General features: G+C 66.1%; 48 protein-coding genes, 1 tRNA gene, 1 other RNA gene, 1 pseudogene and 1 riboswitch (1 of these 52 cut by a window edge). Of the genes and pseudogenes, 22 read left to right on the forward strand and 29 right to left on the reverse strand.

Annotated features, from left to right (window positions below; genetic code table 11):
* Positions 1-1,376 (reverse strand): DNA polymerase III subunit gamma/tau (gene dnaX / locus HAV22_RS29570; RefSeq protein ID WP_166865042.1); only part of this gene is annotated, 1,376 nt, incomplete at its 3' end.
* Positions 1,377-1,471: 95 nt separating this feature from the next.
* Here dnaX and HAV22_RS29575 point away from each other — a divergent pair.
* Positions 1,472-2,143: a hypothetical protein gene (locus HAV22_RS29575; RefSeq protein ID WP_166865045.1), complete on the forward strand. Its 672-nt coding sequence runs from the start codon at positions 1,472-1,474 to the stop codon at positions 2,141-2,143.
* Between the two features lie 54 nt (positions 2,144-2,197).
* On the opposite strand, the gene ffs is transcribed toward HAV22_RS29575, so the two are convergent.
* Together ffs and ubiD are read right to left on the reverse strand one after the other, a co-directional pair.
* Positions 2,198-2,296: signal recognition particle sRNA small type (gene ffs / locus HAV22_RS29580), an RNA gene on the reverse strand.
* Between the two features lie 109 nt (positions 2,297-2,405).
* Entirely contained in the window at positions 2,406-3,905 is a 1,500-nt protein-coding gene (ubiD, locus tag HAV22_RS29585) for a 4-hydroxy-3-polyprenylbenzoate decarboxylase (RefSeq protein WP_166865047.1), read from the reverse strand.
* 619 nt (positions 3,906-4,524) lie between these two features.
* Between ubiD and HAV22_RS29590 the strand changes: the two genes are divergently transcribed.
* Positions 4,525-5,295: a transglycosylase SLT domain-containing protein gene (locus HAV22_RS29590; RefSeq protein WP_229421503.1), complete on the forward strand. Its 771-nt coding sequence runs from the start codon at positions 4,525-4,527 to the stop codon at positions 5,293-5,295.
* 130 nt (positions 5,296-5,425) lie between these two features.
* Here the strand turns inward: HAV22_RS29590 and HAV22_RS31930 are convergent, their stop codons facing one another.
* The 4 genes and pseudogenes from HAV22_RS31930 to HAV22_RS29605 all read right to left on the reverse strand — a co-directional run bounded on the left by HAV22_RS31930 (position 5,426) and on the right by HAV22_RS29605 (position 7,732).
* Entirely contained in the window at positions 5,426-5,659 is a 234-nt protein-coding gene (locus HAV22_RS31930; RefSeq protein ID WP_443098495.1) for a DUF7660 family protein, read from the reverse strand.
* A gap of 103 nt (positions 5,660-5,762) precedes the next feature.
* Positions 5,763-6,476: pseudogene (locus HAV22_RS29595) on the reverse strand (integrase core domain-containing protein); the annotation flags it as partial.
* A 144-nt stretch (positions 6,477-6,620) separates the two neighbouring features.
* Positions 6,621-7,109, reverse strand: a complete 489-nt coding sequence (locus tag HAV22_RS29600) for a bacteriocin immunity protein (RefSeq protein WP_166865052.1) — start codon at positions 7,107-7,109, stop codon at positions 6,621-6,623.
* Positions 7,110-7,237: 128 nt separating this feature from the next.
* The gene (locus tag HAV22_RS29605) at positions 7,238-7,732 is read right to left on the reverse strand and encodes a hypothetical protein (protein WP_166865055.1); all 495 of its coding nucleotides are present in this window, start codon (positions 7,730-7,732) and stop codon (positions 7,238-7,240) included.
* Positions 7,733-8,067: 335 nt separating this feature from the next.
* Here HAV22_RS29605 and HAV22_RS29610 point away from each other — a divergent pair, with 335 nt between their 5' ends.
* Together HAV22_RS29610 and HAV22_RS29615 are read left to right on the forward strand one after the other, a co-directional pair.
* On the forward strand, positions 8,068-8,730 hold the full coding sequence (locus HAV22_RS29610) for a glycine zipper 2TM domain-containing protein (protein WP_166865057.1): 663 nt from the start codon (positions 8,068-8,070) through the stop codon (positions 8,728-8,730).
* 208 nt (positions 8,731-8,938) lie between these two features.
* Positions 8,939-9,370, forward strand: coding sequence for a hypothetical protein (locus HAV22_RS29615; protein WP_166865059.1), 432 nt, complete (start codon positions 8,939-8,941; stop codon positions 9,368-9,370).
* A gap of 765 nt (positions 9,371-10,135) precedes the next feature.
* On the opposite strand, the gene HAV22_RS29620 is transcribed toward HAV22_RS29615, so the two are convergent.
* From HAV22_RS29620 to ribBA, 4 genes are all read right to left on the reverse strand, one after another.
* Positions 10,136-12,295, reverse strand: coding sequence for a glycoside hydrolase family 5 protein (locus HAV22_RS29620; protein ID WP_166865061.1), 2,160 nt, complete (start codon positions 12,293-12,295; stop codon positions 10,136-10,138).
* Between the two features lie 181 nt (positions 12,296-12,476).
* Positions 12,477-12,947: a transcription antitermination factor NusB gene (gene nusB, locus HAV22_RS29625; RefSeq protein WP_166865063.1), complete on the reverse strand. Its 471-nt coding sequence runs from the start codon at positions 12,945-12,947 to the stop codon at positions 12,477-12,479.
* 18 nt (positions 12,948-12,965) lie between these two features.
* A complete protein-coding gene (ribH, locus tag HAV22_RS29630) occupies positions 12,966-13,445 on the reverse strand; it encodes a 6,7-dimethyl-8-ribityllumazine synthase (RefSeq protein WP_166865066.1) in 480 nt (159 codons plus the stop codon).
* A 72-nt stretch (positions 13,446-13,517) separates the two neighbouring features.
* Entirely contained in the window at positions 13,518-14,633 is a 1,116-nt protein-coding gene (ribBA, locus tag HAV22_RS29635; RefSeq protein WP_166865069.1) for a bifunctional 3,4-dihydroxy-2-butanone-4-phosphate synthase/GTP cyclohydrolase II, read from the reverse strand.
* A gap of 220 nt (positions 14,634-14,853) precedes the next feature.
* On the opposite strand from ribBA, the gene HAV22_RS29640 reads away from it, so the two are divergent.
* Positions 14,854-17,730, forward strand: a complete 2,877-nt coding sequence (locus HAV22_RS29640; protein WP_166865072.1) for a M16 family metallopeptidase — start codon at positions 14,854-14,856, stop codon at positions 17,728-17,730.
* 111 nt (positions 17,731-17,841) lie between these two features.
* Here the strand turns inward: HAV22_RS29640 and HAV22_RS29645 are convergent, their stop codons facing one another.
* The 10 genes from HAV22_RS29645 to glyA form a co-directional block, all read right to left on the reverse strand.
* Positions 17,842-19,812, reverse strand: a complete 1,971-nt coding sequence (locus HAV22_RS29645) for a S9 family peptidase (RefSeq protein ID WP_166865075.1) — start codon at positions 19,810-19,812, stop codon at positions 17,842-17,844.
* Positions 19,813-19,966: 154 nt separating this feature from the next.
* The gene (locus HAV22_RS29650; protein WP_166865078.1) at positions 19,967-20,596 is read right to left on the reverse strand and encodes a riboflavin synthase; all 630 of its coding nucleotides are present in this window, start codon (positions 20,594-20,596) and stop codon (positions 19,967-19,969) included.
* A gap of 52 nt (positions 20,597-20,648) precedes the next feature.
* The gene (gene ribD / locus HAV22_RS29655) at positions 20,649-21,800 is read right to left on the reverse strand and encodes a bifunctional diaminohydroxyphosphoribosylaminopyrimidine deaminase/5-amino-6-(5-phosphoribosylamino)uracil reductase RibD (RefSeq protein ID WP_166865080.1); all 1,152 of its coding nucleotides are present in this window, start codon (positions 21,798-21,800) and stop codon (positions 20,649-20,651) included.
* Positions 21,801-21,846: 46 nt separating this feature from the next.
* Positions 21,847-22,449 (reverse strand): GspH/FimT family pseudopilin, encoded by a 603-nt coding sequence (locus HAV22_RS29660; RefSeq protein ID WP_166865083.1) that lies wholly within the window; start codon positions 22,447-22,449, stop codon positions 21,847-21,849.
* On the reverse strand, positions 22,449-22,946 hold the full coding sequence (locus HAV22_RS29665; protein WP_166865086.1) for a type IV pilin protein: 498 nt from the start codon (positions 22,944-22,946) through the stop codon (positions 22,449-22,451). Before HAV22_RS29665 ends, HAV22_RS29660 begins: the two co-directional genes overlap by 1 nt.
* Complete coding sequence (locus HAV22_RS29670; protein ID WP_166865089.1) at positions 22,927-23,958, reverse strand: pilus assembly PilX family protein; 1,032 nt, start codon at positions 23,956-23,958, stop codon at positions 22,927-22,929. Before HAV22_RS29670 ends, HAV22_RS29665 begins: the two co-directional genes overlap by 20 nt.
* Positions 23,955-24,947, reverse strand: a complete 993-nt coding sequence (locus tag HAV22_RS29675) for a PilW family protein (protein ID WP_166865093.1) — start codon at positions 24,945-24,947, stop codon at positions 23,955-23,957. Before HAV22_RS29675 ends, HAV22_RS29670 begins: the two co-directional genes overlap by 4 nt.
* Positions 24,944-25,498 carry a type IV pilus modification protein PilV gene (gene pilV, locus HAV22_RS29680; RefSeq protein ID WP_166865096.1) on the reverse strand — a complete coding sequence of 185 codons (555 nt, stop codon included), beginning with the start codon at positions 25,496-25,498 and terminating at the stop codon, positions 24,944-24,946. The genes HAV22_RS29675 and pilV overlap by 4 nt, the downstream gene beginning before the upstream one ends.
* Before the next feature lie 116 nt (positions 25,499-25,614).
* Positions 25,615-26,073 (reverse strand): transcriptional regulator NrdR, encoded by a 459-nt coding sequence (gene nrdR / locus HAV22_RS29685; RefSeq protein ID WP_166865099.1) that lies wholly within the window; start codon positions 26,071-26,073, stop codon positions 25,615-25,617.
* 40 nt (positions 26,074-26,113) lie between these two features.
* Positions 26,114-27,361 carry a serine hydroxymethyltransferase gene (gene glyA, locus HAV22_RS29690; RefSeq protein ID WP_166865102.1) on the reverse strand — a complete coding sequence of 416 codons (1,248 nt, stop codon included), beginning with the start codon at positions 27,359-27,361 and terminating at the stop codon, positions 26,114-26,116.
* Positions 27,362-27,461: 100 nt separating this feature from the next.
* A riboswitch (ZMP/ZTP riboswitch) is annotated at positions 27,462-27,595 on the reverse strand.
* A gap of 144 nt (positions 27,596-27,739) precedes the next feature.
* On the opposite strand from glyA, the gene HAV22_RS29695 reads away from it, so the two are divergent.
* The 9 genes from HAV22_RS29695 (at position 27,740) to HAV22_RS29735 (ending at position 34,149) form a co-directional block, all read left to right on the forward strand.
* Positions 27,740-28,489 carry an SDR family oxidoreductase gene (locus tag HAV22_RS29695; RefSeq protein WP_166865105.1) on the forward strand — a complete coding sequence of 250 codons (750 nt, stop codon included), beginning with the start codon at positions 27,740-27,742 and terminating at the stop codon, positions 28,487-28,489.
* Between the two features lie 228 nt (positions 28,490-28,717).
* Complete coding sequence (gene ybgC, locus HAV22_RS29700) at positions 28,718-29,122, forward strand: tol-pal system-associated acyl-CoA thioesterase (protein WP_166865108.1); 405 nt, start codon at positions 28,718-28,720, stop codon at positions 29,120-29,122.
* Between the two features lie 28 nt (positions 29,123-29,150).
* Positions 29,151-29,834, forward strand: a complete 684-nt coding sequence (tolQ, locus tag HAV22_RS29705) for a protein TolQ (protein WP_075795407.1) — start codon at positions 29,151-29,153, stop codon at positions 29,832-29,834.
* A gap of 20 nt (positions 29,835-29,854) precedes the next feature.
* Positions 29,855-30,283 (forward strand): biopolymer transporter ExbD, encoded by a 429-nt coding sequence (locus tag HAV22_RS29710; protein WP_166865111.1) that lies wholly within the window; start codon positions 29,855-29,857, stop codon positions 30,281-30,283.
* A 10-nt stretch (positions 30,284-30,293) separates the two neighbouring features.
* Positions 30,294-31,265 (forward strand): cell envelope integrity protein TolA, encoded by a 972-nt coding sequence (gene tolA / locus HAV22_RS29715; RefSeq protein WP_166865115.1) that lies wholly within the window; start codon positions 30,294-30,296, stop codon positions 31,263-31,265.
* Between the two features lie 34 nt (positions 31,266-31,299).
* Entirely contained in the window at positions 31,300-32,565 is a 1,266-nt protein-coding gene (tolB, locus tag HAV22_RS29720) for a Tol-Pal system beta propeller repeat protein TolB (protein WP_166865118.1), read from the forward strand.
* Positions 32,566-32,589: 24 nt separating this feature from the next.
* Complete coding sequence (gene pal / locus HAV22_RS29725) at positions 32,590-33,117, forward strand: peptidoglycan-associated lipoprotein Pal (protein ID WP_166865121.1); 528 nt, start codon at positions 32,590-32,592, stop codon at positions 33,115-33,117.
* A gap of 119 nt (positions 33,118-33,236) precedes the next feature.
* The gene (gene ybgF, locus HAV22_RS29730; RefSeq protein ID WP_166865124.1) at positions 33,237-34,001 is read left to right on the forward strand and encodes a tol-pal system protein YbgF; all 765 of its coding nucleotides are present in this window, start codon (positions 33,237-33,239) and stop codon (positions 33,999-34,001) included.
* Positions 34,002-34,073: 72 nt separating this feature from the next.
* Positions 34,074-34,149: transfer RNA gene (locus HAV22_RS29735), tRNA-Lys, on the forward strand.
* 66 nt (positions 34,150-34,215) lie between these two features.
* Here the strand turns inward: HAV22_RS29735 and HAV22_RS29740 are convergent.
* Entirely contained in the window at positions 34,216-34,734 is a 519-nt protein-coding gene (locus tag HAV22_RS29740; RefSeq protein WP_166865126.1) for a lysozyme family protein, read from the reverse strand.
* Between the two features lie 171 nt (positions 34,735-34,905).
* Here HAV22_RS29740 and HAV22_RS29745 point away from each other — a divergent pair, with 171 nt between their 5' ends.
* On the forward strand, positions 34,906-35,916 hold the full coding sequence (locus HAV22_RS29745) for a 5'-nucleotidase (protein ID WP_166865129.1): 1,011 nt from the start codon (positions 34,906-34,908) through the stop codon (positions 35,914-35,916).
* Here HAV22_RS29745 and pbpC read toward each other — a convergent pair.
* The gene (pbpC, locus tag HAV22_RS29750; protein WP_208296435.1) at positions 35,826-38,033 is read right to left on the reverse strand and encodes a penicillin-binding protein 1C; all 2,208 of its coding nucleotides are present in this window, start codon (positions 38,031-38,033) and stop codon (positions 35,826-35,828) included. The genes HAV22_RS29745 and pbpC overlap by 91 nt on opposite strands.
* A gap of 7 nt (positions 38,034-38,040) precedes the next feature.
* Complete coding sequence (locus HAV22_RS29755; RefSeq protein ID WP_166865136.1) at positions 38,041-43,812, reverse strand: alpha-2-macroglobulin family protein; 5,772 nt, start codon at positions 43,810-43,812, stop codon at positions 38,041-38,043.
* Between the two features lie 193 nt (positions 43,813-44,005).
* Here HAV22_RS29755 and HAV22_RS29760 point away from each other — a divergent pair, with 193 nt between their 5' ends.
* The 4 genes from HAV22_RS29760 to HAV22_RS29775 all read left to right on the forward strand — a co-directional run bounded on the left by HAV22_RS29760 (position 44,006) and on the right by HAV22_RS29775 (position 47,913).
* The gene (locus tag HAV22_RS29760) at positions 44,006-45,406 is read left to right on the forward strand and encodes an L-cystine transporter (protein WP_166865139.1); all 1,401 of its coding nucleotides are present in this window, start codon (positions 44,006-44,008) and stop codon (positions 45,404-45,406) included.
* A gap of 153 nt (positions 45,407-45,559) precedes the next feature.
* Positions 45,560-46,324 carry a histidine phosphatase family protein gene (locus HAV22_RS29765; protein ID WP_166865173.1) on the forward strand — a complete coding sequence of 255 codons (765 nt, stop codon included), beginning with the start codon at positions 45,560-45,562 and terminating at the stop codon, positions 46,322-46,324.
* 8 nt (positions 46,325-46,332) lie between these two features.
* A complete protein-coding gene (locus HAV22_RS29770; protein ID WP_166865142.1) occupies positions 46,333-47,310 on the forward strand; it encodes an NAD(P)H-hydrate dehydratase in 978 nt (325 codons plus the stop codon).
* 231 nt (positions 47,311-47,541) lie between these two features.
* A complete protein-coding gene (locus HAV22_RS29775) occupies positions 47,542-47,913 on the forward strand; it encodes a hypothetical protein (protein WP_166865145.1) in 372 nt (123 codons plus the stop codon).
* 231 nt (positions 47,914-48,144) lie between these two features.
* Here the strand turns inward: HAV22_RS29775 and HAV22_RS29780 are convergent, their stop codons facing one another.
* From HAV22_RS29780 to HAV22_RS29800, 5 genes are all read right to left on the reverse strand, one after another.
* Positions 48,145-48,663 (reverse strand): GNAT family N-acetyltransferase, encoded by a 519-nt coding sequence (locus HAV22_RS29780; RefSeq protein ID WP_166865148.1) that lies wholly within the window; start codon positions 48,661-48,663, stop codon positions 48,145-48,147.
* A gap of 40 nt (positions 48,664-48,703) precedes the next feature.
* The gene (locus HAV22_RS29785; protein ID WP_166865152.1) at positions 48,704-49,492 is read right to left on the reverse strand and encodes a glutamate racemase; all 789 of its coding nucleotides are present in this window, start codon (positions 49,490-49,492) and stop codon (positions 48,704-48,706) included.
* A gap of 159 nt (positions 49,493-49,651) precedes the next feature.
* Positions 49,652-52,852, reverse strand: a complete 3,201-nt coding sequence (locus HAV22_RS29790; RefSeq protein WP_166865155.1) for an efflux RND transporter permease subunit — start codon at positions 52,850-52,852, stop codon at positions 49,652-49,654.
* A gap of 15 nt (positions 52,853-52,867) precedes the next feature.
* Positions 52,868-54,034, reverse strand: a complete 1,167-nt coding sequence (locus tag HAV22_RS29795) for an efflux RND transporter periplasmic adaptor subunit (protein ID WP_166865158.1) — start codon at positions 54,032-54,034, stop codon at positions 52,868-52,870.
* A gap of 240 nt (positions 54,035-54,274) precedes the next feature.
* Positions 54,275-54,694 carry a divergent PAP2 family protein gene (locus HAV22_RS29800; protein WP_166865160.1) on the reverse strand — a complete coding sequence of 140 codons (420 nt, stop codon included), beginning with the start codon at positions 54,692-54,694 and terminating at the stop codon, positions 54,275-54,277.
* Positions 54,695-54,886: 192 nt separating this feature from the next.
* Here HAV22_RS29800 and HAV22_RS29805 point away from each other — a divergent pair, with 192 nt between their 5' ends.
* The 3 genes from HAV22_RS29805 to HAV22_RS29815 form a co-directional block, all read left to right on the forward strand.
* Positions 54,887-55,927 carry a DUF475 domain-containing protein gene (locus tag HAV22_RS29805; RefSeq protein ID WP_166865162.1) on the forward strand — a complete coding sequence of 347 codons (1,041 nt, stop codon included), beginning with the start codon at positions 54,887-54,889 and terminating at the stop codon, positions 55,925-55,927.
* A gap of 37 nt (positions 55,928-55,964) precedes the next feature.
* A complete protein-coding gene (locus tag HAV22_RS29810; RefSeq protein WP_166865164.1) occupies positions 55,965-56,540 on the forward strand; it encodes a TerD family protein in 576 nt (191 codons plus the stop codon).
* Between the two features lie 84 nt (positions 56,541-56,624).
* Positions 56,625-56,959, forward strand: the 5' portion of a protein-coding gene (locus tag HAV22_RS29815; RefSeq protein WP_166865167.1) for a DUF8785 domain-containing protein. The gene runs 70 nt beyond the window's last position; the window shows 335 of its 405 coding nt (coding positions 1-335); the start codon lies at positions 56,625-56,627; the stop codon falls past the right edge of the window.

Genomic DNA, 56,959 nt, shown 5'->3' on the forward strand with positions numbered 1-56,959 from the left:
GCCGCTTCCAGCGCGGCGTCGAGGGCCGCGCGGGCCGACGTCATCGCACGGCCGGCGCCGCCCTGTGCTGGCGGCGGCGCGGACGGTGCAGGCGCAGGTGCAGGCGCGGACGCATGCGCGCTCGCGGACGCCGCGGCCGCAGCGCCCGGTGCCGCGGGACGCGCGGCCTGCGCAGCCGGCGCAGCCGCCGCTGCGGCCGGACGCGCCGGTGCCGCCTGCGGCATCGCGCGCGCCAGCGCGGCCGGTGCCGGCGCGGCAGCCTGGTCGGCGCCACCCTGCCCCGGACGGAACGCCAGCATGCGCAGCAACGTCATCGTGAAGCCCGCGTACTCGTCGGGCGCGAGGCCAATCTCGTTCCGGCCGTGCACGGCGATCTGGTAGAACAGCTGCACTTCCTGCGGATCGAATTGCGTGGCCAGGCGCTGGATGTCGGCCAGTTCCGGCAAGTCGTCCGGCAGCGCGGCGGGCACCGTCTGCGCGAGCGCGATCCGGTGCAGCAAGGTGCCGAGGTCCTGCAGCGCGCCGTTGTACGACAGGCTGCGGCTGGCCATCTCGTCCGCGACGGCCATCAGGTCGGCGCCGTCCTCGTTCGCGAGCGCGTCGAGCAGGCGCACGAGGTACGACTGGTCGAGCGCGCCGAGCATGCCCTGCACGGCGTCGAGCGTGACGGCGCCGGCCGCGTAGGCGATGGCCTGGTCGGTCAGCGACAGCGCGTCGCGCATCGAGCCGTGCGCACCCTGCGCGAGCAGGCGCAGCGCGCCCTGCTCGAACGTCACGCCTTCCTGGCCGAGGATGTTTTCCAGGTGGCCCACGATGTGCCCGGGCGGCATCTGCTTCAGGTTGAACTGCAGGCAGCGCGACAGCACGGTCACGGGAATCTTTTGAGGGTCCGTCGTCGCGAGGATGAATTTCACGTGCTCGGGCGGCTCTTCCAGCGTCTTCAGCATGGCGTTGAACGCGTGGTTCGTCAGCATGTGCACCTCGTCGATCATATAGACCTTGAAGCGCGCATTCGACGGCGCGTAGACCGCCTGTTCCAGCAACTGGGCCATCTCGTCGACGCCGCGGTTCGACGCCGCGTCCATCTCGACGTAATCGACGAAGCGGCCAGCATCGATGGCGCGGCACGGCTCGCACTGGCCGCACGGCTCCGCCGTGATCGAGCCGTTGCCGTCCGGCCCGACGCAGTTGAGCGACTTGGCCAGGATGCGCGACAGCGTGGTCTTGCCCACCCCGCGCGTGCCGGTGAACAAATAGGCGTGGTGCAGCCGCCCGGTGCGCAACGCATGCGTCAGGGCACGGACCACGTGCTCCTGGCCGACCAGCGTTTCGAAGTTCCGGGGACGGTATTTGCGGGCGAGGACTTGATAGGACATACCGGGATTTTACCGTAGACCGGGATGGAAGCGGCAACATTAGACGCTCATCGGGAATTCACCTACACTGATGCTTTTCTTTCAATTCGGAAAAAATGAAAACATCCCTGCGCCTCCCGCTGGCCTGCCTGTCCCTGCTGCTCGCGCTGCCCCTGCACGCGGCCGAACGCGAATGGCTGCCGTACCGCAAACTGGTCGACATCATCAAGCTGGACAAGTTCGACGCCCTGCCCCCGGCCGAGCGCGACAAGGTGATCCTGTATGCGAAGCTCGTGCCCGTGAACAAGGCGATCTCGCCGCTGGATGCCGGTCTCGTCGTCGTGGACGGCACCAGCCGCACCCCGCTGCCGCTCGATGCGAACGGACGCGCGCGCATGACGCTCAATTCGCAATGGATGGCGCACGATGCGCAGATCTGGACGAGCCTGCCGAAGGGCGAAAAGATGCGCATGGGCTTCGACCTCGGCGCCGCGCTCCCCGAGACGCCGCAGTGGCGCTACGCCACCGTGATGGGCGCCATCCCGCAGACGAATGCCGCGATCGGCAAGGTCGCGGGCGCGCTGAGCATGTTCGTGCCGAAGATGAAGTCCGTGATCTTCAAGTTCGACAAGCCGGCCCAGCTGACCATCAAGGCAGCCAGTGGCGAGAAGCGCTACGCGAGCGATGCGAAGAACCACGTCAAGCTGAACGTCGACGACGACCTGCTCAAGGAGAATCCGCTGGTGGAATGGTCGGCGCGCCCGCTGGAGGCCGAGATCGACGACTGACGATAAGGTCGCCGCAAACGAAAACAGCTGCCGCGGCAGCTGTTGAAATCGTTAGTAGGCGAGCCTGATCTGCGGCACTTGCGGTGAACGGCTTTGGCTGCTTCGTTCCCGACCTGACCAGGTAAACCATGCCACAATGCGCAGGGGCCCGCCAGCTCGCATTATAACCGGTTACGGGCATGGCGGCAAACCGCGCTGCCCGGCGGCAGGCAGCGCAGCCGATGCCCCGCGCATATCTATATAGAGTACGTGCTGACGCAGGTCACAATCCGAGCTGCTGCCAGATGTCGTCCACGCGCGCCTTCACGTCCGGCGCCATCACGATGGGGGTGCCCCACTCGCGGCTCGTCTCGCCCGGCCATTTGTTCGTGGCATCGATACCCATCTTGCTGCCCAGGCCGCTGATCGGCGACGCGAAGTCGAGGTAGTCGATCGGCGTGTTGTCGACGAGGACCGTATCGCGCGTGGGGTCCACCCGCGTCGTGATGGCCCAGATCACTTCCTTCCAGTCGCGCACGTCGACGTCCTCGTCGACGACGACGATGAACTTGGTGTACATGAACTGGCGCAGGAAGCTCCACACGCCGAACATCACGCGCTTCGCGTGGCCGGCGTACTGCTTCTTCATCTGCACGACGGCCATGCGGTAGCTGCAGCCTTCCGGCGGCAGATAGAAATCCGTGATCTCGGTGAACTGCTTCTGCAGCAACGGAACGAACACTTCGTTCAGCGCGACGCCCAGCACGGCCGGTTCGTCGGGCGGCTTGCCCGTGTAGGTCGAGTGGTAGATCGGGTCGCGCCGCATCGTGATGCGGTCGATCGTGAAGACAGGGAACCAGTCCTGCTCATTGTAATAGCCCGTGTGGTCGCCGTATGGGCCTTCCAGCGCATGCTCGAAGCCGGACGGGTGGCTCTCGTCGGGATAGATATGCCCCTCCAGCACGATCTCGGCGGACGCGGGTACGCGCAGTTCGCTGCCGATGGCCTTCGTCAGCACCGTGCGCTGGCCCCGCAGCAGGCCCGCGAACTGGTATTCGGACAGCGTGTCCGGCACGGGCGTGACGGCGCCGAGGATCGTGGCCGGATCGGCGCCGAGCGCCACCGCGACCGGGTACGGCTTGCCGGGATTCGCGATGCAGTGCTCGCGGAAGTCGAGCGCGCCGCCGCGGTGCGCGAGCCAGCGCATGATGACCTTGTTCGGCCCCAGCACCTGCTGGCGGTAGATGCCGAGGTTCTGGCGCTTCTTGTTCGGTCCCTTCGTGATGACGAGGCCCCAGGTGATGAGAGGCGCAATGTCGCCCGGCCAGCAGTGCTGGATGGGCAGGCGGGCGAGGTCGACGTCCTGGCCTTCCCACACGATCTCCTGGCACGGGGCACCCTTCACTTCCTTCGGAGCCATGTCCCAGACGGCTTTTACCAGCGAGCCGAGATCCATGATGTCGCGGAATCCCTTCGGCGGCTCCGGCTCCTTCAGGCGCGCCAGCACGTGGCCGATCTTGCGCAATTCGCTGACGTCGTCCGCGCCCATGCCCAGCGCGACGCGGCGCGGCGTGCCGAACAGGTTGGCCAGCACGGGGATCGGATACGCCTTGCCGCCAGGGCCGACGGGGTTCTCGAACAGCAGCGCGGGGCCGCCGGCGCGCAGCACGCGGTCGCACACCTCCGTCATCTCGAGATTCGGTGAAATAGGCGCCGATACGCGCTTGAAGTCATCGATTTCTTGCAACTTCGCAATAAAATCCCGTAAATCAGAGTAGTTCATTGATTTTTTAATTCTTTTTTACATCTTTTGAGGAATGCTAACAATCGCCGGCAAGTGGTTGATTTGCCAAAGAATTGATGAGCGCGAGGGCAGATATTAGATCAAAAAGTAATAACGCACGATAGTGCTAGTATTGACTTGATATAAACCAGCTTCTACAATCCGCCTACAAATTGAGACGGGCCCGTCCAGCACGTGATTTTAGCCGGTCTCATTCTTTCACGGGGTCGGGGCCCCAGCGACATTTTAGGAGTGTTTTCACTGGGCGTCTGCCCAACCAACCCCGAGACAGTTGTTTAGCCACTGGGCGCCTCCATCGCAGCGCGGCCCAGCTGTAGCAAGCAATGACGGCGTTCCTCGACCGCAGGCAGCGGCGACGAACGGTTTTCTGATGCACGGCATGAGTACGCTCAAACGCTGCGCTTACGCGCTGCGCAGGGATGACTTTTTCCGCGACAAAGGAGAGACGATGATCCATCGATTCATCGGTACGAGCGCAAGGCTCGTCCAACAGATGGCCAGCCAGCCAGTCACGTGGTCTTCCGTGATCAAAGCGGCACGCGGCGTTCTGACCACCGCACAACATACCTTGACCGTTTTCGGTCTATCCGCAGTAGCAATGATTGCCCTGCTGTACAGCCGCCCCGAGTTCGCGAAACGGGTGTCGGATTTCCTGAGCCCGCACCAGAGCGCGCCGGCGCCGGTCGTCGCCAATGCTTCGGTCCAACTCGTTGCCGCGCATGCCGCGGACGCCGTCGAGACCGCCAACGCGGACAACAAGGCGTCCGAGCGCCCGTCGCGCCAGCAGAAGTACGTGACGGACTGGCTGTCGCGCCGCTACCGCGTGGCCGGCGACGCCGCCAACATGCTCGTCTCGACGGCTTACAGCACGGCGCACGAGATCAAGCTCGACCCGCTGCTGATCCTGGCCGTGATGGCCATCGAATCGGGCCTGAATCCGTTCGCGGAAAGCCCGGTGGGCGCGCAGGGCCTGATGCAGGTGATGTCGAAGGTCCACAGCGACAAGTTCCAGGAAGTCGGCGGCTCGCAAGCCGCACTGAACCCTGTGGCGAACATCCGTGTGGGCGCACTGATCCTGAAGGACTACGTGAACCGCACCGGATCCGTCGAAGGCGCACTGAAGAGCTACGTGGGCGCCGGCGCGGCCGAGGACGACTCCGGCTACGGCTCGAAGGTCCTGACCGAGTACAAGCGACTGAAACAGGTCGCCAGCGGCAAGAACGTCCCGATTTATTTCCCGCCGGCCCAGCCTGCGGTCCCGAGCACGACGCTGAAAACTGCCAGCGCGCAGCCGAAGACGGACACGACGTCCGTCGACACGGCGCAAGGCAGCAGCGCTCAGAGCGGCGAAACGGTCGCCGGCCTCTGACGTACCCTTCCTGGTCGAAAGCCACCGTTGGCGCAAGCTGCGGTGGCTTTCATTTTTTGCAGGTCCGCCGGTTGCCTGATTGTGGACGAACCATAGGCTCTGCCGCGAGCCAGCCTATGAAATGGGTCGGCTATTCGTAGAGTTTTCCCATGTAAAGGATCTGTGCAGCCCTTTTCCACGGATTAGTTGGCTTTTCATAGACCGCGAGCCCGTTGATCGACGCCTCACCCCAACTTGATGCCGCATCCAGATAGGCACCGATCGTACCGTTCTCCCATCCGTTGACGCCTGGGCCGTACGGGGAGCTAGGTTTCGCCCGCTCGCTTTCCTGTTCGTCTTCCCAGTCTTCCGCGAGAGCTCGCATAAACTGCAGGAACGACTACTCGTCAGCGACCGATTCAAGGATTGTTTCGAGATTCACAGTCATTGATGTGCAATTTGTCTCGGACCTGTATGGTCATCTGTTGTTATCCGTCCAGTCCCGTTCGATCATAAACGCGTTTGACGAATAATTCTGGGCGCTTCTTCTGCCATTCCTTGAGGGCCAGGATGGGCGTTTTTGCGTCGAGCGCACGCTGCGGAATGTGGTGGTTGTACAGCTTCAAATAGTTCATCAAGGTCGCTTCCAGGTCGGCACGGCTGTCGAAGCGGGCTTGCTGCAGCAAGTCGTTGATACGGCCGTTGAAGCGCTCGCCCATGCCATTCGTTTACGGATGGCGCGGCGGTGCCAGACGATGCTCGGCAGGCAGATCTGCGCAAGCGATGTCGAAGGCGTGCTTGCCACTGGGCTTCTTGTCCTTGGTGCTGAAACGGTCGGTGAATTGCGAGCCGTTGTCGGTCAGGATCTTGCTGATCTTGATGGGTGAAGCCAGTTTCAGACGACGCAGGAAATCGACGCTGCTTTTCTCCGTCATGTCGGCATAAATGTGCATGAAGACCCAGCGCGTGGCGCGGTCGATGGCGACGAACAGGTAGCGGCGCGAGGTTTCGTCCGGCATCTGCGGCAGGTACTTGATGTCGATGTGGATGAAGCCGGGCTCGTAGTCCTTGAATGTCTTTTTCGGCGTGATGGTCTCGCCTTCGGCCTTCGGGATCACGTCCGCCAGGCGCGACATGCCTTCGCGCTTGAGCAGGCGCGCGATGCCTGAGCGGGACACCTCGGGATTGATGTATTGCCGCGTGGAAAAGTCCTGATCGCGCGTTTTTACACAGGCTTGGCCGGTCTCGGCCGTTTAGCTCAGCATAGCAGGTTGCCGCCGAGGAAGAGTCACGGAATGCCACGACCATCAGGAGCCGCCCCGTCGAGGACGTTCATCTTGAACAATTCACCGATGAAGAGCGGTCGTATCGAATGCCCAATCGACTATTTGCTCAGGGCTCGGATCGTAGTCGCTCATCGGTTTGCCGCCACCCCAGGTGCCGCTACTGTGGTCGTAGTCGGCTGGCCAGAAAATGAGATTCGACGCACGAGGCCGCGGTACGTTGCAATCAAAGATAGCCATGTACGCCTCATGCAACCCGGCCTTGTCGGGTCTCATCGCACGCCGGACGATTTCAACTAGCTCTTCTCGGGTGACATCAGGCACGGGCTTAATACGTTGTTCGCGCAGCACCCTCCGCACGAAGTTCGCGTGCTCTTCGCTCTCGTACACCCCTTGAAAAAGGAGCATCGGAACGTCCGTGTCCGCGAGTTTGTTGAACTCAGCCCGCAACGTCTCGCTCGGGTTGCCGTCAAGGGCAGTCGCTAGCTCAGCGAGACGAGCAACTAATCGCTCGTCGACAGATGGAGGAGTCAGCTCTTGCCGTAGGTTCATGTTTACGATCCGAGAAGCCGACGTATGGAAGACCGCTTCTGGCCGATTGCTGCCGCACCTGGAGGGCGACAGCTGACCGAACTCGGCCGTTCGTTGTGTGACACTGCACGAAATGCGGAGCAAGTCACTCAGCCGGCCTTCAGCACACTCGCATTCGCAACGTCCATGCGTCCAATTCCAACAAGAGGGCGGCGCAGCGTGATCCTCAGTGCTGTGATTTCGTGTTGGCCCGACGTAAACGTCTGCGCCAACTTCACGGCAGCGCAACCGGCCGGGGTGCCGGGGCGCACGCCGGTCCAGGCGATGCTCCAGTTGCCTTGCGCGTCGCTGCTTTCTACCTTGTCGAGGTGTTCTAGGGCACTGGGATTCAGCGCGACGCGAAAGGCGTCTGTGCGGACAGCCTCATTGAACGTGAAGATCATGGACGCGGGGATGTTGGGTGCCGGGGCTGCCTGCGACGCGGAGATCCAGACACCTGGCGCGTCCGCAGCGTTGCCGAGCGTGCACTCGGGCGGCAGCGATACCAGAGTGGCTTGCAGCTCTGCGAGCCTCCGTGTGGCCATGTCGGCACAGCCTGACAACGCGGCGCAGGCGCCGCACAGGGCGAGAAGAAGGGATGGCATAGCTCGGACGCGTGGAACGGATCGGATCATGGAAACTCGCGGTGACAATGTGGGGCGTCAATGTAGCATTCCGAACGGGTCCAAAAATGCGCGGATTCTCACTTGGACTCAGCGCACCTGACCATCCGTTGAAGTAAAAATGCCCCAGCTTCTAAAGTAAACATGCTTCTTGTCGGTGGCAGGTTCGCGAGTGGCTGCTGCTAACTGAACGGCCGAGTTCGCGCGTTACGCAAGAAGTGGGAGATGTAACGCGTACTTACGTCTGAAACATGTTCTGCGTTGTTGCCGTCGGGATCGGGGCCTACCATAAAGCTACATTCAAACAGGAGATCGCCATGGAAACTTCGACTAACCGCCCTTCCTCGCGCTTGCATCCGCTGGTTGTTACCGCGGCCGCATCGGTGACCGTTGTGAGCTTGCTGGGCGCTGCTGCGATCACTGGACTGTATCCTTCGTCACATGGCAAAGCCATGCCGGCCGATACCACTCTGGCGACGACCGCCCAGGCTCCCGGTTATCTCGCGACCGGGCCTGCTCCGGTTGCGCAGCCCGCCGCATCGGTAACGCTTCAGGCAACGCCGACGCGTTTTCAAACGGCAGACGGGCGCGTGTTCGAAGAAGTGACGCCTAACGTGCCATACCCGAGCGCACCTCGCGTCGCCACGTATCCTGCTGAGCGACTGCAAGAACCGGCCCCGGTCGTGCACCACAAGGTGGTACATCACTACGCACCGACTGCATATCGTGAGCCTGCTTATCGTCAGGCAGCTTATGTCCAGGACCAGCCCTACTATGCTCAACATCCGGTCCGGACTTATGTCAACGATATGAATCCCGTAGGGACGGGAATCGGTGCCGTTGTCGGTGGCGTCCTGGGGCATCAGATTGGCGGTGGCAATGGGAGAAAGCTTGCCACCGTGGCCGGGGTGTTACTGGGAGGTTACGCCGGAAACGAAGTGGCACACAACAGGAATCCCCTGCCGTTCGGCAATCAGTAACACGAAGGTTGAAAGCAGGCTTTCCGCGCCACTTCACGCTGACTGAGACAACATCATGAGAATTTATACGAAAGCACACCGCTACGAGCTCTTTCGATACTCGTGAGCGGTGCAGTTCTCTTACATGTTTTACATCTTTGCTGTCCTCTACGATCTTCTGCTTAGCGTTTAGGGTGTGTTACCCCGATTTTGCTCAAGGACCTTGACCATGAAAGCCGCACCGCAACTCATTATTCTTAGCAGCCTTGCTGCGTTACTTGCCGGATGTGGCGGTGGTGGCGATACGAACGTAACCGTGGTTGCACCTAGTTCCCAATTTATCGTTTGGCCAGGGAATTCAGGTGGCACTCAGGTCATTGACGGGCTCGGCCATACCTTCGCGTTTTATTCCGACACTGGATGCCTCTATAACTCGCAGACCGGGCGAGAAAACTCAGCGTTCTGCCTTGTGTCGGGGAGCAACGTGGTCACGTACGGTCCGTTCCACGGGCAAGTCGAAAATATCGTGGCCTCGGATGGAACATGTCGGTCAGCCATTATCGATCAGATAACGGGGAATTTCATCGATATTGAAACCGACGTCTACGGCAGAGAGGTCGTTGCTACCACATCGCTATACCCTGCGTTCTGTGCACGGTAAACGTACGCGATCTCCGGCAGAACGTCTTGCGGTCGCGCTGCGCGAGCTGTGTACCATAGGGCGTACACGGCCTATTATTCCCTGTAACAGCTCGTTTTCTGCCCGCTTTCATGGTCGCCAGCTCACGTAACTGCAAATGCGCCCTCTTCGCAAGGCACCTTTTGCTGGGCAGACTTCCGGTTTCGCCCCGAAGCGGACTGTCGACCGGCCCGAATACCATCCCAAGCACTGTCAAAAAGCTGCAGCGAAATTTCGTTGAGTGTCCCGTACTTGGGCTTTGCTGCTTCCAGCGCATCCCATGGTCCTTCCGGAAGCACGCCAAACTCATCCGCTGGCTCGTCTTACGTGTACTTCAGCGCGTGTCCCACCGACGGAATTTCAATGTAGCGAGCGCAGTATCCATCTTCAGCAATCTCGAAGAAGGCGATGTACTCATTCAACCCTTCCGTATTTCCAGCAGAGCAGTACAGGTAATGCGTCACGTAGTGGCGTCCTGATAAGGTATTGTCGTTTGCTCGATACGTCGGCGTCTGGCCGAACCCGGCCGTTCGGCTCAGCGTAGCAGGTTGCCCAACCACAAAGTTCACAGACTGTCACGACCGGCCGCAACCGCCCCCAGCCTCAACGACTCTACGCACTCAAGTAACGGAGCGCCTGGGCAGGCGCCGCTGAATGCGTCGAAACCGGGCACCCAACGAAAAAGGCCGCGTTCCCACGCGGCCCCGCCCTGCGGGCCGACCGACCGGTCAGCCACTTCAATGCAACTTACCAGTTGATCGCGTCAACGTAGAGGGTCCCCGTCCACGCCCCACCGGTCGTCAGGTTCAGCCCGAGATGCTGCAGCGGCGTGACCGACGTCGACGGCACCGTCAGCGTGAACGTGTTCCAGGCGCCCGGCGTGAAGGTGCTCGTCGGGTTCGAGACCCAGTTCCAGTTGTAGTCCTGGAGATAGGGCTCGATGCTCGTGATCTGGCTGCCGGCCGGGATGTACACGTGGAACGTGATCGTCGCGCCGGACGGCACGACCGTGCCGCTCACGCTCACCGACGAGGTGCCCGCCGCCGCGCCGCCGAAATTCACGGCGAGCGACCGCAGCCCCGCGTAGTGCTGGGCGGTCGACGACGCGACGCCGCTGATCTGCGCGCCGCCGGGCGTCCACAGTTGCGGGTCGACTTCGAAATTGAACTTCGTCGGATCAGGATTGGTGCCGGGCGTGCTCGCACTGACCTCGGTCGAGAAGCCGGACGCCCCCGAGCTGTTCACGGCCACGATGCGGTAGTAATACGTTGTGCCGGGGTTCAGGCCCGTGTCCGTGAACGTCGTGCCCGTGAGGCCGGTGACGGATGGCGTGGCGGATTCGTTGCCGGAATTGCCGGTGCGGTACAGCTGGTAGCTGGTGGCGCCGCTGACGGCATTCCACGTCAGGGTGACCTGGCCCGTGCCGGCCGTGGCGGCGAGACCGGTGACCGCGACCGGTGCGCCGTTCGGCGGCGGCGGTGCGGCGCCGCCGGTCAGCAGGGTGACGAGGGGCTGATCGGTGATGGCGCCCGTGTCGTAGGTGAACGGGGCGTTCGGCGTGCTCCAGTAGAACGGGCTCATGCCGTGGGCGCGCGCGGAATCGGCGGAGAACTTGTTCCAGTACAGGCGGGACGCGTTGTTCCACGTCTGCGAGGCGCCCGTCAGGCCCGGCGTCGTGTAGGCCCCGAATTCGCCGATCATCACGGGCACGCCCTTGCTGACGAACTGGTCCTGCAACTGCTGCATGGCGGCGTCGATGGCCCCCTCCTCGCCCCACGTCGCGTTACGGGTCGGATCGCCGGAGTAATGGTAGGCCGCGCCCCAGTAGTACATCGCGTTACCCCACGACTGGTCCGTGTGGATGATCGTGAACAGCGACGGCGTGTAGTTATGGAATTCCATCATCAGGCGGCCCGGCGTCGGGTCGGACGGCAGCGCCTTGACCCACGACGCGTCGCCCTGCATCGGCAGCACGAGCCAGCGGTTGGTGTTCGCCCCGCCGACGCCACGCACGGCGTTGACGAAGGTCTGGTAGTACGCCAGCACCGCCGCCGTCTGCGACGGCCTGCTGATGTTCGGCTCGTTCGCGGCCGCGAACAGCAGGTGATTGTCGTAGCCGGCGAACGCGGTCGCGATCTGCGTCCACATAGTGCGCATCTTGGCGTCGAGGGCGGGATCGACCGTGTCGCCGATATTGTTTTCGAACCAGCCGTTGTCCCAGTGATCGTTGATGACGACGTACATGCCGGCCGCGATGCTGTAGTCGACGGCCTGCTTCACCTTCGCCAGATAGGTCGGGTCGATCTTGCCGGTGGTCTGGTCCGTGTTCGTGTTCCAGGCGCACGGGATGCGCACGGCGTTGAAGCCGGCGTTGGCGGCGGACGTGAGCACGGCCTGGCTCGGGTACGAATAACCCCAGACGGCTTCCAGCGAATTGCCCAGGTTGAAGCCGCGCGTGGGCATCGGCAGCGCCGTCGTGATCGGCGCCGGGTTCGTGGCCTGCACGTTCACGGAACTGGCATACAAGGTCGAGCCGCCCGTCTTGTCCCTGACCGTGACGGCCTTCATGCCGGCCGTGCCGCCCGGCGTGCACCGGTAGTGCGCTTCCGTGCTGCCGGTCGACAGCGTCGTCATGCCGGTGCAATCCGTCACGTCCAGGGCAAGGGTGCTGGGCAATCTGCTGCCCAGCACCTTGAAATACGCGACCTGGCCCACGTGCAGCGTGGACAGTGTCGTGAAGGTCGAGTCGGTCGAGTTGACGGCACTGACGGCGGCCGTCGAGGCGCGGCCCGTCGCAGCCAGCAGCCGGGGCGATTGCCCGCCGGCGCCCCCGTCGGAATCACTGGCGCCGCACCCCGCAAGCAGGACGGCGGCTGCCACAGCAGCGAGAACGAAATGATGTTTCATACGTCACCACCTCCAAGATTGTTATTGGATGAGTGATCATCATTGCAGGCGAAATGTGAAATTCCATTACGTTTTTGCGTAACGCCGAACCAAAATTCGCCAGAGCGGAATGGCAGGCGGACACAAACAAAAGGCCGCCACGGTTTCCCGTGACGGCCTTTGCGCTTGCGCAAAAAAGCGATCAGCGCTTCGCGTCCGCGCCCACCTCGTCCGGGCGCATCTTGCCCGCCAGGCGGTCGAGCACGCCGTTCACGTACTTGTGGCCGTCGATGCCGCCGAACGACTTGGTCAGTTCCACGGCTTCGTTGATCACGACGCGGTACGGGATCTCGATCTGGTTCTTCAGCTCGAACGCACCGAGCAGCAGCACGGCATGCTCGATGGGCGACAGTTCCGCGATCGGGCGGTCGACCGTCGGCGCGATCACCTCGCGCAGGTCGACGGATTGGGCGATCGTGCCGTTCAGCAGCGTGGCGAAGTATTCGCTGTCGGCCTTGTCGAAGCCGTGCGCGCCGCGGATGTTCGCGACGATCGTGGAGGCCGGCTCATTGTTCAGCAGCCATTGATACAGCCCCTGGAGCGCGAACTCGCGCGCGCGGTGGCGCGGCGTGCGGTTCTTGTTGGGGTTGGCGTGCGAGGTATTGTCAGTCATGGTTGTACTCGGGTTACTTTACTCTTCTTCAGCCTGCAGCTCTTCCAGGCCCAGCAGCAGGTTGGCCATTTCGACCGCGACGCGCGCCGCGTCCGTGCCCTTCTCGGCCATGCGGACTTCGGCCTGCTCGTCGGTCTCGGTCGTCAGCACGGCGTTCGCGATCGGCATGCCGTAGTCGAGGCCGATGCGCGTGATGCCGGCGCCCGACTCGTTCGACACGAGTTCGAAGTGGTAGGTTTCGCCGCGGATGACGGCGCCCAGCGCGATCAGGGCGTCGAACTGCTGCGTCTCGGCCATCTTCTGCAGGGCCAGCGGGATTTCCAGCGCGCCGGGAACGGTCACGTGCAGGATGTCTTCGTCCGCCACGCCGAGGTGCTTCAGCTCGGCCAAGCAGGCGGACAGCAGGCCGTGACCCACGTCGGCATTGAAACGTGCCTGCACGATACCGATGCGCAGGCCCTCGCCCGCCAGATTGCTTTCAAAAGTTCCTACCGTCATGGCTATGCCTTTTCTTGATTTCGTTAATGAATGGGTCAATGGTACCGCGTTGGCGCTGGGCTGCGTACCGTATCACGCCGGGATGTCGCAGCCGGGCTTCGCCAGGTAGCCCGTGACCTCGAGGTCGAAGCCCGTCATCGACGGCATCTTGCGCGGGTTGGCCAGCAGCTTCATCTTGCGCACGCCCAGCTGGCGCAGGATCTGCGCGCCGATGCCGTACGTGCGCAGGTCCAGGTTCGCGGCGCGGCCGACGGGGCGCGTTGGCTTGTCCTCGAACTGCGCGAACAGCTCGCCGGCCGTCTCCGCACAGTCGAGCAGGACGATGACGCCCGCCTCGGCCTGCTGCACGGCCTGCATCGCCGCGGCCAGGTTCCACGAGTGCGACGTCGAGGCGCTGTCCAGCACGTCGATGATGGAGACGGGCTGGTGCACGCGCACGAGCGTCTCGCGGTCTTCCTGCGGCGTGCCGCGCACGAGCGCCAGGTGCGCGGAGCCGCTCGGCTTGTCGCGGAAGGCGACGAGCTTGAACTCGCCGTGCATGGTACCGATCGAACGCTCCGCCACGCGCTCGACGAGGGTCTCGTGCTGGCTGCGGTAATGGATCAGGTCGGCGATGGTGCCAATCTTGAGGTTGTGTTCCTGCGCGAATTCCAGCAGGTCCGGCAGGCGCGCCATCGTGCCGTCTTCCTTGATGATCTCGCAGATGACGGATGCCGGGGTCAGGCCCGCCATCTCCGTCAGGTCGCAGCCGGCTTCCGTATGGCCCGCGCGCATCAGCACGCCGCCCTTCACGGCACGCAGCGGGAAGATGTGGCCCGGCTGCACGAGGTCTTCCGGTTTCGCGTCCTTCGCGACGGCCACCTGGATCGTGCGGGCGCGGTCGGCCGCCGAGATACCGGTCGTGACGCCTTCGGCCGCCTCGATCGAGACGGTGAAGTTGGTGCCGAACGACGTGCCGTTGCGGGTCGTCATCATCGGCAGTTCGAGGCGGTCGCAGATCTCCTCGGACAACGTGAGGCACACGAGGCCGCGCGCATGGCGGATCATGAAATTGATGGCCTCGGGCGTGACGTGCTCGGCGGCAAGGACCAGGTCGCCTTCGTTCTCGCGGTCTTCCTCGTCGACCAAAATGACCATGCGCCCGGCGCGCAGTTCGTCAACGATTTCCTGGGTGGTGGAGATGGGCATGTGGATTCCTCGGGATTACGGACCGGCTGTTGCGGAAATCCGCTATTTTAAAGGATTTGCCGGTCCTCGACCGTATCGCCGCCGGGCCGCCGCCGCGTCTAGAGTCCCGCTACCACTCTTGTCCCGTTGTTTCGTTGCATAATGACAACGAGACACATTGCCGGTCCCGTACCTGTCGGGCAAGGTAGAATGATTTTTTCTGTGCAGAGGACTTCGTCGCATGCTCATCCGTATTGCCCGCATCTCGTTCCTCGTCGCCGCCCTCGTCGTGCACGGCCTGGCACCGGGCGCATCCCCGAAGCTGGACGATCCGCTGCCGGTCGGAGCACAGGTCAAGGTCGGCAAGCTCGACAATGGCCTGACGTACTACATCCAGCGCAACCGCATGCCCGAGCACAAGCTGGAACTGCGCCTCGTCGTGAAGGCCGGCTCGATCCTCGAGGACGACGACCAGCAGGGCCTCGCCCACTTCACGGAACACATGGCGTTCAACGGCTCGCGCCATTTCAAGAAGCACGAGCTGGTGTCGTACCTGCAGTCGATCGGCGTGAAGTTCGGCGCCGACCTGAACGCGTACACGTCGTTCGACGAGACCGTCTACATCCTGCCCGTTCCGTCCGACCGCAAGGACGACGTCGACAAGGCCTTCCTCGTGCTGGAAGACTGGGCCCATGGCCTCACGCTGACCGACGCCGACATCGACAAGGAACGCGACATCATCCTCGAGGAAGCGCGCCTCGGCAAAGGCGCCGGCGACCGCATCCAGAAAGTCCTGATGCCGAAGATGTACAACGGGTCGCGCTACGCCAACCGCATCCCGATCGGCAAGGAAGACATCGTCCGCAGTTTCAAGCCCGACACCTTGCGCCGCTTCTACAAGGACTGGTACCGCCCGGACCTGATGGCCGTCGTCGCCGTGGGCGACATCGACCCGGCAAAGGCCGAGCAACTGATCCGCCGCCATTTCTCCGGTCTCAAGAACCCGGCGCACGAGCGCCCGCGCGAGTACGCGCAGATCCCCGCCCGCGCGGACAACGAAGCGCTCGTCGTCACCGACAAGGAAGCGGGCCCCGCGTCGATCCTGATCCGCTATCCGGTGCGGCCGTTCCACGAGCGCGAGACCTTGCGCGGCTACCGCGAGCAACTGGTGGAAGCGCTGTTCGCCGGCATGCTGAACCAGCGCTTGCAGGAATTGTCGCAGCTGCCGGCGCCGCCATTCATCGGCGCCAGCAGCGCCCTGTCGCGCCTGACGCCGCGCTACCGCTCGTACAATGCGATGGCCGCGCTCGGCATGAGCGGCGCCACCGTCGCCATCGACGCGCTCGTCCAGGAAAACGAGCGGGCGCGCCGCTTCGGCTTCACGGCGGCCGAGCTCGACCGCATGAAGAAGACGATGATGCGCACGTACGAGCGCGCATGGAACGAACGCGACAAGACCGATTCCGCCGTCCACGCGTCGGAGTTGATGCGCAACTTCCTCGAAGGCGAGTCGATCCCCGGCATCGATGCGGAATACCGCTACGTGAAGAACATGGTGCCGGGCATCACGCTCGCCGAAATCAATGCGTATGCGGCCAAGACGATTCCCGCCGACTCCGGCAAGCTCGTGATCTACACGGGCTCTACCAAGCCCGAGGGCGACGCGACGATCCCCACCGGCGACCAGCTGCTGGCGGCCGTGACGGCGGCCGAAAAACGCGACGTGCAGGCACACGACGAAAAAGCCGTGGCCGCGCACCTGATGGACCATCCGCCGGCGCCCGGCAAGATCGTCGACGAGAACCGCGACGAGGCGCTGGGCCTGACGCGGCTCACGCTGTCGAACGGCGTCAAGGTGATCCTGAAACCGACCACGTTCCGCAACGACCAGGTGTTGATGAGCGCCGCCCGCTTCGGCGGCCAGAGCCTGTTCGACGACAAGGACATGTTCAACGCCCGCTACGCCGACACCATCGTCGCAGCGATGGGCCTGAAGGACTTCTCGCCGCTCGACATGCGCAAGATCCTGGCCGGCAAGGCCGCTTCGGTGAGCGCGGGCCTCGGCAACAACACGGACGTCGTCGCGGGCACGGCCGGCGCCACCGACGTCGAGACGATGCTGCAGATGGTGTGGCTGAAGTTCGCCGGCGTGCGGCGCGACGAGGACCTGTATAAATCGTTCATCGGCAAGCAGATGGAGCTGGCGCGCAACCGCCTGTCGCAGCCGGGCGCGCTGTTCGGCGACACGGTGCTGGCGACCTTGTACAACAACAACCCGCGCGCGCCGCGCGCGCTGCGCCCCGAGGACATCCCGAAGATCGACCTCGACCGCGCGATCGACATCTACCGCCAGCGCTTTTCCAGCGCCAAGGGCCTGACGTTCATCTTCGTCGGCAGCTTCGACGTGGCCGCGATCAAGCCCCTCGTCACGACGTACCTCGGCAGCCTGCCGACGCCGGACATCCCGACGACCTACCGCGACCTCGGCATCCGCCCCGTCGCCGGCGTCGTCAAGCGCGAAGTGAACAGCGGCTCGGAAGACCGCAGTACCGTGTCGCTGACGTTCACGGGCCCGACCGACGTCACTGAGCTGGAAGAACTGCGCCTGTCCGCGCTGACGGAGGTGATGAACATCCGCATCATCGACGTATTGCGCGAAAAGCTGGGCCTGATCTACGGCGGCGGCATGGAAGGCTCGATGACGCGCATCCCGTACAGCCACTACACGATCGGCGTCACGTTGCCAACCGGTCCGGACAACGTCGACAAGGTCTTGAACGCCACGTTCGCCGAAATCGAGCGCATGCGCACGCAAGGCCCCACGCAGGCCGACCTGGACAAGGTCAAGACGAACTGGCTGCAAACCTACCGCAAATCGCTGCAGGAAAACACGTACTGGCTGGCCGCGCTGCAGACGTCACTGACGGAAGGCACGGACCCGGGCACCATCCTCACGTTCGACAAGGAAGTGCAGAACCTGACCGTCGACGACGTGAAGCGGGCGGCGCAGCGGTTCCTCAACACGGAGAATTATGTGCAGGTCGTGTTGAATCCGGAGACCAAGGCCGCGGCGGCGCAGGCCAAGAACGACACGGACACGAAGTCTAATAAATCGTAGGGTGGGCGGCCCTCCGCCCACGCGACCGTTAGCGTATCGCATACGTTCGCGTGGGCACGGGGTGCCCACCCTACGTTGTGTGCGGCCATCGCCAGCGTTGACGCGCCGTGATCATTTCAGGTATTTGTTGAACCAAGCGATTTCACGCGCCCGTAAATCGCGCTGGTTCTCCGGCTTGCGGAACGCATGCCCCTCGCCGTCGTACACGAGCAAGGTGGTCGGCACGCCCAGCGCCCGCAGCGCGTGCCAGAACTCGAACGATTGCGCCGGCGGGCATTCCACGTCGCGCTCCCCCACGTAGATCAGCGTAGGCGTGCGCGCCGCCTTGATCGACTCGATGGGCGACAGCGCGCGGTAGATGGCCGGATCGTCGTACATCGTCGCGCCGAAGAAAGGCACCATCCACTGGTCGATGCCGTTCTGGCCGTAGTAGCTGATCCAGTTGGCGATGCCCGCGCCGGCCACCGCGGCCTTGAAGCGCTGGCTGTGCGTGACGCCCCACATCGTCATGAAGCCGCCGTAGGAATGGCCCATCAAGCCCAGACGATTACCGTCGATGGGGGCCCGCGCGATGGCCGCGTCGACGCCTGCCAGGATGTCGCGCCAGTCGCCGCCGCCGAAGTCGCGCCGGTTCGCGCGCGTGAACGCGGCACCCTGGCCGTAGCTGCCGCGCGGATTCGGCATGAAGACGAAATACCCCTCCTTCACGAGGTCGCGCACGAGCGCGTTGCCGCCCTCCCCCGCCGCCACGTAGTGAGGCGTCGCGGCCGCCGCGGGGCCGCCATGTACCGTGACGATCATCGGATACGTTTTCCCCGCCGCGACGTTGCGCGGTCCCACGAGCCAGCCCTGCACATGGAAACCTTCATTGGTCCAGGCGACGCTGCGCGCGGCCACCTGCGGCGCGAAGCCGTCGTTGTCGCGGGTGATGGGCGCCAGCTCCGGCAGGCGGCCGGCGACGACGCGCGGCGCGTGCTCGAAATCCTCCGTGACCGACGCCGCCACCTTGCCGTCCGCACTGAACACGAAGCGCCCGTCGCGGCCGGCCGCCGCGGTCACCGGTGCCTGCCACAGCATGCGCGCCGCGCGCGTATCGGGGTCGATCGTGGCGATGCCCGCATCGCTGCCGGCCAGCACGGACGCGATGAGTTCCTTGCCGCGCCACGCGATGCCGTTGAACGTGCCCTTGTAGTCGGGCGTCACGTCGACGGGCTCCCCGCCTTCGAACGGCACCGTGTAGACGTCGCCGCCCACGGACCCGAAGTCGCTCATCAGCCCACCGATGAACGCCACCGTGCGGCCGTCCGGCGCCACGTGCGGCATGTTCATCTGCATCTTCGGTGCGGCGATCACGCGCAGGCGCCCGCTGGCCGCGTCGACGTGGCCGAGGGTGGCGATCCACCAGTTGTTGTCGCCATTGCCCTGCGCGCTCGTGACGACGAAGCCCTTCCCGTCCGGCGTCCAGTCGTATTCGTAGATGAACGTGTCGCTCGGCGACACGAGACGGTAGTCACCACCGGCGGCGGACACGATCGCGATGCGCTGCTCGTCCTCTTGTTGCGCAAGCCCGATCTCGCCGACCTGGCGCGCGCCCGCTTCGACGGCCCCCGTCAGCTTCTTCGCGCCCACCGTCGCGAGGAAGGCGACCTGGCGCCCGTCCGGCGACCAGCGCAGGCTGCCGGCGACGCCCTTCACGGTGGCGAGTGGCGTCATGCGGCCGTCGCGCAGCAGGACGACGGTGGCGGTACCGGCATTCGAATCGGCCACGATCGCCGCCAGTGTCTTCTGGTCCGGCGACCACGAGAGCGTCCCCACCTTGCACTGCGCGCAATCGGTCTTCTGCCACGTCGACGCGATCCTGCCGGTGGCCGTGTCGCGCACGACGACACGCGGCCCCGTCCTGGGCTCGCCCTCCACCGCTTCGACGGCCGCGATACGGTCGCCGCCCGCCGTCATCGCGAGCGCGTGGTAGGTGCGCATGCCCGCCGGGTCGGCGGACGCAAGCCCCGCCGCGGCCAGCAGCGCGACCAGCGCCGCGCCACGTGCGAGGGTCTTGTCATGCTTGTGGAAGTCCAGCGCCATTGTCTCGTCCTTGTTCTCGTTGTGGATGCCAACGTAAAGACGAACACGCGAACGACCCGCCTACGCTGGAGCAAATACCAGCGCGAAGTCTACGCCAACTCTGCAAGCGTCGGCATCCCCGTTTTCGCGCCGGGAGCCGCGCCGACAGCGCGCGTCAGGCCTTGGCGGCGCTGAGCATGCGCTCCACGTAGCGCGCGATCAGGTCGATTTCCAGGTTGACCTTCGCACCTGCACGCAGGTGCTTCAACGTCGTGACGGCAATCGTGTGCGGGATCAGGTTGATCGAGAAGCGGCAGCACTGGCGGCCGGCGGCGTCGAGGTCCTCGACGCTGTTGACGGTCAACGACACGCCGTTCACGACGACGGAGCCCTTGTACGCCAGGTATTTGCCCAGGTCGCGCGGCGCATCGACGACGAGCTTCCACGACTCGCCCACCTGGTCGAAGCTGTGCACCTCGCCCAGCCCGTCGACGTGGCCCGACACGAGGTGACCGCCCAGGCGCTCGGCCAAGGTCAGCGCCTTTTCCAGGTTCACTTCACCCGGCTGGTCGAGGCCGACGGTGCGGTTCAGGCTTTCGCGCGACACGTCGACGGCGAACGCGTCGTCCGTCTTTTCGACGACCGTCATGCAGGCGCCGTTGATGGCGATCGAGTCGCCCAGCGCCACGTCGCCCAGCGGCAGGCCGCCCGCGTCGATGGCCAGGCGCACGCCGGCATCCGCGCCGTCCGCCAGCGGAGTGACCGATTTGATGCTGCCGACGGCAGCGACGATTCCGGTGAACATGAGTCTTTCCTTTGCTGTATCGATGTCTGAATTCGTGGTGCGGACCGGGCGCCTAGCCGGCGCGGCCATTCGTGGCCGAACCGTTCGCGGCCCGACCGTTCGGGTCCTCGTCCGGGCGGAACCGGGCGAGGATGCGCACGTCCGGCCCGACCTGGGCCACGCCATGGAAATGCAACGGCACCTTGTCCGCCAGGTGCGCCAGCGGTGGCAGCGCGAACATGCCCTGTCCCGGGCCGACGAGGCTGGGCGCGAGGTACACGAGCAGCTCATCCACGCAACCTTCACGCACGAGCGACGCGTTCAGCTTGGCGCCGGCCTCGACGTGCAGCTCGTTGATCTCGCGCCGCCCCAGTTCAAGCATCAGGGCCGGCAGATCGACCTTGCCGGACGGATTCGGCAGCATGATGATCTCGTGGCCCTGCGCGCGCAGGGCCGACTCCTTGTCCGGATTCGGCACGGCCGCCACGATCCAGCACGGCTCGCCTTCGAGGACGCGCGCATCGGGGTCGATGTCGAGCCGGCTGTCGACGATCACGCGGCGCGGCTGCAGCGGCGTGTCGACGCCGCGCACGGTCAGCTGCGGATTGTCGACCTTGATGGTGCCGATGCCCGTCAGGATCGCGCTCGCGCGCGCGCGCCACGCATGCCCGTCCGCGCGCGCCTGCGGGCTCGTGATCCACTGGCTCTCGCCATTGTCGAGCGCCGTCGCGCCGTCCAGGCTGGCAGCCGTCTTCAGGCGCACCCACGGGCGGCCGTGGCGCATGCGCGTGAAGAAGCCGATGTTCACTTCATAGGCCTGCTCGGCCAGCAGCCCCGCGCTGACGTCGACGCCGGCCGCTTCCAGCTGCGCGAGACCGCGCCCCGCGACGATCGGGTTCGGGTCGACCATGGACGCGACGACGCGTCCGATTCCCGCCTGGATCAGCGCGTTCGAGCACGGCGGCGTTCGGCCGTAGTGGCTGCACGGCTCCAACGTCACGTAGGCGGTGGCGCCGCGCACGTCGTTGCCGCGCGCCTGGGCATCGCGCAGCGCCTGCACTTCCGCATGGGCCTGGCCCGCGGGCTGCGTGTGGCCGGCGCCGATGACGGTGCCGTCGCGCACGATCACGCAGCCGATGCGCGGGTTCGGCGCCGTGATGTACATGCCCTTCGCCGCCCATTCGAGGGCCAGCGCCATGCCGTCGGTATCGCTCTGTATCTGCACTCTTCGTTCCGGTCTCGCTACGTTGTGTTGGCGCGCCTTGCCGCGCTCAGGGCGGCGCCGACGCGCCGTCGCACCCCGCGTCGCGCGCGGGATCGCAGACGCGCGCGCGGCCCAGCATATTGATTTTAATACGACGGATGTGCCCGCCGTGGTACAGCGACACCGTGCCCCAGCGTGCCGCCGCGCTGTTGCCGTCGGCACAGCTGCGCCCCGCGCCATTGTAGGCGATATAGTACGGCCGTGCCGAATTCGTGAAGGTGAAGTCAACGGCGACGCCCGGCGGCAAGGGACCGTGTTCCGCGACCGGCTCGGCCATGCCGGCGCTGCCACTGCCACTGCCACTGCCACTGCCACTGCCACTGCCACTGCCGCCATCGTCGTCCAGCACGCGCCAGCCCAGGCGCCAGTCGGCACCGGCCGGGTCCAGCGGCACGAGCTTGACCTGCCGCCCTCGCGCGAGCGCGCGAGCCCGCGCCAGGTCGATGGCTGAGAACAGGTCGGCGGTGGCCGCTTTCAGTTGCTGTGTTCGCACGAGGTCGCGCAGATCCGGGGCCGCGACAGCCAGCAGCACGGCGGCGATGGCCAGCACGGTGCACAGTTCAGGCAGCGACAGGCCGGCGACGCGCGGTACCCGACTGCGCCCGGACATCACGGCCAGCATCGTGCCCCCGTGCCTTGTGCGCTCTGGCGTCCGGTACTGTCCAGTGTAAGCGTGCCACAGTCGGGGTCGCGGAACCGCGCATCGACGCGGGCCGTGCCCGGACGGGCGCGGATTTCGATGCATTCTGCGATGTCGCGCCCGGGACACGCATACGCATCGATCTCGTACGCGCTGGCGGCCGCGTTGGTGCCCGACCACCATGCGAATCCGTCCGGCCCGGACGCCTCGGCCGAAAACGGCACGTAACTGTTATGGCGGAGGCGGTAACGCTCCTGCCGCTGCATCGCGTCGATCAGCGCCACCATCCCTTCCGTGCGGCGCGTGCGCACGATGTAGCCGGCGTACGTGGGATACGCGAGCGCGCCCACGATGCTCACGATGGCCAGCACGATCAGCGCTTCGATGAGCGTGAAGCCGGTGCCGCGTGGTACGCCGCCGCCGAGCCGACCGGCCGGCTCGGCCGTGTCACGGTTGCACGCGGGCATGCAGTTCGGCCCAGTTCGCGATTTCCCGCCAGCCGACGCGGCCTGCCGGGAGCCCGCGTCCTTGTTGCGCAGATGAAGAAGCGTTGCCATTGCCGCTGCCGTTATCGTTTGAGGTTCCATTGCCGGTCGACGCGCCGCTGCCGCTGCCGCTGCCGCTGCCGCTACCGGTGCCGTTGCCGTTGCCGTTGCCGTTGCCGTTGCCGTTGTCGTTGCCGTTGCCGCTGCCGTTCCCGTTGCCCGTCCCGTCGGCGCCGGCGCTGCTGCCGCTGCCGTTCGCGCCTCCGCTCTCGCTCCCGTCGCCATTCCCGCTGGCAGCCCCGTTCCCACCGTCGTCACGACCACCGTGACCGGATGCGCCACCGGTCCGATCCCCGCCTCCGGTCCCGGTCCCGGCCCCGCCGCCCGCCGCCGACGCGGGCAACGGCAACCGATACACGGACTGCAACACAGCCCGCGTCAACGTCCGCGTCCCGAACCCGATCGCCGTGATGCGGTAGAACGTACCCTGCTGCGCCGTGGCGCCGGCCGGTGCGATCCGCTCGATCACATACGCGGGCAGCCGCGCCGGCAACATGCCGCGTCCGACAGCCAGCACGGCGCCCGTGAAGCGGCCGTAAGGCACGAGCGCCGGGTTGTCGGCATCGGCCAGGTCCAGCGTCTGCCACGCAGGCGGCCCCGTGGCCAGGCACAGACCGAGGTCGTCCGCGCCGCGTCCGCATCCGGCGACGAACGCGGCCGCACCCGCCGGCGCGAAGTGGGCAGCGCGTTCCGACGACGGCGTCGCGCCCGTTCCCGCGATGTCGTGCTCGGCATCGCGCAGGGCCGCCTCGGCCGAGGCGACGGCCACGTCGCGGTCGCGTTCGTTGTGCGCCGCGGCCAGCAGCGCGAAGGCGCCGCGTACGACGGCGAGGCCGATCGCCATCGTCGCCAGCATCAGCATCAGCGCGCAGACCAGGGCCAGTCCTCGCTCGGCGCGGCGCGCGCGTCCAGGTTGCGTATCTACTGGCTTCATGATGGCGGCCCCGGCAGTGCGACCGTGAACGTGAACAGCCGCCGCTCGCGCCGCCGCAAATCGGGCGACATGCGCGCTTCGTCCACCGAACTGCCCGAGTCGTCCGCGTCAGCGGCCTGCGCATAGCCGGCACCGAGCAGGTCGTGGCGACTATTGCCCGGATCGCTGCGCGTGGCCCGGCTACCGTGCAGCAGCAGGCCCACGCGCACGGCGACGACGCGCTTCCAGTGCGTGCGGCGGTTGAACTCGACCTCGCTCGAGCCCGCCAGCGCGTCGTCCAGTGCAGCCACGGCGGCTGCGTTCACGTAGCGGTTCGCCACGCCGTCGGGCGGGTCGTCCGTATCGACGCCGTACAGCACCTGGAAGCCGTCCACGCCGCTCACGACAGCGTCCGCGCTCCAGTGCGCGGCGCCGCGGTATTTGCAGCGCAGCTCGGCCTCGCCGTCGGCGTTGCGCGCCACGTAGAAGATGCTCCAGCCCTCTTCTCCCGCCGCGACGGGGAATCCGGCGCAGTCGACGACGCTGCCGTCGCCGGCGGGTCCGGCGCCGGCACCGGGAAAGCGTACGGCCAGGACGTCGCTACCGTTGACGGCGCCCGGCAGCGCGTCGGCGATGCCGGGCGTCGTGCGCGCCAGCGTGCGCGCGTCGAGCCCGCTAAGGCGCGCCGGGGCGACATCAGCGGCAGCGCCGGCGAACGTGTCAATGTCCACGGAGCCAGCCTGGTGCACGGCGCGGCGGATCACGTCGATGGCGACGCGTCCTCCGTCGTCGACGGCGGATGACTCGACCTGGGCCGCGTAGGCGCCGTTCGCAAGCACGAGCAGGCGCCCGGCCATCAGCACGATGCCGAGGCCGACGGCCAACGCCACCATCAGCTCGGCCAGCGTCATGCCGCCGCCACGGGCCGAGCACCGTACGATGCGTGGTGCCGCACGCCGCAGCCAGGACGGACGCACCGCGCGCACCCGCGCGTGCAAGCCCCCGTTCATGGCGTCGCTCCCGCCAGCGGCAGCATGACCTTGGGCGCGCCCGTCGCCGCATCGCCTTGCGCACGCCAGCCGATCTTGACGACGACCGGCGCGCCGACCCGCCCGTCACAAGTCCAGTCGGGCACCCCGGTCGCATCGAGCAGCGCGGCGTCGCGGCATACGCGGATGCGCCCGCCGGGAAAAGACGCCGCCAGCGCCGTCGACACGTCGAACACGTCGAAGCGCGCGAGGTCGTCCGGATCGCAAGCCGTGTCCGCATAACACGAGGCAGCAACAGCCGGCGCGCCACTGACGGCGTCATAGTCGAGCTGGAGATAGGGATCGGCGTCGTCGGGCCGCGAGAGAACGAGGCCATTGGCCCGCATGCGCTCGCCGAGCGACCACGCGAGCCGGGTACCGTCCGCCAGGCGCGCCGCATCACGCGCGGCACGCACGGCCAGCATCTGCAGCCCGGCCGCGCCGGCGATGCCCAGCGCGACGACGAACAACGCGACGAGCACTTCGACGAGCGTGAAGCCCGCATGAATCGCACACCCTGACTGCAACCGCATGACCGACCTCCAGCGCGCCGTGTTCGGAGCTGCCAAGGTAACAGTCGAGCGCAGCGAAGCCGTGTGGCGGCTCAACCGTGCAGATGCAACTAAATCGGGGAAATATGGACGCGCACTTACTTGCGCGGCTGGCCCACTTCAGCGATCGCTTCCTGGAACTCGGCCAGGTCTTCGAAGTTCTTGTAGACGGACGCGAAGCGGATGTAAGCGATCTTGTCGAGACGCTTAAGTTCCTGCATCACGAGTTCGCCGATGTAGACGGAGTCGACCTCGCGCCTGCCGCTGGTGAGCAGTTTTTCCTCGATCGACGCGACGGCGCGGTCGATCGCCTCGGCCCCGACGGGACGCTTACGCAGCGCCAGCATCAGGCTGCCGCGCAGCTTGGACGATTCGAATTCCGTGCGGCTGCCGTTCTTCTTGACGATGATCGGCATCGACAGTTCGATGCGTTCGTACGTGGTGAACCGCTTGTCGCATTGGGCGCAGCGACGCCGGCGCCGGATGGCGTCGCCTTCCTCGGATACGCGGGTATCGAGGACCTGGGTGTCTTCATGCTGACAGAACGGACATTTCATGGGCTTGGAGAGGGCGCCGCACGGGCGCCCTCATATCGCATTACGCTGCGTAGACAGGGTACTTGTCGGTCAGCTGCTTGACTTCGGCCTTGACGCGGTCGATGGTCGCGGCGTCGTGCGGGTTGTCCAGCACGTCGGCGATCAGGTGGCCGACCTTGACGGCGTCCTCCTCCTTGAAGCCGCGCGTGGTGAACGCGGGGCTGCCCAGGCGGATGCCCGACGTCACGAACGGCTTCTGCGGGTCGTTCGGGATGCCGTTCTTATTGCAGGTCATGTGCGCCTGGCCCAGGATCGCTTCCGCTTCCTTGCCGGTCAGGCCCTTCGAACGCAGGTCGACGAGCATCACGTGCGACTCGGTACGGCCCGAGACGATCCGCAGGCCGCGTGCGGTCAGCGTGTCGGCCAGTGCCTTGGCGTTCTTGACGACCTGCTGCTGGTACGCCTTGAATTCCGGCGTCAGCGCTTCCTTGAACGCGACGGCCTTGCCGGCGATCACGTGCATCAACGGACCGCCCTGGATGCCCGGGAAGATCGCGGAGTTGATGGCCTTCTCGTGCTCGGCCTTCATCAGGATGATGCCGCCGCGCGGGCCGCGCAGCGATTTGTGCGTCGTCGACGTGACGAAGTCGGCGTGCGGCACCGGGTTCGGGTATTCGCCCGCGGCGATCAGGCCGGCGTAGTGGGCCATGTCGACCATGAAGTAGGCGCCGACTTCCTTCGCTACGCGGGCGAAGCGCTCGAAGTCGATGCGCAGGGCAAACGCGGACGCGCCGGCGATGATCAGCTTCGGCTTGTGCTCGCGCGCCAGGCGCTCCATCTGCTCGTAGTCGATGTCTTCCTGCTCGGTCAGGCCGTAGGAGATCACGTTGAACCACTTGCCCGACATGTTCAGCGCCATGCCGTGCGTCAGGTGGCCGCCTTCGGCCAGCGACATGCCCATGATCGTGTCGCCCGGCTTCAGCATGGCGAAGAACACGCCCTGGTTCGCCTGCGAACCGGAATTCGGCTGCACGTTCGCGGCTTCCGCGCCGAACAGTTCCTTCACGCGGTCGATCGCCAGCTGCTCGGCGATGTCGACGTATTCGCAGCCGCCGTAGTAGCGCTTGCCCGGATAGCCTTCCGCGTATTTGTTGGTCAGCTGCGAGCCCTGGGCTTGCATCACGGCCGGCGACGTGTAGTTCTCGGATGCGATCAGCTCGATGTGGTCCTGCTGGCGCTTGTTTTCCTTCTGGATGGCATCCCACAGATCCGGGTCAACCTTGGCGAGCGTGTGATCTTTTGCAAACATGAAAAAACTCCAATCGATAAGAGAACCAGGCAACGGTCAGCGCTGAACGGGCGGGAGCCGGAAACACACAGGGCAGCCGCGCGTCAGACGCGTACCAGTCGGTGGCTGCCCAGGCGAACGGCAAGTTTGAAATCTCACGTTCCCCGGTGGGAGCCCACCTTCGCCACGCACCGGCAGGCCGATCGCTCCTGATCGGACGGCAGCGCACGGTTTTCGCCAGTTACGTGAGATGTAAATGGAACTTTCGATTGTACGGGATTGTACGGTTGGCAGGCAAGAAAACCGATGACGACCTGGCAAGCCCGAGGATGCGCGCCGCTCAATATAGTCATTTCGGCTACAATCGCAAGGTTGCAACCTTGCCAGGCAAAAAATATCATGATCGTTTTCATCACCGGCGCATCCGCCGGATTCGGCGCCGCCATGGCGCGTACCTTCGTCAAGAACGGCCATCAAGTAGTGCTGGCGGCGCGCCGCAAGGACCGTCTCGACGCGCTTGCGCGCGAGCTGGGCGAATCGGCCCTGCCCATCGCGATGGACGTGACGGACAAAGCGTCGATCGAGGAAGCGCTGTCGATGCTGCCGCAGTCCTGGCGCCAGATCGACGTGCTGATCAACAATGCGGGCCTGGCCCTGAACACGAAGCCGGCGCACGAAGTGCCGCTGGAAGACTGGGAGACGATGATCGCGACGAACGTCCGGGGCCTCGTCACGATGACGCACGCGCTGCTGCCGTCGATGGTCGAACGGGGCAGCGGACTCGTCATCAACATCGGCTCCGTGGCCGGCCGCACGCCGTATCCGGGCGGGAACGTGTACGGCGCCACGAAGGCGTTCGTCGAACAGTTCACCCTGAACCTGCGCGCCGACCTCGTCGGCACCGGCGTGCGCGCCACCAATATCGCGCCCGGCCTGTGCGGCGGCACGGAATTCTCGAACGTGCGCCTGCGCGACGACGCGGCCGCGGCCAAGGTCTACGAGGGCACGCAGCCGCTGACGGCCGAGGACATCGCCGAGACCGCATACTGGATCGCGTCGCTGCCCCCGCACGTCAACATCAACCATATCGAGATGATGCCGACCTGCCAGGGCTACGGTCCCCTGAACATCAAACGCACGCAGGGCTGAACGGCGGGCGCCCCGGCCGGGCTGGATCGGTCGACGGCCGAACGAATTGTTTTCGCTTTGTAACAGCGGCGCCCCCTTTCATGAAAAAGTGCTACAGTTGCTGGCTTGGCATGGGGCGGTGGCACCCAAAACGTCCCACCGCCGATACCCGCGCATATGTTCCCAAGCGAACATAGAGCGGATGAACATCGCGTAAAATGTTTCCCATTTCCATTTATGGCAGCTGACATGCCTTCAGTTTTCACCTGGACGGTTCGGGTCTATTACGAAGACACGGACGCCGGCGGCATCGTGTACTACGCCAATTACCTGAAGTTCTACGAACGTGCGCGCACCGAATGGCTGCGTTCGCTCGGCATCGATCAGCAAACCTTGCGCGACCGGGACGGCGCGATCTTCGTCGTGCGCAGCGCCAACATCGACTACCGCGCGTCCGCCCGCCTGGATGATGAAGTGACCCTGACGCTGAACGTGGAAAAGCTGGGCGGCGCGTCCGTGCACTTCACCCAGCAAGCCTGGCGCGGCGACACCCTGCTCTCCAGCGCCGATGTAAAAGTCGGTTGCGTCGACGCGGCCACGATGCGTCCCCGTTCCCTTCCTGACGTCGCCGCTGCTAAAATGCGTGCCGCGTGATAATTCATTTGACCAAATATTATTTCCAATGAACGCAGTCCAAGACCTCTCCTTCATTGAACTGATCCGCCATGCCCACGTGCTGGTGCAGTTGCTGATGGCCCTGCTGTTCGCGATTTCCCTGATGAGCTGGACGTACATCTTCCGCAAGCTGTTCGCGATCCGCGCCGCGCGGCGCCAGACGGAACAGTTCGAGCGCAGCTTCTGGGCCGGCGGCAACCTGCACACCTTGCACCAGAGCGCCAGCAGCCAGCGCGACCAGAGCGGCCCGCTGGCCCGCATCTTCGAAGCGGGCATGGGCGAGTTCATCAAGGGCAAGCAGGCATCGCGCGACGCGCTGGACGTCGGCGCCGTGCTGGACGGCGCCCGCCGCGCCATGCGCGCCGCCTTCCACCGCGAACTGGACCAGCTGGACACGCACCTGAACTTCCTCGCGTCCGTCGGTTCCGTCTCACCGTACATCGGCCTGCTGGGCACCGTGTGGGGCATCATGAACGCGTTCCGCGGCCTGGCCAACGTGCAGCAGGCGACGCTGGCGACGGTCGCGCCGGGCATCGCGGAAGCGCTGATCGCCACCGCCATCGGCCTGTTCGCGGCCATTCCCGCCGTCGTGGCGTACAACCGCTTCACGCACGACATCGACCGCCTCGCGATCCGCTTCGAAAGCTTCGTCGAGGAATTCTCGAACATCCTGCAGCGCCAGTCGCGCTGATCGCCGCAAGAGGATTCGACATGGCCTTCAACAGCAGCCTGCGGGGCAGCCGGCGCAAGCTCAAGTCCGAGATCAACGTCGTGCCGTACATCGACGTGATGCTGGTGCTGCTCATCATCTTCATGGCAGTGCCGCCGACGCAGAACCCCAGCGAGATCAAGCTCCCGAGCGCCGAGCGCTCCACGCAGCCGCCGGACGACTACATCCAGATCGCGATCAAGGACAACGCCCAGCTGCAGATCGGCATCACGGGCAAGAACCCCCAACCGCTGGAAAACGTGGACAGCCGCAGCACTCTCGTCACGCGCCTGCGCGACATCCACGCCGAGCATCCGGATTATCCGGTCTTGATTGCGGGCGACCGCGACAGCAAATACGACGACGTCATCCAGCTGATTTCGGAAGCCAAGAAGATGGGTATCAACCGCGTCGGCCTGGCCACGAAGTGAAGAAGAACTGATGTCAGCAACGAAGCACAACAACATCGGCAACGGCTCGCCTTACGAAGTGCCGCCTGAACCGAACCGCTGGCCGGCCATCGGCCTCGCGGTGGGTGTGCACGCCCTGTTGCTGGCCTTCCTGTGGATCGGCATCAGCTGGCAGAACAACACGCCCATCGCCGTCGAGGCGGAAATCTGGGACGTGACGACGCAGACCGCCGCCCCGGCCCCGACACCCGCCCCCGAGCCCGAACCGGAGCCGGAGACCCCGCCGCCGCAGCCCGCGCCGAAGGCCGCCCTCCCGCCGCCGCCCGTCGTCGAACAGCCGCAGCCGAAGCAGCCCGACATCGCCCTCGAGCGCGAGAAGAAGCGCAAGGAAGAACTGAAACGCAAGCAGGCCGAGGAAGAGCGCGAACGCGAGCTCGAGCAGAAACGCGCGGACGACAAGAAAGCGAAGGCGCTCGCCGAGAAGAAGGAACGCGAACTCGAAGAAAAGAAGGCAAAGGCCGAGGCTGAAAAGAAAGAAGCCGAGAAGAAGAAAAAAGACGAAGCGGAAAAGAAAAAGAAAGAGGACGCAGAGAAGAAGAAAAAGGCCGCCGAGGAACAGAAGAAACTCGACGCCGCGCGCGACGCCGAGATGCGCCGCATCACGGGCGCGGCCGGCAATCCGACCAGCACCGGCAAGGCCGAGAAATCGACGGCGCCGCGCAGCGACCCGGGCTATTCCGCGGCCATCACCGCGAAGGTCAAGGGCAATACGTCGTACGCGGGCAGCCTCGACGAGCCGGGCAATCCGACGGCGACGTTCCGCGTCGAACAGCTGCCCACGGGCGAGATCATTTCGGTCAAGAAAATCAAGAGCAGCGGCGTGCCGTCATTCGACGACGCGGTCGAAAAAGGCATCAACAAATCGTCCCCACTGCCCAAGAAGAAAGATGGTACGGTAGAGCGATCCCTTGTGATCGAGTTCCATATGAAGGACCTGCAGTGATCGCGTCCCGACTCTAACCATTGCTGAGAGAAACATGAAGAAACTACATACCCTGCTGTTTTCGGCCTCCCTCCTGATGGGCGTGGCCGCACATGCCCAGCTGAAAGTCGAAATCGCCGGCGTGGGCAGCAACCAGATCCCGGTCGCGGTCGCGGCATTCGCCGACGAATCCGTCGCACCCGACCAGGTTTCCGCGATCATCCGCGCCGACCTCGAACGCAGCGGCGTGTTTCGCGTCATCGACGCGCGCCAGACCATTTCCGACACGGCCAACGTCGACCTCGCCGCATTCAAGGCGAGCGGCGCCGATGCGCTCGTCGTGGGCTCCGTGCAGCGTCTCGCGGACGGCCGCTTCCAGGTGCGCTACAAGCTGATGGACACCGTCAAGCAGGCGCAGCTGTCGCAACTGTCGGACGCCGTCAGCGCGCGCAACACGCGCCTGGAAGGTCACCGCATCGCCGACGACATCTACGAAAAGCTGACGGGCGTGCGCGGCATCTTCTCGACCCGCATCACGTACGTGAAGCAGGACCCCGCCGCGCGCGACTACAAGCTCGTCGTGGCCGATGCGGACGGCGAAGGCGAACAGGTCGCCGCGCACGGCCGCGAGCCGATCATCTCGCCGTCGTGGTCGCCGGACGGCACGAAGGTCGCGTACGTCTCGTTCGAACTGCGCAAGCCGGTGATCTATGTGCAGAACCTCGTGACCGGGCAGCGCACGATCGTGGCCAACGAAAAGGGCAACAACTCCGCGCCGGCCTGGTCGCCGGACGGCACGAAGCTCGCGCTCGCCCTGTCGAAGACGGGCAATACGCAGGTCTGGATCGTGAACGCGGACGGCAGCGGCCTGCGCCGCGTGTCGAACAGCAGCGGCATCGACACCGAGCCGCAATTCTCCGGCGACGGCCAGTCGATTTACTTCACCAGCGACCGCAGCGGCGGCCCGCAGATCTACAAGATGGGCGTGAACGGTGGCCAGGCTACCCGCGTCACGTTCCACGGCAACTACAACATCAGCCCTCGTATCTCCCCGGACGGCAAGACGCTGGCCTGGATTTCGCAACGCGATGGGGGTTTTTCCCTGTATGCGATGGACCTGGCCTCCGGTCAGGAACAACGCTTGGCCGATGGGGCCACCGAACCGAGTTTTTCGCCGAACGGCAAGTACATCATGTATGCGACGAGGGGTGGCGGGCGTACCGCGTTGGCCGTTGTGTCGGTCGACGGACGCGTCAAGCAGCGCTTGAGCACCCAAGCGGGAAACATTCGGGAGCCCAGCTGGGGCCCGTTTATGAAGTAAATCTTTTTGACCAGGAGAAAAACCATGCGTAATGTAAAAAGTGTAGCGTTCATCGTTGCCGCTGCTGCCATGCTGTCGGCATGCTCGTCGACCAAACTGGCTGAACCGGCACCCGTCGTCGAAAAACCGGTCGCACAAGTCGCGACGCCGCCGGCCGACACCCGTGAAATCCGTCCGGTCGAAACGGGCAACGTCGATCCGCTGAACGACCCGAAAGGCGTCCTGGCGAACCGCAGCGTGTACTTCGACTTCGACAGCTACGCCGTGCGCGACGATGGCAAGGCAGTCGTCGAGAACCACTCGGCCTACCTGACCAAGAACAAGCAGCGCAAGGTCCTGATTCAAGGTAACACCGACGAACGCGGCGGCACCGAGTACAACCTGGCCCTGGGCCAGAAGCGTGCCGAAGCCGTGCGCAAGTCGATGGCCGCCCTGGGCGTGTCGGACAGCCAGATGGAAGCTGTCTCGCTGGGCAAGGAAAAGCCGAAGGCCACCGGCCACGACGAAGCTGCCTGGGCTGAAAACCGCCGCGCCGACATCGTCTACCAATAATCGAGGCGCTGTCGCCGCTGTCGAGGACAGTACGTTGACAGCGGGGCGGGATGCGGTGCAGACTGCATCCCGCCCCGTTTCCATTTGGATTTGTAAGTTTTCAGAGGTCTAGAAAAGTCATGATCATCAAACTGCCCCCGTTCCGCCGCGCCGCCATCGCCCTCGCCCTGACCGCCTGGCTGCCCCTGCAGGCGCACGCCGGCCTGCTCGACGACGACGAGGCACGCAAGGCGATCCTGGACCTGCGCGCCAAGGTCGACGCACTGGCACGCGACGTCAACGCCCGCATGGACACGAAGGCCGACAAATCGATCGGCGTCGACATGCTGAACCAGCACGAGCAGACCATGCAGGAGATCTCGCGCCTGCGCGGCCAGGTCGAAGTCCTCGCGAACGAGATCGCCAACGCGCAAAAGAACCAGAAGGACTTGTACGCCGACCTCGACGCCCGCATCAAGAAGCTCGAGCCGCGCCAGGAAACGATCGACGGCCAGACGGCCGAAGTGCTGCCGAGCGAAAAGAAGACGTACGACGCCGCGATGGACCTGTTCAAGTCGGGCGACTACAAGACGGCCGCCACCGCACTGCAGGACTTCGTCCGCCGCTTCCCCGACTCCGCGTACGCGGCCAACGCGCAGTACTGGCTCGGCAACGCCTATTACGCGCAGCGCGACTACAAGAACGCGATCGCCGCGCAGGAAGCCGTCGTCGCCAACTACGGCACGAGCGCGAAGGCGCCCGACGCCATGCTCAACATCGCCTCCAGCTACACGGAACTGAAGGACAAGAAGAACGCCAAGAAGGCCTTGCAGCACCTCGTCTCGAAGTACCCGGACTCGGCCGCCGCACAAGCCGCGAAGGACCGCCTGGCCGCGCTGAAGTAAGCCGCGCGTGTCCGTATTGCACCGTGACCGTTTGACACGGTCGCGGTTCCCCCCTATAATCTTGCTTCTTTCGGGTCGTTAGCTCAGTTGGTAGAGCAGCGGACTTTTAATCCGTTGGTCGCTGGTTCGAGCCCAGCACGGCCTACCAGAATTCAGCAGCAGCAAGCAAGGCGTGACGAGTGATCGTGACGCCTTTTTTGTTTCTATCGTCCGCTCACGCCGTCATCGCGTGCAGCGCCCCGACGTCGTCCGGATCGCGTTCCAGCCGCTCCGCCGCCGCCCGGATCTTTCGGTAGTACAGGCCGTTGCGCACGCCTCGATAATCCATGTACGCCACCGCGACCGGGTCCGGCCGATGCTCGCGCCGCGCCCGGTCGATCAGGACCTGCAGATAGCGCGTGCCCGTCCGGATGTTCGTCGCCTCGTCGATGAAGGCAGGACTCTCGTGGAAGGTGTCGGCGGCGGCGTACAGCGCGGGCTCCGTGCGGCGCCCGGCGGGCGGCTTGCACAGGTTGTCGAGCCGGAACAGCTCGCGGTTCGCCACCTTCAGCACCTGCATCAGCCCGCGCGCGCTGCTGCCTTCGGGCTGCGCGCACGCATCGAAGCGGGACTCCATGTAGATCTGGCACACGATGACGGCGTCCGGCACGCACGAGCGGTTGTTCTCGTGCACGAGCCGCTGGATCTCGCGCAGGCGCGCGACGGGTTGCTGTGGAACAGTCCGGTCGGCCATGTCGCCTCCTTCGTCGTCAAGGCCCTATCGTGCTACCCACCTCGCATGCGCGGTTTGCGCACGCTCAGCCGGGGGCGAGCTATGATTGCTTGGACTCAAGTGCCTCACCGGCCCCGCGCTCGATAATTTCCGTTTGGAATGCTCCCGTCCCGCCACCAAGGAACCCGCGCCATGCCTCTCGATCTCTCCGACACACTCGTCGTCGGCATCTCCGCCACCGCCCTGTTCGACCTGGCGGAAGCCGATGCCGTCTACAAGGCCAGGTACGCCAAGAATCCCAATAGCGCGCTGGAGGAATACCGCGCCTACATGCTCGAACGCGAAAGCGAGCCGCTGCGCGACGGCACCGGCATGGCGCTCGCGCGCGCCCTGCTCGGCCTCAACCGCTACGCCGAATCCGACGCGAAGCCCCTGGTCGACGTCGTCGTCATGTCGCGCAACAGTCCGGAGACGGGCGTGCGCGTCTTCAACAACATCCGTTCGCGCGGCCTCCCGATCTCGCGCCACGCGTTTACCGGGGGCGAATCCGTCGTCGACTACCTGGACGCGTTCGACGTCGACCTGTTCCTGACGACCAACGTCGAGGACGCCCAGCGCGTGATCGACGCGCAAGCGTGCGCCGCCGCGATCCTGAAGGCGCCGCCGCATGCGGCCGAGGCGCCGCCCGACGACCAGGTGCGCATCGCGTTCGACGGCGACGCCGTGCTGTTCGACGAGTCCAGCGAGCTCGTGTACAAAACGGAAGGCCTGGACCGCTTCCACACGATCGAGGACGAGAAGCAGAACGAACCGATGAAGGACGGCCCCTACGCGATCCTGCTGCGCAAGCTGGCGCGCCTGCAGGAACGGCTGCCGTTCGGCGCGGACGTGTCGCCCGTGCGCATCGCGATCGTCACGGCGCGCAGTGCGCCGGCCGAGATGCGGGTCATCAACACCCTGCGCCACTGGGGCGTGTACGTGAACGAGATCTTCTTCCTTGGCGGCGTGGCGAAGTCGAAGATCGTCAAGGCGTTCCGCGCGCACCTGTTCTTCGACGACCAGGACCTGCACCTCGACCCGGCCGCGCGCCACGTCCCGTCCGGGCGGGTGCCCTACCGCTCCGATTCGCCGCTGTTCACGCCGCTGCCGCTCGACTTGTCGGCCGACCCGCCGCTGCTCGTGGAAAAAGTAGAAGCGGGCTGATCAAGGCCCACCGCGCCCCGCACCTCGAAGGGGGCGGCGGCGACCGCCCGGCCATCGCTCCCCACCAGCTTCAGTTCGTGTTTGCCCGGCTGCGGCGCCCACGTGGCCGTCCCATCGGCCGGGCCTGCATCATTGCCGTCAAGCTCCCAACGCAGGCCCGCACCGCCGTACGCGCGGAACGTCATGCGCTGCAGCGGCGCGGGGATGTCGGGGTCGAGGGCGATGACGCTGTCCGCGGCGGGATACGCGATGCGGGGCGTGCGCTTCGCGGGTGCCAGCAGCTCCACGACGGCGGTCTCCGTGCCGCGTACGAACCACTCGGCGCGCTCGGGCTCCACGGCCGGGACGAAGCGCACCGCCTGGCGCACGAGGCCAGGCGGCGCGGCGGGCGCGCGGCTCGGGCGGTCGCGGTGCAGATAGTCCGTCACGTCACGCCACAGCGGCGCCGCGCCCGACACGCCGGACACGTCCCACATCGAGCGCCCGTCGAAATTCCCCACCCACACGCCGACCGTGTAGCGGTCCGAGAAGCCCACGCACCAGTTGTCGCGCATGTCCTTGCTAGTGCCCGTCTTGACGGCGCTCCAGAAGCCCGTCGCCAGTTCGTTCGACAGGCCGAACGTCGTGCTGCGCGCGGCGCGGTCGGACAGGATGTCGGCCACGATGAAGCTCGCGCGCGCATCCAGCACGCGCCGCTTGGCGGCCGCGGCGCGCGGCACGAACGTCACGCCGTCGTGCAGCCCGCCGTTCGCCAGCGTGCGATAGGCGTTCGCCAATTCGAGCAGGCTGACGTCGCCCGAGCCGAGCGCCAGCGACCACCCGTAGAACTCGGGCGCTTCCGTGAGGCTCGTGATGCCCAGCTGCCGCAGGCGCTCGTGGAAGCGCTCCAGCCCCGCCAGCATCAACGTGCGCACGGCGGGGACGTTGAGCGAGCCGGCGAGGCTCGTGCGCACGCTGGCCGCGTCGCGGTATTGATGATCGTAGTTCTGCGGCACGTACAGGCCGCCGACGGTCGGGATGTCGACGGGGGTGTCGTCCAGCAGCGACGCGGCCGTCAGCTGGCCCCGTTCCAGCGCCAGCTCGTACAGGAACGGCTTCAACGTGGAGCCGGCCTGGCGCAGCGCCGTCACGCCGTCGACCTCGCCCGCGCCGCCGTTCGCGACGTACGCCAGCACCTCGCCGCTCGCATTGTCGATGACGACGACGGCGCCGTCCCCCACGTTGCGTTCGGCCAGCTCGGCAAGCCGGCGACGCAGCGCGGCGGCGGCGAAGCGCTGCAGGCCGGCGTCGAGCGTGCTGCGCACGACGCTGCCCGGACCGCCGCCCAGCCGGCGCGCCAGTTGCGGCGTCGTGCCCGTCGTTGCCGCCACGGGCGCCGACGGCGGCGGCGCCGCGCGCGCGAACGCGGCGTCGACTTCCCATTCGATGGCCGCACAATCGGCGCGCGGGTCGAGCTCGCGCGCGAGCGCGCACGCGCGCCGCGCGACGAGCGCGGGCGCCGCCGTCGGCGCACGCAGCAAGCTGGCGAGGATCGCGGCCTCGCCCGCGTCGAGCCCAGACGGCGCCTTGCCGAACAACCCGCGCGCGGCGGCGCCGATGCCTTGCAGCTCGCCGCGGTAGCTGGCCAGGTTCAGATAGGCTTCGAGGATCTGGCGCTTGCTCCATCCCGCTTCCAGCTCGCGCGCGGCGAGCGCCTGGTCCCATTTGCGCGCCCACGTGCGGCCGGCCGAACGGGGCGCGAGCTTCGGGTCGAGCAGGCCGGCAAGCTGCATCGTGATCGTCGACGCCCCGCGCGTGCGCGTGCCCACGGCGCCGAACAGATTGTCCCAGGCGGCCTTGCCGATGGCCTGGAAGTCGATGCCGCCGTGTTCCATGAAGCGCTGGTCTTCCGCCTGCAGCACGGCGCGGCCGACGGTGGGCGAGATGTCGTCCAGCGCGACCCACGCCGTGCGCCGGCCCGCCATGTCGACGCGCACCGAGGCGATCGTCTCGCCGTGGCGGTCCAGCAAGGTCGTATCCGACGAGCGCCACGCCGCCTTCACGTCCTGTGGCGCGGGCACGGCGGCCCACAGCGGGACCGCGACCAGCAGCAGCAACCACGCAGCCCTCGACTTCATGCCGGCCTCACTGCACGACGACGCCCGCATTCGGCACCTCGCCGAACATCTCGGGCGCGTACATCGCTTCCACGCGCGTCGGGGGCAGCGAGAACCGGCCCTCGTTGTTCAGCCGTACCGTATATTCGACGGTGAAGCGGCCCTTCGGCACCCATTCGTAGTACGCGCGGTAGCCCGCGTGCGTGCGCTCCTCGAACGCGGGCCACGTCCAGCCGGTGCGGCGTTCGCCGGACGTCGCGATGCGCGCATCGCGGCCCAGCCCCGAACCGAGCACGCCGGCGCCGGCAGGGATCGGATCGTCGACGACGACCCACGTCATGTCGGACTGCGCGTCGATATCGAGGTGCACGCGGTAGACGTCGCCGCGCGACCACGCGCCCTTGGTCTTCTGCTCGACGGGCGTGACGGTGCGCGCGATACGGTAGCCGGACGACAGCGGCGCGGCGAGCGGGATCGCGGCGAGGCTCTGCACGGTCGCCCACGGCTTGCCGCCGCCGAGCTGGCGCAACGTGAGCGTCCCGCGGCCCTGTGGCCAGCCCTGCAGCACGGTCGCGGGCACGGGCCCGGTCCAGCTGACGGGCTTCCCATCCGCGCCGGTCATCGCCAGGTTGGCGCTGCCCGTTACCGGTTCGCGCTCGTAGGTCTCGGAAAAGCGCTTCAGCGCGACGACGCCCCAGGCGTTGGCCGTCGTCGTATCCCAATGGCCGCGGTGCTGGCGGCCCAGCGCGCCGCGCGCGAGGCGGCCCGCGTCGATCTTCCACGCGGGGTCGCCCAGGGTCGCCAGCAGCAGGCGGTTGGCGTTGACGTCGGCGGACGTCATGAGCCACCACCAGCCGTCGGCGCGCTCCGTCGAAAAGCCCATCGTCGTGCCCTGCAGGTTCAGGCGCGCGCGCAGCACCTGCGTGGCCTCGGCCAGCCGTTCGGCGCGGCGCGGCAGGCCTTGCGTGCGCTTGAGGATCAGATACCAGTCGATGACTGCCGACGTGGGCCACAGGTTCGGACGGACGTCGATCGAGTCGAGCATCCCGGGCTGCACCGTCGTGTCGAGCGACAGCGCTTCCAGCGCGGCCAGCTTGCGCACCGCGAGCTCGCCCGCCGCGCGCGGATTGCCGCGCACGATCTTCCCTTCCACGAACGCGGCGAGGCCCGCTTCCATGCGGCCGCGCAGCTCGTCCGGGATCGCGTAGCCCGCTTCGTTCGTCACGGACAGCACGTACGCTGTAAGCACGTCGCTGCCCTCGTCCATCGGCGCGAAATACTTGACGAGGCCATCGCCGTCCAGGTGCGCCGGCAACGTCGCGACGACCGTGTCCCACATCGCCCGGTCCTGCAGCGCCACGGCGCGCGACGTACGCTGCTCGAAGCAGGAATACGGATACGCGGCCATGTAGTCGTGCACGCCGGGCAGGTCGCCGCCCAGGCGCGCCTGCAACGTCGTGCGGATGCCGCCGCGGCCCGGCAGCGCGTCCTTCGGGCGCTCGATGGGCATCGTCTGCGTGCCGTCGACCTGCACGAGCGTCGCCTGCAGGGTGCGCACGGGGATGGCGGCGCTCACCTGCTGCGTCACGCGCATGCGGTCGCCCGCGCCGTCGCCGGCCGCCGCGACGTCCCATTGCAGCTTGCTCACGCCGACGGGCACCGTGTAGTCCCAGCCGATCTCGCGCGCTTCGCCCGGTTCCAGCGCGACGTCCTGATGGGGCAGCGCCTGCGCCTTGCCGGCGTCCGCCGCGACGGCCGCATCCAGCCGCACGGCGAGCCGATGGTCGGACGCGTTGCGCACCGTGAAGCCGGCGCGCAGGCGGTCGCCCTCGCGCACCTGCGGCGGAAGGCCCGCGACCACCATCAGGTCCTGCGTCGTGCGGATGTCCGTCGCGCCCGTGCCGAACAGGCCGGCGCCGCCGTTCGCGACGGCGACGATGCGGAACGACGTCAGCGAATCGTTCAGCGGCACGTCGACGTGCGCCTCGCCGTTCGCGTCGAGGACGACCTTGCCCTTCCACAGCAGCAGCGTCTCGAACAGTTCGCGTCCGGCACTGCGCCCGCCCCCACCGCCGTGCGGGAACGCCTTGCGGCCGAAGTGGCGCTTGCCCACCACCTGCATCTGCGCCGTCGACGTCTCCACCTGCAGGCTGCGCTCGCGCATCATCGTCTCCAGCAGGTTCCAGCTCGTGTTGGGCATGAGTTCCAAGAGGCCCGCATCGACGGCGGCGACGGCGACTTCCGTGCCGGCCGCCGGCCGCGCGCCGTCCGGGCCGCGCACGCGGATGGCGACGCGCGCCTGCTCGCGCACCTTGTACACGGGCTTGTCGGCCGCGACGTCGACCTTCAGTTCATGGCCGCGCCAGCCCACGCGGATCGGCGCGATCCCGAGTTTATAGGCGGGCTTGCCGAGGTCGACGAGCGCCGTCGGCTGCACGCCCGCCACGCGCCCGCGCACGACGAGGGCCGACACGAACACGTTCGGCGCATAGCTGGCTTTGATCGGAATGGCGATCGTCTGGTCGCGCCCGGACAAGTGCCGCACATACGTGTCGAGGATGCCCTCGCGCTCGACGGTCACGAGCACGGTCGCGCGCCGGAACGGGCTGCGCACCTGGAAGCGCGCCTCGTCGCCCGGCTCGTAGCGCTTCTGCGCGGGCAGCAGGTCGATGCGGTCGTGGTCGGCCGTCGCGAACCACTGCTCTTCATCGCCGGCCACATACACTTCGCGGTTCGTCGCGGCCACGCGCTGCTGCGGATCCGTCGCGCGGGCGCGCAGGATCAGGTCGCCGTCGACGGGGGCCTTCGTGTCGCACAGCAGCAGGCCCCGTTCATCGGTCGTGCCGCTGCACGCGTCGCCCACGCGCTTGATCTCGCTGCTGTTCTCGTACGCGTAGAAGCCGCCGACGAGACGGCGCCGGTGCGAGTACGTCATGCGTTTCAGGATGTCGACCGTCACCGGCACGTTCGCGACGGGCTTGCCCGTCACGTCCAGCACGACGACGTGGAATTTCAGTGCGTCGCGGCTCAGGAGCCAGCCGTCGGGCTTGATGCCGACGACGTACGCGGACGGCCACAGCGGCACCTGCGTGGACACAGTCAGCGTCTCGCCGTTCGCGTCCTGGTACGACATCTCGGCCAGCAGGCTTTTCGGGCGCTCGATCGCCGGCAGCTTGTCGACGACGATGCGCGCGCCGCCCGCGCGGTCCAGCTGCAGCGATTGCGTGCGCGCCACCTCCTGGCCCGGCGTGCCTTCCGCTTCCTCGCCTTCGTCCGCGTCCTCCCCGCCGTCCCGGTTGACGACGCCTTCGCGCACGTCGCCTACGCGCACGTCGCCTACGCGCACGTCGCCTACGCGCACGTCGCCCGCCCCCAGCGCGAATTCGTCATAGCCGGCGAACTGCACGCCCGCGTCCTGCACGACACTGCGCACCTTCACGGGCGCGAGGCCCGCCGGGCCGCCGGACAGGTAGCTCACCTGCGCATCGAGCGTGACGGCCTGCGGCGCCACCGCGGGCTGCTTCGGCCCGGCCAGCCGCGCCTTCATCGTCGGCACGCGGAATTGCTCGACGCGGAACTGGCCGGCGTCCTGGCCGCCGATCAGCACGTCGTACGTGCCCAGCTTCGCCTCCGCCGGGATCGCCCACTCGCCTTGCGCGCTGCCGTTCGCGTCCCAGTGCAGCGCAAACTCGACCTTCTCGCCGCTGCCTTCGTGGACGAGGAAGCCGCGCGCGGGCAGCGCCGTCTTGTCCGTGCCGAGTTCGCGGGCGCGCCAGTCGCGCACCTCCGCCGGTGCCGGGTCCTTCGCGCGCACGAACGCGAAGCCTTGCGTCGTGCGGCGGCGCAGGTAGTGCTTCATGTGGACGGTCTCGCCGGCGCGCAGCAGGGTGCGGTCGAACACGGTGGCGACGATGCGGCTGTCCTCGTCGCGGCTCCCCGTGGGCAGGTTGAAGCGCCACGCCTCGATGCCCTGCTGCCAGTCGGACAGGGTGAACGTGAAGTCGTCGCCGCGCGCAGCCGTCACGACATAGACCTCGCCCTCCTCGCAGCGGGAATGCGGCAGCGCCTGGCGGATGCGCGCAATGCCGGCCGCATCGCTCGTGCCGCGCCACAGCAGGCGCGCCGCGCAATCGCGCACTTCCACGCGCGCGCCGGCGACGGGCTGGCCCTTGTCGAGCGACGTCACCCACACGAGCGACGATTGCGCGCCCAGCTTGAAGTGCGCGGACAGGTTCGTGACGAGGGCGGCGCTGCGCACGTACGCCGTGCGGCCCTTCGCGTTCAGCGCGGCGCCGAGGCGCGGGCTTTCCAGTTCCACCGCGTAGAAGCCGGGTTCGCGCAGCGGGATGCCGATCACTTCGAACGCGCGCCGGCCGTGCGGCTTGGGCAACGTGAAGCGCTGCAGCGACTCCGACTTCGTGCCCTTGAAGATCGACACCTTCAGCTGGTCGCCCGCCGGCTGGCCGGGATTGAGGCCGCCGTGCGGGCCCGCCACCTTGCGCAGCCACGCAAGCAGGTCGGCCGTGCGGCTCGCGTCCAGGCGCAGTGCGGTGCCGTTCGTGTGCATGCGGCCCGCCATCTGGGCCTCCACGTTGCGCACGGTGACGGGCAGCAGGCGGTCGCCGCGCGCCTCGATAATGCCGAACGGCGCCGCGAACTTCACGAGCGGCGGCTGCTCGCCCGTGCGCACCGCCAGCGGGAAGCGGCCCGCGTTGACGAGCGGACGGCCCGCGTCGTCGTGCAGGCCGGCCGGCACGTGCAACGTGAAGCGCGCCTGTTCCGGGAACGGGCCCGGGATGCCGACCGCGTTGACGAGGTCGGGCGCACCGTCGCCCTCTTTCTCGGCGCGTGCCGGCCAGCGCTTGCCGCCGGGGCCTTCCAGATGGACTTGCGCCGCGTCGGCCGCGCGCACGGGCGCGCTGAACGCCACGCGCATCGGCAGGAACGGGATGCACTGGGAGCGCGCGTTGACCTTGTCGCAGGTGAAGCGCGCCGTGAAATCGGGGCGGGTCTTGTACGACAGCGTCTGGTCCTTGTCGGTCGCGACACCGTTCGGCGCGGCCACGCCGGCGCCCCACACGAGCGCCACCTCCGCGTTCGCCGGCAACGTGCGCTGGCATTGCACGACGACGAGGCGGCGCAGGCGGCCGGCCTTCTCGTCGGCGCGCAGCCGCGCGTCCGTGTACGGCCACGCCTCCCGTTCGCCCTCGTCTGCGGCCACCGTCCGATTGACGAACCAGCGGTCGGTCGCCAGGACCTGCAGGCGCGCGTCACCGTGCAGCACGGTCACGCCGATCTTTTCGCCGATGCCGTCGGCGCGGCACCACGCGTGTTTGCGGACGCTGTCCTCGTCGGCGCCGGCCGCCAGCGCGAGCACGAAGGCCTGCTGTTCGTCGATGTTGATCCGGCCTTCGTCCGGCAGCGACGACAGGATGGCGGGCCCGCCTGTCGTGACACCGAACGCACGCTGTCCCGCGACGGGCTGGCCGGCGAGGTCGCGCACGTCCGGCTTCAACGTGAAGCGGCACGCGGTGGCGCCCGGCAGGTCGCGCTCGAAGTCGTAGCTCCACGTCTGCGCGTCGACCCAGCGGCCGCTGCCCGGCACGGGACAGTCGACGTCGAAAGGCGCCGGCGCGCGCAAGTCGCCGAACGCGACCATCGGCTGCGAGAAGCGCGCCACCGCCTGGCGCACGCGCCGCACCTCTCCGTCGGGCGTGAATCCGGTGACGGTGGTCTGCGCCCACGCGCCCGACCAGAAGCACAACAACACGAGGCACAGCGCGCGGCGCAGGACAGCCATGGTATCTCCGGCAAGGGGCGTCAGGACGACGGATGAGTGTTGCAAACTCGGATTGCAGTGTCAACAACATTAAACTTTTGCAACAGGTGGCCGCCGGATGACCGTCATGCAACCCGGCATGATTGGATATAAAATGCGGTTCCTATATTTCCTGTGCGCATATAAGGCGTGCGGGTCACGTAACGAGGACACCATGAGTTTCCCCCTGATCCTGAACCTGGCGATCGCCATCGCCGGCTGCGGCCTGCTGTACACGATGCAGCAACGGCACCTGTCCTTCACGAAGCGCGTGTTCACGGGCCTTGGCCTCGGCATCGTGCTCGGCGCCGCCTTGCAGGCGTTCTACGGCACGGGCGCGCCCGTCATCGCGCAGACGAATGCCTACCTCGACATCGTCGGCACGGGCTATGTAAAACTGCTGCAGATGATCATCATGCCGCTGATCATGGTCTCCATCATCCAGGCGATCCTGAAGCTGCGCGACGCCTCGTCCCTGGGCAAGATCAGCCTGCTGACGATCGGCACCCTGATGGTCACGACCGCGATCGCGGCCACGATCGGCATCCTGATGGCCAAGCTGTACGGCCTGTCCGCCGTCGGCCTGACGTCGAGCGCGGCCGAAGTCGCGCGCGGCCACTACCTCGAAGGGAAGCTGGCGACGGCGCAGGACGTGTCGCTGCCGACGCTGATCCTGTCGTTCATCCCGGAGAATCCGTTCCTCGACATGACAGGTTCGCGCAAGACGTCGACGATCGCCGTCGTGCTGTTCTCGATTTTCATCGGCGTCTCCGCCACGGGCATCGCCGCGAAGAAGCCGGACGTGTTCGAAAAATTCAGCGAATTCGTCCACGTTGCCCACGTGATCGTGATGCGCATGGTGACGCTCGTGCTGCGCCTGACGCCGTTCGGCGTGTTCGCCCTCATCACGCAGGTGCTGGCGAGTTCCAGCCTGCAGGACATCGTGAACCTGATCGGCTTCGTGTTGGCCTCGTACAGCGCGCTGGTCCTGATGTTCGGCGTGCACCTGCTGATCATCGCGGCCGTCGGCCTGAACCCGGGCCGCTACGTCAAGAAAATCTTCCCCGTGCTGGCGTTCGCGTTCACGTCGCGCACGTCGGCCGGTTCCATCCCGATGAGCGTGCAGACGCAGACGGCGCGCCTCGGCACGCCGGAGGGCATCGCCAACTTCGCCGCTTCGTTCGGCTCGATGATGGGCCAGAACGGCTGCGCCGGCATCTATCCCGCGATGCTCGCCGTGATGATCGCGCCGACCGTCGGCATCGATCCGTTCACGAGCGGCTTCCTGCTGCCCCTGGTGGGCATCGTGACGATCGGCTCCGTCGGCGTGGCGGGTGTCGGCGGCGGCGCCACGTTCGCCGCCCTGATCGTCCTGTCGGCGCTGAACCTGCCGGTCGCGCTGGCGGGCCTCTTGATTTCCATCGAACCGCTGATCGACATGGGCCGCACGGCGCTGAACGTCAGCGGCTCCATCACGGCCGGCACGTTCGCCAGCCGCGTGCTGGGCCAGACCGACATGCGCGTGTTCGACAGCGATGCGGACGCCAACCTCGACGGCGAGGAACAGGTGGCGTGACGCCCCGAATTGTCGCGTAAGACGGCGGCAGGCGCCCGCGTAAGACCGTGCCTACACCGTGTTTTAACATCCGTTTTCGTCCGGAATCGTGCGCGGAAATCCCGCCGAATCCGTCTATGATCTCGTCATGTCAAAATCACAAACGGTCGGATGATGGATCAGAAGTGGCCTCAAGAGATCTGGCTCGTCAGGCATGGACAAAGCGCGGGCAACGTCGCCCGTGATGCCGCCGAGGCAGCCGCCGGCCTCAGCATCGACATTGCCGAACGCGACGTCGACGTCCCCTTGTCCGAACTGGGCCGGCGCCAGTCGCAGGCGCTGTCCGACTGGTTCGCCGCCTTGCCGTCCGACGGCCAGCCGAACGTCGTGCTGCATTCGCCGTATTTGCGCGCCGCGCAGACGGCCGGCATCCTGATGCAGCGCCTGAACCGCGACGAGCTGCTGGCCGTGCATGCCGACGAACGCCTGCGCGAAAAGGAGTTCGGCATCCTCGACCGCCTGACCGTGCGCGGCATCGCCGAGAAATATCCCGAGCTGCATGAACAACGCCACCACGTCGGCAAGTTCTACTTCCGTCCGCCCGGCGGCGAGAGCTGGTGCGACGTCATCCTGCGCCTGCGCAGCGTCCTCGACACGCTCACGCGCGAGTACCCGCGCGAACGCGTGCTGATCGTCGCGCACCAGGTCATCGTCAACTGCTTCCGCTACCTGGTGGAACGGATGGACGAGGCGACGATCCTCGAGCAGGACCGCGCCGGCGACGTGCCGAACTGCTCCGTCACGTCGTATGCATTCGACCCCACGCTGGGCAAGCGCGGCAAGCTGGCCGTAAAGTTGATCAATTTCGTCGCGCCGCTGGAAGACAGCGGCACGCCCGTCACGGTCGCCAAAGACCAGCCCACCGCCGCCAAGGCCTGAGGTCCTCCATGCCGCAGCACTCCCCTGCCCGCCCGCGCGACGTCGACACGAGCCTGCTGCGCGCATGGCCGCTGCCCGTGCCGTCGAACGACGCCGACAAGGAGGGCCGCGGCCACGTGCTCGTGCTGGGCGGCTCGCGCGAAATGCCGGGCGCCGTGATCCTCGCCGCCACCGCGGCCCTGCGCGCGGGCGCGGGCAAGCTGACGATCGCGACGGGCCGCAGCGTGGCGCAACTGGTCGCGCTGGCGATCCCCGAATCGCGCGTGCTGGGTCTCGCGGAAAACGACGCGGGCGGCTTCACTGTCGAGGCCGTGGCCGCACTCGATCCTCTGGCCGACAAGATCAGCGCCATCCTGATCGGCCCCGGCATGCAGGACGAGGCCGCGACGGCCCGTCTCGTGCACGCGCTGCTGCCCCGCCTGGACGGCACCGAGACGAAGGTCTTGCTCGACGCGGAGGCGATGGGCGCCGTGCTGCATCCGCCCGCCGGCGCTCCCCCGTTCCGCTTCGCCGTGCCCGTGCTGCTGACGCCCCATGCGGGCGAGATGGCGCACCTGACGGGCATCGACAAAGACGACGTCTGCGCGGCGCCCGACCGCCATGCGCAGGACGCGGCGCAGCGCTGGAACGCCGTCGTCGCGCTGAAGGGCGCGCGCACCGTGATCGCGGCACCGGACGGCGACGCGTGGCAGCACGAAGGCGGCAACGTCGGGCTCGCCACGTCCGGTTCCGGCGACGTGCTGGCGGGCGTCATCGCGGGGCTCGCGGCGCGCGGCGCGGAGCTCGCGCAGGCGGCCGCCTGGGGCGTCGCGCTGCACGCGCGCGCGGGCGAACGGCTGGCCGAACGCTTCGGCACACTGGGTTACCTGGCGCGGGAATTGTGCGACGACATTCCCTCGCTGCTCGAACAGGCCGCCGGCGCGGACGCCGGCGCGCCGCCACGACCATCCGGCCAAGTCGCCGGGGGGCCGAGGGCCGGACGATGATGGTCCGGTCCTTATCAAGAGAAGGGGCGCAATCCGACGAACCGGCCGGCTCGATGCCAGTCTAATCGTCACTGTCGGATTCGTACTCCACCGGGGCCGCGTATTGCGTCGGTTCCCCGATGGTTCACGCTTGGGCCTGCAGGTCCATCGGGAACCCTAAGCCGTCGCCGACCTCCGGCGCGTTATCCGGAGACGGCGGCACACCATAGACGTGAACGAGGAGTGATTCAAATGAAAGCTCTGAACAACGCATCGAAAGTCCTGTTGGCTGCGGCCTTGCTGGCAAGCCTGGCCGCCTGCAAGAAAACGGAGCCCACCAGCACGACGGGTACGGGTGAAACGTCGGCCACCGCGCCGACCAGCAGCTCGGGCACGAGCGGCACCAGCGGCACCACCGCCACCGGCACGACGGGCGCCACCGGTACGACGGGCGACACCACGGGCACCGGCGCAACCGGCACCACCGGCACCACGGGCACCATGAACGGCAGCACGGGCGCGACCGGTACGACCGGTGACACCGGCACGGGCGCAACGGGCACCGGCACGACCGGCACGGGCACCACCGGTACCGGCACGTCGGGCAGCACAACGGGCCACTGATCGTCGTGGCGCATCGGCAAAGGGTCGCAGGCGGCCCTTTGCGCCGGCGCGGCCAGCCACCGCGCTGGCATCACTGCGCCGCACGAACGTGATTGGTCATCGTTCCGGGATGCACTGCGCGCGGCGTACGCGGCCGTAGTGCATGCCGCCTCGGCGGTTCCCGTAGATGACTCGATCAGGACAGCGTGTTACGACAGGTGCCTGTCGACCGGAAGCTGATCTGCCAAGGCATCAATCGGCCAGCCAAAGCACCATGTGCTCCTCGTCGAAATACCTGGCGCCGATGCGCATCGCTCTTGGTTCCAGACCGAACGGCTTGAATCCAAGCGAGCGATAAAGCCGTCGTGCTCGATCGTTTTCCGCATTAACGCACAGCTGGATTTGAAGCACACCTTCATCACGCGCGAAGGACAGGACGCTCGAGAATAACTTCCGTGCGAGTCCTTCCCGGCGTCGATCCGGGCTGATGAACACGCCCCACAGAACTGCTTTGTGCTTGACTTGCTCCAGCGGTTCACGACGGAGCCCGGCGACACCGACCAGCTCGGCGTCGATGAAAGCGCCGAATACCACTTGTGTGTCTGTCTTTCGGATGCGCGCCTCGGTTTCTTCGACTGTCCGCTTGGCTTCCTCTTCGTAGGTAGGCCATACGGCAGATGGGGAATCGGAGATCGCCTGGAGACGAATTTGCCGGAATGCGGCTGCGTCATGTGCGGTCAACGGTCGTATTTCCAGAACTGCTTTTTCCATACGTCTGATTTCAAGTAAGGGATTTGACTGTCGCGTGCTCTTAGTTTTTAAGGCTCGCCCGGTGCGGTGTTCCCAGCGCTTGCAGCGCCTGATTGAAAGCGTCCAACGTCAGGTCCCGGGTTTCGGTTGCTATACAGCGAGTCAGCCCACGTCCGTTCGACGTGAACGGCTCGAGTTCGTCTAACACCGTATCGGCCGGATCGACAAACAAGACGTCCGGTGCAGCCGACATGAAGAAAGACTTCAGCCACGGCAAATGCGTCGACGACATCGTCATCACATCAACGTCGGGATGCGACCTGCGGACGTCAGCAATGAATCGTGTGACCAGATCTTGCGTCATCCGTGGATCACGAATGAAAGTAAAACTCTCGACGAGGTCGACAAGTGCCGACGCGTTCACGAGGAGCACTTGGCTGCCGGCGTCACGGTGTTGTTCCGCATAGCTCTGCATGGCGTCACTCGTGACCATCGAGCGTACACCGAGAACGGCAATCGTCCTCGTGCGCGAACGGTGGATTGCTTCGCGTACCGGAGGAAATATCCCGATAACAGGCATCGACACCGCTGCTCGCAACGATTCGAGCACGACCACACTCGGTGCATTCGATGCGAGAACGACCGCAACGCATCCCTCACTTTGCAGATAGTGCGTCGCACTTTGCACGCACGCCAACAGTTCAGTCGGCGTCTTTGCGCCATACGGGAAGCTCGCACGGTCGGCCAAGTAAAGCACATCCTGGTCGGGAAATCTCGCACGTACCCGCTCGACAATCGCGTAGCTACCGATTCCGGCATCAAAGATGCCGATTGGACGATGAAGTTTCATATCTCCCTTGTGATCTGTAAGTCCAGGCATTCGAAGCAGGCGCGGGCTCGGTGGCCCTGTCCGGCCATGACGATGATTTCCCGCGGTGCGGCACGGCCATGAAAAAAGGGCCTGCGCGCAGGCCCTGGTCGTTGCTTGCCGGCCGCAGCCGGCAACGTATCACACCGTCGCCGGACGGCCGCGGCCCAGCGCGAGGCGGCCAACCTTCACGATCGTGCGGTACAGGAGGCGCACGAGCACCAGGGTGAGAATCGCCTCGATGAAGGTCATCACGAACGCCGGCACCGCCGTGTAGCGGACGGCACGGCGGTGGAACTTCGCCACCATGCGGTCGCGGGCGATCTCGATGCTGTCGTAGAAGGTCGGGACGACCAGCAGGGTCAGCATCGTCGACGTGATCGTGCCGCCGATGATCGCGATCGCCAGAGGCTGGTAGAACTGGCCCGAATCGCCCAGCGCGAGCGCGACCGGGAACATGCCGGCGATCAGCGCGAACGTCGTCATCAGGATCGGACGCAGGCGGGCGCGGCCGGCGGCCATCAGCGCTTCCTCGCGGTCCATGCCTTCCGCCTCGCGGGTGCGGGCGGCGTCCAGCAGCAGGATCGCGTTCTTCGCCACGAGGCCCATCAGCATGATGATGCCGATGAAGCTCATCAGGTTCAGCGTACCGTGCGTGAGGATCAGCGCGAGGACGACGCCGATCAGCGACAGCGGCAACGACAACATCACGGCGAGCGGCGCCGTGAACGAACCGAACTGCATCACGAGGATCAGGTACATCAGCCCGATGCCCGAGACGAGCGCGATCGTCATCTGCGTGAACACCTCGGCCTGGTCCTTGCCGGCGCCGCCCAGCGACAGGCCGTAGCCCGGCGGGAAGTCCATCGACTTGGCCAGCTTCATCGCCTCGTCAGTGACTTCGCCGTTCGAGCGGCCCTCGACGTTGGCCGACACGGTGATGACGCGCTTGCCGTCCTTGTGCTCGATCGCCGACGGACCTTTGCCCATCGTGATCTTCGCGATCTGGTCGAGCGGGACCATCGTGTTGGTGCCGTTCACGGCGATCGGCAGGCGCTCGATGTTCTCGGCACCCACGCGGTCTTCCGGTGCGAGGCGCACCGCCACGTCGCGGGTTTCCCCGGTCGGGTCGACCCAGTCGCCCACCTCGATGCCGGCGAATGCGACGCGCAGCGCACTGGCGGCGTCGCCGACGGAGATGCCCATCATGTTCGCGAGGCCGCGGTCGAGTTCGATCTGCAGCTCGTCCTTCGGGTCTTGCTGCGACAAGGTGACGTCGACGGCGCCCCGCACCTGGCGCAACTTGTCCATGTACGCGTTCGTCAGCTCCATCAGCTTGCGCGAATCGGGGCCCGTGAACTCGATTTGCACGGGCTTGCCGTTGCCGTTCAAGTCGTCGGTGACCGTGTACTCGGCGCCGACGAGGCGCGCGATCTTGCCGCGCAGCTCGACGGCAATCTCGGCGGCCGTGCGGTGACGCTGGCCGCGCTTGCCGATGTCGACGTAGATGCGGCCGCCGGCCGACGTGATCGAGCTGTTCGTCTCTTTCGTTTCCGGCAGGGTCCGTGCGATCGCAGCGGCCTCCTCCATCTTCATCCTGGCATAGCCGACCGACGACGATGCAGGCGTGCGCACTTCGATGGCGATCTGGCCCGCGTCCATCTTGGGCAGGAACGCGGAGCCGCCAAAGCCCATGTGCAGGGCGAGCGCGCCGACGAAGCTGGCGACCGCGATCAAGGTCATCCAGCGGCGGTGGTGCAGCGCCCAGGCGATCACGTGGCCGTAGCGGTTGGCCTGGTGGTCGAACCAGACGTTGAACTTCGCCAGGTATCGCTCGATGCCGCGCTTCGGCGCGTGGTGGTGGCCCGGCGGGTCGCCCCAGTACGCGGACAGCATCGGGTCGAGCGTGAACGAGATGAACAGCGACACGATCACGGAGCACGCGACGGTCAGCGCGAACGGCCGGAACCATTCGCCGGAAATGCCCGGCATGAAGGCGACGGGTATGAACACAGCCATGATGGAGAACGTCGTCGACGCGACGGCCATGCCGATCTCGGCCGTGCCTTCCAGCGCGGCCGTGCGGCGGTCGGCACCCTTTTCCATGTGGCGCACGATGTTTTCCCGCACGACGATGGCGTCGTCGATCAGCACGCCGATCGCGAGCGACAGGCCCAGCAGCGTCATGAAGTTCAACGTGAAGCCGCACAGCCACACGGCGATGAACGCGGCCAGCACCGACGTGGGCAGCGACAGCGCCGTGATCAGGGTGGAGCGCCAGGAATTCAGGAACGCGTACACGACGAAAATGGTCAGCACGGCGCCGAACACGAGCGATTCGATGACGTTGTTCAGGCTGCGCTGCGCCTCGTCGCCGCCGTCGCGCGTCACGTCCAGCTTGGTGCCCTGCGGCAGTTCCTTGTTGATCTCCTCGACCATCGCCCGGACTTTCTTGGCGATGCCGACGGTGGACGCTTCGCGCGAACGGATGATCGAGATGCCGACGTTGGAGCGGCCGCTGCGCATCGAATAGCTTTCGATGTCGGAGAAGCCGTCCTTCACGTCCGCCACCTGGTTCAGGCGCACGATCGTGTCGCCGTTGCGCTTGACGACGATCTGCGAAAAGTCTTCCGGATGCTCGATGCGGCCGACGAGGCGGATGCCCTTCTCGTCCAGTTCGCTGCGCACCTTGCCAACCGGCGCATTCGTGTTCTGGCGCGACAGCGCGTTCGTCACGTCGCTGACCGACACGTTGTACTCGCGCAGCTTTTGCGCGTGCAGCAGCACGGACAGTTCGCGCTTCAGGGAACCGTTGACCTGCACGTTGGCGACGCCGTCGACGGCGCGCAGGCGGTCGGCCAGCTTGTCCTCGGCGAGGCGCGAGATCTCGGCATGGCTCAGCGTGCTGGACGACAGGGCCAGGTTCATGATCGGCTGCGCGGACGGGTCGACGCGCCGCAGCACGGGTTCGCGCATCTCGACCGGCAGCTTGTAGCGCACGCCGGCGATCGCATTGCGCACGTCGTCGGACGCCTCGATCAGGTTACGCTTGAAGTCGAACTGCAGCACGATCGTCGCGCTGCCTTCGTTCGCGTACGAGTTGATCTCGGTGACGCCGGTGATCGCCTGCATGGGCTTTTCAAGGCGCTCGAGCAGTTCGCGCTCGCTCGTCTCCGGCGACGCGCCCGGGTACGGAATCGTGACCACGATGATCGGGATCTCGACGTCCGGGTTCTGGTTCACGCGCAGCTTGGACAGCGCGAGCAGGCCCATGCACATCATGCCGATGACGAGCACGAGCGTCGCGATGGGTTTCTTGACACTGAAATTGGACAGGAACATTACGGATTCCCCAGATTATTTGGCCGGCGCCGGATTGCTGGCGGCGCTCGCCACCCGGGCTGCCGTCATCTCGACCTTCTGCCCATCCTTCAGGCTCGAGTTCGGATGACGCAGCACGGTGTCGCCGGCGGCCACGCCGCCCTTGACTTCGAAGCCGCCCGTGCGCTGGTCGCGCTGGCCCATCGCCAGGTCGGCCCTGGCCAGCGCGTTGCCCTTGACCTTCCATGCATACGTCTTGTCGCCGTCACGCACGAGCGCCGATTCCGGCAACATCAGCGCGTCGGACAGCTCGGCGTCGATATGGCCTTCGGCATACAGGCCGGCCACGCGCGGGCGGCTTTCGCCCGCGAAGCCGACGAGCACCTCCACCTGGCGCGTGACGTCGTTCGCCGCGGGGTCGATGCGCTTGACGATGCCGCTGAATTTCTGCTCGCCGTAGCCGTTCACGCGGAACATGACGGGCTGGCCGACCTTGACGGCGGCGATCTTGTCGGCCGACACGCGGCCTTCGAAGCGCATGCTCGACGGATCGATCACCTTCAGCAATTCCTTGCCGATGGCGGCCGTGTCGCCCGGCGACACCTTGCGGTCGGACACGATGCCATCGAACGGCGCACGCACGAGGGTGCGGGTGACCTGCTGCTGGGCGGCCACGACGCGCGCGCGCGCGGCCGACAATTCGCTCTGGGCAGAATTGCGGCGCACTTCCGCATCATCGAGCGCCTGGGCCGACGTCATGCCGGACGCGCGCAAGGTCTTCAGGCGCTCGAGGGCGCGCTGCGACTGCTCGAGCGCCTGCGTGGCGGCGCGCTGGGCTTCCTGGGCCGACATCAGGCTGTCGCGGATCGAGGTCTCGTCGAGCTTGACGAGCACGTCGCCCTTCTTGACGGGGTCGCCGTTTTCCTTCAGCACCTGCAGCACGACGGCAGACACTTCCGCGCGCAGATCGGCCTTGCGTTCCGGCTGGACCGAGCCCGTGATCACGGGGCCGTTCGCCAGTTCGCTGCTCTGCACGGTCAAGACATCCTCGGGTGCGACGAGCAGCTGGACGGCCTTGCCATCCTTCTCTTTGCCGTCCGCCTGCGCCGTCGCGGCGCCCGGCTTGGCAGGGTCCTTGTCATGTTTGCCGCACGCAGTCAGCGCGGAAGCAATGGCAAGGAAAATTATAGTTTTGCGCAACATTTTTTTGTTCCCCCGAGGATGGACTCGCTACCTGTAAAAATAAGAATGGAAAAGGCCAGCGGGCAGTATCGATGACGCCGTCGTGAGCGTCAATTGAGGGTTCGGCAAAGCGCGGTTTTGGTGGGATGAACTGCAGATAGGCGGGATGAAATGCGTTTGGCCGAGTATGAATTGCACGACAAAACGGACAGGCGGACGGGGGGCGGACGTCCGGGCCGCCGCCGCCCCCGCTGCGGAGAATTACTTGGAGAACAGGTGATACACGAGGTTGCCCATCAAGATGCCGGTGACGATGCCCCCGCCGATCTCGACGAGCGTGTGGCCCATCCGCTCGCGCAACGTCGTGTGGCCGGCCGTGCCGGTGGCCAGGCGGTTGATCGCGGCGGCCTGGCGCCCCACGTGCTGGCGCAGGCTGTTGGCGTCGATCATCACGATGAAGCCCAAGGTGACGGCCACGCCGAACGCCGGGTGGCCGATGCCCTCGCGCAGCGCGATCAAGGTGGCCATGCTCGTGACGGTGGCGCTGTGGTTGCTGGGGAAGCCGCCGTTGCCGACCAGGTTGAACGCCCAGCGTCGCTGACGCGCGCTGTTGATGAGGAATTTGATCGGGCCGACCACGAGCCAGGTCAGCAAGGGGGTGACCAGGTAAGAGACATCCATGTGAAATCCATTCGACGAAGACGGCGGGCATTATCGCAGATGCGATGTTGCGTGAGCAATTTCATGCCCCTCCCACGCCGGCGCCAAACGGCATCCGCTGCGCCCGCCGCCGTGGGAACCGGTTAATATGCGCGGGTGTGGTGTTTCAGTCAATAATTCGGCGCCGCGAAGCGTCGCCCAGGGGAGAAGTGCATGCAACATTTCAGGTTGTCGTTCGTGGTCGCCGCCGTCCTGCTGGCGCTGGCCGGCTGGTGGGGCTACGCCCACGGCGGCAGCGCGGGCCTGCTACAAGGCCTGTGGATCGCGGCCGTGCTGGGGGTGCTGGAGATTTCGCTGTCGTTCGACAACGCCGTCGTCAACGCGACCGTGCTGCGCAACTGGAACCCGTTCTGGCAAAAACTGTTCCTCACGGTCGGCATCGTCGTCGCCGTGTTCGGCATGCGCCTGCTGTTCCCCCTCTTGATCGTGTCGGTGGCGACGGGCCTGGGCCTCGTCGACGTGTGGCATATGGCGATCGCCAACCCGGCCGAGTATGCACGCAACCTCACGTCGCGCCACGCCGAAGTGGCCGCGTTCGGCGGCGCGTTCCTGCTGCTGGTCTTCCTCAACTTCCTGTTCGACGAGGAAAAGGAACTTCATTGGCTCGGCTGGCTCGAAGAAAAAGTGGGCCAGTACGGCACGGAAGGCCTCGCGATCCTGCTGACCCTGCTTGCCGCGTTCGGCTGCATGAGCCTCGTGCCGCCCGACCGCAAGCTGTCGGTGCTGATGGCCGGCATCGTCGGCGTGCTCGTGTACGTGGGCGTGGACTGGTTGTCCGGGCTGCTGGAGGAAGAAGAATCCGATCCCGCGGTGGGCAAGCTGATCTCGCAGGGCAGCGTCGGCGGGTTCCTGTACCTGGAAGTGCTGGACGCGTCGTTCAGCTTCGACGGCGTGATCGGCGCGTTCGCGATCACGAACGACGTCGTGATCATCATGCTGGGCCTCGCGATCGGCGCCATGTTCGTCCGCTCGCTGACCGTGTTCCTCGTGCACAAGGGCACGCTGGAAGAATTCGTGTTCCTCGAACACGGCGCGCACTACGCGATCGGCATCCTCGCGCTGATCATGTTCGCCAGCGTCGAATACGAGATTCCCGAATGGTTCACCGGCCTGTCCGGCGTCGCGTTCATCCTGGTGTCGCTGTGGTCGTCGATCCGCTACCGGAAGCGCGCGGCGCTCGAGTCGGCGGCCTGAGACGACAATCCTCAACCGAAAGCAGAAAGGAAGCAAGATGGCAATCAGTTTGCAAAAAGGCGGCAACGTCAACCTGTCCAAGGAAGATCCGAACCTCAAGCGAGTCATGATCGGCCTCGGTTGGGATCCGCGCTCGACCGATGGCGCCACCTTCGACCTCGACGGCAGCGCCTTCCTGCTGCGCGGCGACGGCAAGGTGCGCGGCGATGCCGACTTCATCTTCTACAACAACCTGCAGTCCGCGGACGGTGCCGTCAAGCATACCGGCGACAACCGCACGGGCCAGGGCGAAGGCGACGACGAGCGCATCCTCGTCGACCTCACGCGCGTGCCGCCCGAGATCGAGAAGATCGCGTTCTCCGTCACCATCCACGAGGCCGACCAGCGCCGCCAGAACTTCGGCCAGGTCGGGCGCGCCTTCATCCGCTGCCTGAACGCGGACGGCGAACGGGAAATCGCCCGCTACGACCTGTCGGAAGACAGCTCGACGGAGACGGCGATGATCTTCGGCGAACTCTACCGCTACGGCAACGAATGGAAATTCCGCGCCGTCGGCCAGGGCTATAACGGTGGGCTCGGTCCCCTCGCCCGTTCGTTCGGCGTGAACGCTTAAGCGTGGCTTGATTGACAATGCTGGCGCTCGTGTCAGAATGAGCGCGCTTCGTCACGTCCGTTACCTCAACTACTGCACACGACCATGCCCAAGACCCTGCCGCGCCGCGCCTTCACCGTTTTCGCCTCCGTCGTCATCGCCGCCGTGGCGCTGTTCGCCCTGTACACGTGGGTCGTGCTGCACTGGTCGTATTCGGAAGGCGAACGGGCGGGATACCTGCAGAAACTGTCGCGCAAGGGCTGGTTGTGCAAGACGTGGGAAGGCGAGATCCTGCTGTCGAGCATGCCGGGCGCGATTCCCGAGCGCTTCAACTTCACCGTGCGCGACGAAAACGTCGTGCGCCAGCTGCAGGCCGCGATGGGCCAGCGGGTGCAGCTGACGTACGAACAGCACATCGGCATCCCGACCTCGTGCTTCGG

This window comes from Telluria antibiotica (assembly GCF_011682055.1).
Lineage (GTDB): Bacteria > Pseudomonadota > Gammaproteobacteria > Burkholderiales > Burkholderiaceae_D > Telluria > Telluria antibiotica.

What these genes read in the sequence shown, in the direction of transcription:
- HAV22_RS29610 (WP_166865057.1), top strand. Translation starts at nt 8,068, where the DNA reads ATGGAAACTTCGACTAACCGCCCTTCCTCGCGCTTGCATCCGCTGGTT.
- HAV22_RS29665 (WP_166865086.1), bottom strand. Translation starts at nt 22,946, where the DNA reads ATGCCCGCGTGCAACCGTGACACGGCCGAGCCGGCCGGTCGGCTCGGC.
- HAV22_RS29790 (WP_166865155.1), bottom strand. Translation starts at nt 52,852, where the DNA reads ATGTTCCTGTCCAATTTCAGTGTCAAGAAACCCATCGCGACGCTCGTG.
- tolA (WP_166865115.1), top strand. Translation starts at nt 30,294, where the DNA reads ATGTCAGCAACGAAGCACAACAACATCGGCAACGGCTCGCCTTACGAA.
- HAV22_RS29755 (WP_166865136.1), bottom strand. Translation starts at nt 43,812, where the DNA reads ATGGCTGTCCTGCGCCGCGCGCTGTGCCTCGTGTTGTTGTGCTTCTGG.
- HAV22_RS29795 (WP_166865158.1), bottom strand. Translation starts at nt 54,034, where the DNA reads ATGTTGCGCAAAACTATAATTTTCCTTGCCATTGCTTCCGCGCTGACT.
- HAV22_RS29620 (WP_166865061.1), bottom strand. Translation starts at nt 12,295, where the DNA reads ATGAAACATCATTTCGTTCTCGCTGCTGTGGCAGCCGCCGTCCTGCTT.
- HAV22_RS31930 (WP_443098495.1), bottom strand. Translation starts at nt 5,659, where the DNA reads ATGCGAGCTCTCGCGGAAGACTGGGAAGACGAACAGGAAAGCGAGCGG.
- HAV22_RS29785 (WP_166865152.1), bottom strand. Translation starts at nt 49,492, where the DNA reads ATGAAACTTCATCGTCCAATCGGCATCTTTGATGCCGGAATCGGTAGC.
- pilV (WP_166865096.1), bottom strand. Translation starts at nt 25,498, where the DNA reads ATGCGGTTGCAGTCAGGGTGTGCGATTCATGCGGGCTTCACGCTCGTC.
- HAV22_RS29810 (WP_166865164.1), top strand. Translation starts at nt 55,965, where the DNA reads ATGGCAATCAGTTTGCAAAAAGGCGGCAACGTCAACCTGTCCAAGGAA.
- HAV22_RS29660 (WP_166865083.1), bottom strand. Translation starts at nt 22,449, where the DNA reads ATGTCCGGGCGCAGTCGGGTACCGCGCGTCGCCGGCCTGTCGCTGCCT.
- HAV22_RS29575 (WP_166865045.1), top strand. Translation starts at nt 1,472, where the DNA reads ATGAAAACATCCCTGCGCCTCCCGCTGGCCTGCCTGTCCCTGCTGCTC.
- HAV22_RS29600 (WP_166865052.1), bottom strand. Translation starts at nt 7,109, where the DNA reads ATGAACCTACGGCAAGAGCTGACTCCTCCATCTGTCGACGAGCGATTA.
- HAV22_RS29775 (WP_166865145.1), top strand. Translation starts at nt 47,542, where the DNA reads ATGAAAGCTCTGAACAACGCATCGAAAGTCCTGTTGGCTGCGGCCTTG.
- HAV22_RS29770 (WP_166865142.1), top strand. Translation starts at nt 46,333, where the DNA reads ATGCCGCAGCACTCCCCTGCCCGCCCGCGCGACGTCGACACGAGCCTG.
- HAV22_RS29650 (WP_166865078.1), bottom strand. Translation starts at nt 20,596, where the DNA reads ATGTTCACCGGAATCGTCGCTGCCGTCGGCAGCATCAAATCGGTCACT.
- HAV22_RS29780 (WP_166865148.1), bottom strand. Translation starts at nt 48,663, where the DNA reads ATGGAAAAAGCAGTTCTGGAAATACGACCGTTGACCGCACATGACGCA.
- ribBA (WP_166865069.1), bottom strand. Translation starts at nt 14,633, where the DNA reads ATGCCCATCTCCACCACCCAGGAAATCGTTGACGAACTGCGCGCCGGG.
- HAV22_RS29695 (WP_166865105.1), top strand. Translation starts at nt 27,740, where the DNA reads ATGATCGTTTTCATCACCGGCGCATCCGCCGGATTCGGCGCCGCCATG.
- HAV22_RS29605 (WP_166865055.1), bottom strand. Translation starts at nt 7,732, where the DNA reads ATGCCATCCCTTCTTCTCGCCCTGTGCGGCGCCTGCGCCGCGTTGTCA.
- tolQ (WP_075795407.1), top strand. Translation starts at nt 29,151, where the DNA reads ATGAACGCAGTCCAAGACCTCTCCTTCATTGAACTGATCCGCCATGCC.
- tolB (WP_166865118.1), top strand. Translation starts at nt 31,300, where the DNA reads ATGAAGAAACTACATACCCTGCTGTTTTCGGCCTCCCTCCTGATGGGC.
- nrdR (WP_166865099.1), bottom strand. Translation starts at nt 26,073, where the DNA reads ATGAAATGTCCGTTCTGTCAGCATGAAGACACCCAGGTCCTCGATACC.
- HAV22_RS29765 (WP_166865173.1), top strand. Translation starts at nt 45,560, where the DNA reads ATGGATCAGAAGTGGCCTCAAGAGATCTGGCTCGTCAGGCATGGACAA.
- ybgC (WP_166865108.1), top strand. Translation starts at nt 28,718, where the DNA reads ATGCCTTCAGTTTTCACCTGGACGGTTCGGGTCTATTACGAAGACACG.
- ribH (WP_166865066.1), bottom strand. Translation starts at nt 13,445, where the DNA reads ATGACGGTAGGAACTTTTGAAAGCAATCTGGCGGGCGAGGGCCTGCGC.
- HAV22_RS29800 (WP_166865160.1), bottom strand. Translation starts at nt 54,694, where the DNA reads ATGGATGTCTCTTACCTGGTCACCCCCTTGCTGACCTGGCTCGTGGTC.
- glyA (WP_166865102.1), bottom strand. Translation starts at nt 27,361, where the DNA reads ATGTTTGCAAAAGATCACACGCTCGCCAAGGTTGACCCGGATCTGTGG.
- HAV22_RS29760 (WP_166865139.1), top strand. Translation starts at nt 44,006, where the DNA reads ATGAGTTTCCCCCTGATCCTGAACCTGGCGATCGCCATCGCCGGCTGC.
- HAV22_RS29670 (WP_166865089.1), bottom strand. Translation starts at nt 23,958, where the DNA reads ATGAAGCCAGTAGATACGCAACCTGGACGCGCGCGCCGCGCCGAGCGA.
- HAV22_RS29710 (WP_166865111.1), top strand. Translation starts at nt 29,855, where the DNA reads ATGGCCTTCAACAGCAGCCTGCGGGGCAGCCGGCGCAAGCTCAAGTCC.
- nusB (WP_166865063.1), bottom strand. Translation starts at nt 12,947, where the DNA reads ATGACTGACAATACCTCGCACGCCAACCCCAACAAGAACCGCACGCCG.
- HAV22_RS29675 (WP_166865093.1), bottom strand. Translation starts at nt 24,947, where the DNA reads ATGAACGGGGGCTTGCACGCGCGGGTGCGCGCGGTGCGTCCGTCCTGG.
- HAV22_RS29740 (WP_166865126.1), bottom strand. Translation starts at nt 34,734, where the DNA reads ATGGCCGACCGGACTGTTCCACAGCAACCCGTCGCGCGCCTGCGCGAG.
- HAV22_RS29590 (WP_229421503.1), top strand. Translation starts at nt 4,525, where the DNA reads ATGATTGCCCTGCTGTACAGCCGCCCCGAGTTCGCGAAACGGGTGTCG.
- HAV22_RS29615 (WP_166865059.1), top strand. Translation starts at nt 8,939, where the DNA reads ATGAAAGCCGCACCGCAACTCATTATTCTTAGCAGCCTTGCTGCGTTA.
- ybgF (WP_166865124.1), top strand. Translation starts at nt 33,237, where the DNA reads ATGATCATCAAACTGCCCCCGTTCCGCCGCGCCGCCATCGCCCTCGCC.
- HAV22_RS29805 (WP_166865162.1), top strand. Translation starts at nt 54,887, where the DNA reads ATGCAACATTTCAGGTTGTCGTTCGTGGTCGCCGCCGTCCTGCTGGCG.
- HAV22_RS29745 (WP_166865129.1), top strand. Translation starts at nt 34,906, where the DNA reads ATGCCTCTCGATCTCTCCGACACACTCGTCGTCGGCATCTCCGCCACC.
- HAV22_RS29640 (WP_166865072.1), top strand. Translation starts at nt 14,854, where the DNA reads ATGCTCATCCGTATTGCCCGCATCTCGTTCCTCGTCGCCGCCCTCGTC.
- pal (WP_166865121.1), top strand. Translation starts at nt 32,590, where the DNA reads ATGCGTAATGTAAAAAGTGTAGCGTTCATCGTTGCCGCTGCTGCCATG.
- ubiD (WP_166865047.1), bottom strand. Translation starts at nt 3,905, where the DNA reads ATGAACTACTCTGATTTACGGGATTTTATTGCGAAGTTGCAAGAAATC.
- HAV22_RS29645 (WP_166865075.1), bottom strand. Translation starts at nt 19,812, where the DNA reads ATGGCGCTGGACTTCCACAAGCATGACAAGACCCTCGCACGTGGCGCG.
- pbpC (WP_208296435.1), bottom strand. Translation starts at nt 38,033, where the DNA reads ATGAAGTCGAGGGCTGCGTGGTTGCTGCTGCTGGTCGCGGTCCCGCTG.